The following is a 56349-nucleotide window of genomic DNA, read 5'->3' as shown; positions in this document are numbered from 1 at the left end:
TGCGCGAGCTGCGGCACTACCAGCCCACACGCTACCGCGTCGTCTCTGAAGCGGGCGAGCAGAAGGTGGAGGCAGTTTTGCTGGTGGTGTCCAACACGTCGCGCTACGGCTGGTTCACACGAATCGCGCCCTCTGCTCGCTGCGATGATGGTGAACTGGATATCGTGTGGTTTCCTGCGGACGCGGGCTGGCGGCGTAAAATTTGGCGTGTGTTATGGGATGTCTGCTTGGGGAAAGCGGAACGCTGTCCATACCTGCGTTTTGCCCGTGCCAAATCGGTTCACGTGGAAGCCTCTTCTGTGCAGGACGTGCAGTGCGACGGAGAACCTGCGGGGCAAACACCGATGGACGTTCGCATTTTGCACCGTGCTCTCCAGGTTATCGCCGCATCGCCTCCAGCTCCTTTGCGTAACGCTGTTTGATGAAATGCCGGCGCACCTTCAGCGTGGGGGTGAGTTCTCCAGTCTCAATGCTGAAGGGATGATCCAGCAGAGTGAAGCGACGCACCTTCTCGAACTCCGCCAGGTGGGTGGTCAGGCGGTCGATCTCCTGTTTCATCAACTGTTTTACTTCCGGCAAGGCGACCAGTTCGGCATCGCTTTGCACCAGCAACCCCTGCATCTTCGCCCACTCGCGCGTCTGCTCGAAATTCGGTACGATCAGCGCGGTAATCACATCCTGCTCATCACCGAAAAGCACCGCCTCGGAGATGTATGGGCTGCTTTTCAGTTGCTCTTCGATAGGCACAGGAGCGACGTTCTTGCCGTTCGCCAGTACGATGATGTCCTTCTTGCGTCCGGTGATGCGCAGGAAGCCATCGGCGTCGAGCGAGCCGAGGTCGCCGGTATGGAACCATCCGTCTTCGTCGATGACCGCAGCGGTCTCCGCAGGCTTGTTGTAATATCCTTGCATCACGTTGGGTCCGCGAACAAGGATTTCCCCATCCTCCGCAATGCGAACCTCCACGCCGGGAATAGCTCTGCCCACAGTGCCAAAGCGGTAATCTTCAGGTCGGTTGACGGAAACCACTGGGGAGGTCTCGGTCAAGCCGTATCCTTCCAGAACCAGGATGCCGAAGGCGTGGAAAAACTCGGCGGTATGTCTGCCAAGCGCCGCACCGCCCGATACGAAGAAGCGCAATCGTCCCCCGGTCAGGTCGCGAACTTTGTGCAGCACCAACTTATCCGCCAAGCGATGCTTGAAGCGCAGCCAGGGTGTCCAGCGTCGTTCACCCCGCACTGCCTGAGCGGCTTTGGAGGCGTTACGGAAAGCCCAGTGGAAGATGCGCCGTCGGAGGGGAGGCTGCTTGGTCACGTTCTCCATGATGCGGTCGCGGATGCTCTCGAAAAGGCGAGGTACCGCCAGCATCACCGTGGGACGGGCAATCTGCATGTCACGGGCGATGGTGAACAGCGTCTCACAGTAGTATACGGTCGCGCCGCAGGCGACCGCTGTGAAGTGTCCAGCCATGCGCTCGAAAACGTGACTGAGGGGCAGAAAGGAAAGGAACACATCATCGGGTCCGGCGTGGATGATTTGAAGACAGGCATCCACGTTCGACTGGAGGTTGTGGTGGGTGAGCATGGCGCCTTTAGGTTCGCCGGTGGTGCCGCTGGTATAGATGAAGGTGGCGACGTGGTCGGGCGGTATCTGCGCGATGCGTTCGTGGAACCTTCGTTCGGCATCGGTATCCTCTGCACCGCGACGCTCGATATTCGCGAAGCTGATGGCGTTGCTTGCAAGCTCGGCAGGCGGGTCCATACACACGATGGTCTCCAGCTGGGGTACCGCCTGGCTTACCTCGACTGCCTTGCGATATTGCTTCTCATCCGAGACGATAATGACCCTTGCGCCGCTATCTCGCGCCAGATACTCTATCTGGTTGGCTGGCAGGGAAGGGTACACTGGCACCACAATCGCTCCCAGCGAGAGCAGGGCGTAGTCGGCAATCGCCCATTCGGGTCGGTTTTCGGAAAGCAACAGCACGCGGTCACCCGCGGAAACGCCAGTGGCTTCCAGCCCCGAGCTGAGATGAATGACCCGTTGCAGATACTCGCCGTAGCTGAGCGGGTAGGTCTGCCCTTTGAGGATGCGTACCAGTGCGGTGTGGTCAGGTTGTCGTCGCGCGACCTGCGCGAAAACGGTGCAGAGATTTCGAAACATAGGTATATTACCCCCTTGTCGTTATGACAGCCCCTCGGCTGTCCGCTCAGGCAGGCTCTCCCTGCCCGGGTGGGGCAGTTGCCCCACCACGGGGAAGATAGCGCGTTATTCTCCAATCGCCTTCAATATTACCCGTTTGCGCCTCTGTCCGTCAAATTCGGCATAGTATATCTGCTGCCATGGACCGAGGTCTAATCTCCCGCCCGTGATGGGAACAATCACCTCGTGGTGGATGAGCAGGCTCTTGAGGTGCGCGTCGCCGTTGTCCTCGCCTGTGCGGTGGTGGCGGTAGTCCGGGCGGTAGGGGGCGAGTTTCTCCAGCCACTCGTCGATATCGGCAATCAGCCCGCTCTCGGCGTCGTTGACGTAGACGCCCGCGGTGATGTGCATCGCGCTCACCAGCACAAAGCCCTCCTGGATGCCGCTTTCGCGCACGAACTGCTCCACCTCGTCGGTGATGTTGATATATTCCCGCCGTTTGGCGGTGTGGAACCAGAGGTATTTGGTCGCCGATTTCATCCCTTCCTCCCACACGGTGTTTCCCTCACATCATAACATAACAGCAGGGCGTCTGCCAAGCGGGGCTGCAGTACGGGTGGAACGCGGTGGCAACGAGAAGCCCCTGTCGTCGGGGCGACAGGGGCAAGGATTTGCCTTCTGCTGGTCTTACGCCTTGCGACGGCGCAGCAGCGCTGCCATCGGCAGTAAGCCCGACGCGAACAGCGTCACCGTGGAGGCGTCGGGGATGGCTTGGGCATAAAGGTGCACCGTGCCTTGGTAGAAATCCATCCCGGGTGTCGAGTCGCTGTTCTTGTCGTAGACCAGAGTGCCAGTAACCCGGAACTTGCCGTTAAAGGGATACGCATTCGGCAGGAACGGCGTATCTGGAAACGCGGGGTTGTACCAGTGGATGAAACCGTCGCTGTGCAGCACCACGTCGATATCGGCCTGGAAAGAACCACCACCCAACGGCGTCAAGGTGTAATTTAACACTGTCGCGGAGTTGCCACGCAGGGTGCTGTTAAGGACAATCGCAGCAGGGTTCTTGGGCCCATGGGTCCAGTCGCTGTACACGTTCATCGCCCAGAGAACCTGCGGACCCTGTACAGGGCTAGAGCCATTCCAGTCGTAGGCATAGAGTACAGGCGGCGTGGGATTGGCATTGGTGGGCGCCACGAAGATAGCGTCAAACCCATACTGTCCCAGATCGCCAAAGATAGTCTTGAACGGCTCCGACATGCTGATAGAAGCACCATTCACATTGGTGATGGAGTTCGCCCACTGGACACGCAGGTAAGAAACGTTCGCCGGCACCTCGTTTGTGTCGTTGAAGTACACGGCGACACCGCCGGTCGCAGTGCCTACTGGCACCCACACCTGAGCGTTAGCGACAGCAGATAGCGTTAGCATCGCTGCTGCTCCCGCCAACAGGTGGTTCATCAGTCTGCGCATGTTTGTTCCCTCCTTTTAAGCCTTTGGGGTGATTTGAGGATTTCTCCTCCCAAAATATGTAAGGCAAAATCCGTGCCAAAACGGGCGTTTTTGCATCCTGACAACGGGTTTTTTGCAAAAATCCGACAAACGCAGCCCCCCACTGGTCTATGTAGCAAAAAGACCAAAACCTTTGTGATTTCCCGTATTGCCGAACCCACTTCCAAAGACAGTATGAGAAGCCGGCCCAACCGGCGAATACAGAATTATGGAGGTGGAACGAAGGTGTACCAGGTTCAGAACGGCATCGATGTGCTGTTGCAACAGGGGTGCAAACCCTTGAGCGGCTGGCGGGTGGGGGTGATTACCAACCACACGGGGCTGACGCGCGAAGGCAAACCAACCTGGCGCGCGTTGCTGGACGCTGGGGTTCAGCTGACTGCGCTGTTCAGCCCGGAACATGGCTTCGCCGGAGCCGTGGACGAGCCGGTGAAAGATGCACGCCACCCCGAAACGGGCTTACCCATCTACAGCCTGTACGGCGAGCATAAAGCGCCGACAGCAGAGATGTTGCGCGCGGTCGATGTGCTGGTGTTCGATATTCAGGATATCGGCTGCCGGTTTTACACATACATCTCCACGCTGGGGCTGGCGATGGAGGCGGCGGCGCAACACGGCGTGCGTGTGGTGGTGCTGGACAGGGTCAACCCCATCAACGGCGTGGCAGTAGAAGGTAGTCTGACCGACCCCGACCGGCGTTCGTTTGTGGCGTATCACTCCATTCCGCTGCGGCACGGCATGACAGTGGGCGAGCTGGCAAGGCTGTTTCAGGCGGAACGTGCCCCAAAGTGCGACCTTCAGGTGATACCTTGCTCGGGCTGGAAGCGCGAGATGTGGTACGACCAGACAGGCTTGCGGTGGGTGAATCCGTCACCCAACATGCGCAGCCTCACGGCAGCCACGCTTTATCCGGGCGTGGGGCTGCTGGAGTTCACTAACGTCTCGGTGGGCAGGGGCACGGATGCGCCATTCGAGTTGTTTGGGGCGCCGTGGCTGAATGCCGACGCGCTGGCGCAGCACCTGTTGAAACGCAATCTGCCCGGCTTCGCGTGTATGCCTATACAGTTCACGCCGAATGCCAGCAAGTTTGCGGTGGAGGTGTGCAATGGGCTGCGGTTCACAGTGGTGGACAGGGGGCGTTTCCAGCCAGTGCTTTTAGGAGTGGAAATCGCCTGCGCCTTGCGTCGCCTGCACCCGCGCGAATGGGAGTGTGAGCCCCTGATGACCCTGTTGACCGACGGCAAAGCGTACGAGATGATTGTACAGGGGGCAGGGGCAGACGAGGCATGGGCTTATATGCAGCGCCTGGCGGCTGCGTTCCGCAGAAAGCGGGGCAGGTACCTGCTGTACGGGTAGGGGAAACAAGACCGGTGGTAGAACAGTCTTCTTTCTCTGGAGGTGTCGCGATATGACAACGCGTGTCATGATTCTCTGCAGTGTGTTGCTCGTTCTTGCCATGCTGGCGTACTCGCTGTGGCTTTATCCGAACTTGCCTGACCAAATTCCGACGCACTGGAATTGGAAGGGGGAAGCCGATGGCTGGAGCAGCAAACAGGTGGGGAGCTTTCTGCTGCCTGGTCTGACGGTGGGGCTGTTGCTTCTGTTCCTCGCGCTGCCCTGGCTGTCGCCGCGCGGGTTCCATGTGGAAGCGTTTCGCCCCACCTACAACCTTATCGTACTCCTGGTGCTGGCGCTGATGGCGTACATCCACTTTGTCGCTCTGCAAGCCGCGCTCCATCCCCGGCTGGATGTCTCACGTGCGCTCATCGGCGGCGTTTTCCTGCTGTTCGGCGGCATCGGCATCCTGCTGAACCGGGTGAAACGCAACTTCTGGATGGGTATCCGCACCCCCTGGACGCTTGCCAGCGAGGCGGTGTGGGAAAGGACGCATCACCTGTCCGCACGCCTGTTTCTGCTCACAGGGATACTGGGCACGCTGGCGGTGTGGATGGGCGCGCCGCCTGGTGTGTGCTTCGTGCTTCTGCTGATTGTGGCGTTCGTGCCAGTGGTGTATTCACTGGTGCTGTACAAGTTGCTGGAGAACCGGGGGCAGGTGTAGCCGCAGGCTCTTCTCTTACGTGCAGGAAGGTGGTGCGACAAGGCGAATCAAGAAGGTGAAAACCTTGCTGAAGGAGGGATTCGGTATGGCGCGACCGGTTACGCTGTTTACCGGGCAGTGGGCAGACCTTCCGCTGGAGGAGATGGCAAAGAAGGCGAAAGAGTTCGGCTATGACGGTGTGGAGCTTGCCTGCTGGGGTGACCATTTTGAGGTGGACAAGGCGCTCTCCCAGGACGGCTACGTGGAGTCACGCTGGGAGATACTGAGCAAGTACGGTCTGAAGTGCTTCGCGATCAGCAACCATCTGGTCGGTCAGGCGGTGTGTGACCACATTGACGAACGACACAAGGCGATTTTGCCGCCCTACGTGTGGGGCGACGGCAAGCCAGAGGGGGTGAAAGAGCGCGCGGCAGAGGAGATGAAGAACACCGCGCGTGCCGCTCGTAAGCTGTTCAACGCCGCCCCGCCCGAGGTGAAGGCGCAGCTGACGCGCGTGGTGGTGAACGGCTTTACGGGCAGCTCCATCTGGCCCTTCCTGTACTCCTTCCCGCCCAACCCTCCCGACCTGGTAGATAAGGGCTTTGCCGATTTTGCCGCGAGGTGGAAGCCCATTCTGGATGTGTTCGAGCAGGAGGACGTGTATTTCGGGCTGGAGGTGCATCCGACCGAAATCGCTTTCGACATCGTCACCGCGCAGAGAGCGATTGCAGCGGTTGGCGGACACAGGCGATTCGGTTTCAACTACGACCCCAGCCATCTGGGCTATCAGGGCGTGGACTACGTGGCGTTCATCCGCACTTTCCGCGAGCGCATCTTCCACGTGCATATGAAGGATGTCTACTGGTCGTCCACGCCGCGCCTGTCTGGGGTGTTCGGAGGACACCTGAACTTCGGGCATCCCGAGCGCTACTGGGACTTCCGCTCGCTGGGGCGCGGATGCATCGACTTCGAAGCCATCATCCGCGCGCTGAACGAGATTAACTATCAGGGACCGCTGTCGGTGGAATGGGAAGACAGCGGCATGGACCGCGAGCATGGCGCGAGAGAGGCGTGTGCCTTCGTGAAGCGCATGGACTTCGAGCCATCCCGCATCGCCTTTGACGCCGCATTTGCCGAGAAGTAGTGGTACCTCCGTCCCTCCCCCGTTGGGGAGGGACGGGAGTTTTTCCCCTGCCCATAAAGGCTCGGAAAAGGAGAACAAGGAGAATGATGATGTTGCTTAACGCGCTGGCGGTCGCAGGGGGCGCTAGCTTGCTCTTGACGGCAGCGCACGCTCAGGAGGTGAAAACGATGAAAGCCAACGTGCTGGTGCAACGGGTGTTCGGTCCGGAGCATCCCGGAGGTCGTTACAAGCATGCGCCGTCCATCGCACAGCTGGCGAATGGAGACCTCTATCTGGTCTTTTACGCCGGTTCCGATGAGTATGCGGACGATACCGCCATCTATGGAGCGCGCCTGCCCAAGGGCAGTCCACAATGGACGACGCCTGTGCCCATTGCCGATGCGCCCAACCGCCCCGAAGGCAACCCCGTCATCTGGCAGGCGCCCGACGGCAAAGTGTGGCTGTTCTACGTGGTGCGCTATGGACCGACGTGGAGCACCTCCATCATTCAGGCGAAGATTTCCACCGACGGCGCGAAAACGTGGTCAGACCCGATGATTGTCAGTTTCACACAGGGTATGATGGTACGCAATCATCCGCTCGCTCTGCCCAACGGCGATATTCTGTTACCCGCCTACTACGAGGTAGGTACTGACCCTGAATCGGTCTCGCCCGAGACCTGTTCGTTGTTTTTCATCTACGACGCGAAAAACCACACATGGACGGAGACGAACCGCATCCGCTCGCGGCTGGGCAACCTGCAACCGGCGGTGGTCGCCATTACGGACAAGCACCTGATTTGCTACTGCCGGGCGGGAGGCAGCTATGAGGATATGCCTGACAGGCGCGTTGTGTGGGCGGAGTCGCATGACGGCGGGCGCACCTGGAGCGAGGGCAGGGACACCGGTTTTAAAAACCCGAACTCGGCGGTGGAACTTATTCGGTTGCGCAACGGGCACCTGCTGTTGATTTTCAACGACTCTACCAGCCTGCGCACCCCGCTCACCGCTGCGATTTCCACCGATGGCGGCAAGACTTTCCCCTACCGCAAGCACCTGTTCGAAGGGGATGACGCCTTCGCCTATCCGAGCGCGGTGCAGACTGACGACGGGAAAATCCATCTGGTTTTCAGTGCACAGGAGCGCACGGTGATTTACCACAGTACCTTCGAGGAACGGGACATCAGCCCCGAACTGGCTCAGTAGGGAGGAACAGCCGCCCGCCACGCGGGCGGCTGGCTCTTTACTAAGGGGATTACGGATACACAGGGCGCCACGGGGACAAAGCCCTGCTGCTGGAGCTGTAGTAGACGGGCGAACCCTGTCCGTTGAACTGCGACGAGTCGAAAGGCACACGCGCGTCACGAATCCACTTCACATGCCCATCCACAAAGGCAATGTTCATTCCGTCGCTGTGCTCCATGAATATCTCGTTGTCCTCGAAATCCACGTCATTGGAGTCGACGTCGGTGTCGAAAGTACTCTCCATGAATAGATATTCCGAAGCAGGCTGTTGCCAGGCGGCTAAAGCCGTAAAACCGATGCCCGTTTCGCCGATGATGGAGTCGTTAATCGCGTAGCTGCAGTGCCACTTCCATCTGCCATCTGGCGCGCGGGTCAGGCGGAACTCTCGCGCAAGGTCCCATCCCCAGAACTGCAGTGCTTGCTGTACCACGCTGTCACTAACCAGCTGCAGGTTGGGATTGCTCGGACAGACGTAGATGTTGGCCCGTGCGGATGCCCAGTCGGCTGGCGGAGTCTTGATGTACGGCACGATGACGAACAGCCACAGGTCATCCATCAGCTGGGGACGGGTCGTGTCGGGGTCCTGCGACGGAAAATGCTCGTCGTAATCCTGCACGTACATCAGCATGCCGAGGGTAAACTGCTTCATGTTGGAGATACAAACTGCCTGACGCCCTTTCTCTCGCGCCTGGGCAAAGACGGGGAAGAGAATAGCTGCTAATATCGCGATGATCGCGATAACGACGAGCAGCTCGATGAGGGTGAATGCGCGATTGGCTTTCCGCATGATATGCCTCCTTCCACGCTTGAGTTTTGGTTACAGTCTACACCACGGATGTTAAGTACATGTTAAAACCCTCGCAATCACCTAATTTTGCGGTAGTGGCTGCCAGCGGTAGAGATGAAAGTTACGTTCCCGACTGTTCATCATGATGAACAATCCGCTGGGGAACTGTTTGCCGAGCGGATGTGAGGTGGCTTCAATGCCGTCCGTCTCGTCGGAGTCCGTGTGGACGACGGCGATAGCCTGCTGATGGTCATGGTCATCGGCAGGGGTTCCTTCGCGGCGGAATACATACACCACGCTTCTCTGAGGTCTCTGGTCAACGCACAACAGGTAGCCCTTGTCGCCTTTCGTAGGATAGACAGCGATGCCTTCGCGGTCGCCTTCGAAGCCTTCCTTGCCAAAGACCGCAAGCAGTTTGGAGGCTTCGGGATGTTCGGGGTCGGCGTGGTATTTGAGGATGCCGTAGTTCTCGTCCGCGTAATAGACATAGCCCAGCTGGTCGTCGACGGCGACCGCCTCGATTTCACCCTTTCCGCTAAACTGTCCAAATTCACGCACTTTTTGCAGGCGCACGCGCCCTTCTGCCGTAGGCACCAGCCGATATTGCCACAGGTAGGTGCCGGAGGGACCAGCCTTCCTGGAGACGACAGCATAAATGGCGCCATCTTTTGGACGCCGGTACAATGCGATTCCCATTGGCGCTGCAGAGTCACCTTCCTGCCCTGCGAAAACGGTAGCACCTTTGGGGTCGGTGATGTCGCGCAGACGCAGGCTCGCGGAGTCGATGGCAAAGATGCGAAGCCGTCGCGCGTTTCGTTCGGTCGCCACTACAATGTCGGTGGTGCGCCCCGCCAGGGGGAGGCCATATTCCACATCCACGTTATTGGGACGAAGGATGCCTCCTATCTTTTGCACGATTTTGCCTTTCAGGTCAAATACGTAAAGCGCGTTGCCTGTCTTATCGGTGCCGATGATGAGGCTTTTCTCGGGGTTTGTCGGATTTATCCAGATGGCGGGGTCATCGGCATCTCCCTGCACCGCAGCGGTTTGGGAAGCGGGTTGCCAGTGGAGGACACTGGCCGGTGCGAGCAGTAACGCACCTGCGGTTGCCAGAACGAGACGGTTGAACACTCTCTTCTCTCCTGCGACAAAAGTTGTTTGTCTTTCAGAACGCGGCTATACCCCCGTTCGTGACAGGGGTCACACCGGCGACGGACTTTTAACGCGATTACCTTCCAGATGATATTATAGAATTATTATGAACATTTTAAGGCAAGCGCACTGCCGCATATCGCAGGATGGTGCCGGAATGCGTTCCAACCCCAAACATTTCCAGCGTCCTTGACGGGCGGCTTCCACCGCGTTCGCAGGCGGTGACAAACGCGGTGAACGGCTCGCGGAAGGGGATTCGGTTCGGCTCCCCGCGTCGCGGTAGCACAGGCATCACCGCATTGAACCACGTGCCATCCGGCTCAGTGGCGGCGCAAATGACCAGCAAGCGTCTGCCATCGGGTGAGTGGAAGCGACCATAGCGAGGGTGCGGGGTGTTCAGACCTTCGCCGCCTTCCATCAGCGTCTGCTTCTGCACCAGGCGACCTTCCTGCACCGTGCAGTATTCCAGTGACGTGCGCAGCGGCAGGTTGGGGAAGTAGCGATCCCGTAGAAGGGGGGTGGTTTGCTGGCGCAGGTAAAGCAGATGGGCGACGCCCTGTCTGTCCAGCCACAGATCCAGATTGATGATGTGCCCGCCGGTCGCGTCCACATCGTCTATCTCCAGCGGGGGACGGAACGGCTCCGAGTGCACACGGGGCGTCCACGTGTAGAAGAGCCTTCGGAACACGTAATCCCATTCCCGCTGTGTCTTTTCGCGCTTGTAGCGACGCCACTCTTCTACCGGTTCGTAGATGTCTCCTATAGCGAGCACGTGTGCCACGCGATGGCGCAAAGCCACCTGCGGATAGCAGGCGCGGATGGGGAAGGTCACAACACCGGGCGCATCCCAACGTCCGTCGCTTTTCAGCAGAGCGTAATGGTACTCGCCGGTGTGGGCGTCAATGTGCATGAGCAGTATTTCACCGCGCTGGCTGTCTGCAGCGATACCGCGATACGAATGGTCGGTGAAGGTAGCGGTTTGCGGGAAGGGTGGGGTATGCTCGGTTGGGGTGGATAGTTGGTTTCGGGAAAACTCCAGTAAGCCCGGCTTGCATTTGCCGTATTGAGTACCCGGCGGCATCACGGAGGTATTGACAGAAAGAAACAACCTGTCCTGCGGCAGTATCACCAGAGGGCATGGTTCGCGCTCGCGGAAGGCGGATGGCGCCCACACCATCTGCCAGTCTTCGTTACCCTGCTTGCGGAAGAGGCGGGGACGAGTATTGCATAGCGGTGGCACATCTGCGCCGGTCTCCATGACACTGGCATACACTTCGTCACCTGTTCGTGTGAGTATGGGTGCACCGTAGCACCATAGAGGACCCGAACCGTTATTCGGCGGTTCGCAGGTGGCGATGGTCTCTTCCGCTAGCACGCGCATGGTGTGTTCCTCCCGTTGCCTGAATATCCGTGTCATTGTTCGGGACGAGCGTTGAAAACCCTGCAACAGCATCGGCCATTCAGGCTGGTAAGGTGCGCAGGAAGCGCAGGACTTTTTCGCGGGGCAAAGGCGAAAAACCGGTAATTTTATCACCGCTCTGGCACGCATTTTGCAACTCATATACGTGCAAGGCAAAAAGAGGCGCTGCAAGACAAAGTGCCCGCCAATACGAAATCTAATGCATAAGGAGTGAGTGTCATGAGAACGCGAAAAGGCTTTACGTTAGTCGAACTGCTGGTGGTTATCGCCGTGGTGGCGATATTGTCTTCCATCTTGATGCCGGTTTTTGGGCGTGCCCGCGCGGCAGCGCGCACTACGGCATGTGTGAGCAACCTGCATCAGATTGGACAGGCGTTCATGCTGTATGTGCAGGACTGGGACGGTAATCTGCCAGCTGCCATGCCCTATGCAGCGGTCGCTCCGGAGGGGCGAGCCTGGATGACGGCGCTACAGCCGTATGTGCAGGATGCGCGAATCTGGATATGCCCGGAGAACACTGAACCGGTACCCAGCTATGCTTACAATACGTTCCTCGGGTTTCCGCGGTTGATGGGTATGGCATATGGATACGGTGGGCTGGCTCTGGATGCCATCACTGTGCCTGCGAGGACGTTTTTGGCTTATGATACGCCCAACAGTCGGGCGGATGCGAATAACCTGAACGGCGCGATGGGCAGCTATTTGATGTATGTGATGCCCGGTCAGCTTGCGGAGCGACATCCTGACTGGGAGGCAGAGTACCGCGAGCGAGCACAGTGGCAGCGCCCACGCCATAATGACGGCAATAACGTGGTGTTTGCAGACGGTCATGTGCGGTGGATACGACTGGCGGTGCAGAGACCGTGGAGCGTTAGTCAGTTCAACCCACTGCAGACGCCATGACAACCGGCTTAACACCCAGCACCATCCTCCTCCTCTCCTCCCGCGAGGCGCCGGCTAACCCCGGCGCCTTGAAAACTTCTCAGGGCAGGCGTACCACACGTCCGATAGTTTCGTCCACCGGCAAACCCGCAAAGCGCGATTGAGCATGAAGCACTACCACAGAGCCTGAGGGCAGGGTGGGCAATCGGAAGGTTACCCCGTCCTCGTCCACACGAGCGTTCCTGCTCTGTGTGCCCGGTTTGGTGCGTAGGAGCGTTGTGGTTACATCGCCATTTGGCAGCACAGCGTGAACGGTGCAGCTGTAGCTGAAGCCGGGGCGCGGCTTGCTTCGGGTATTGATATGAAGAACCGCCCGCCCATTCTCCATGCGCAGTTCTGCGGAACTGAAGTCACCCGGAGCCTGCAAGTTGCTGAGAATATCCTCCTCATCCGGTTCTTCCCAGACGATGCCGTGCGACGGCTCCATGTGAACCACGACCGGTTGCTCGATAAACAGCTCGTTCTGGCGTACAAAACTTTGCAGGAAACGGGACATCATCAGCATCTGAGAAGTATGGGCTTTGATCGCATTCATCTTTCTGACCTGTTGCGGCGGGGTCAGGCTCAACTTTACCCAGTGCAATCCAATGTTGAAGAAAGCAGGGGGAGGAGTCAGGGGTTGATCCTCGTGCAAACCTTGCGGGTGGGGCCAGTCGGTGCAATGAACTAGATAATGGCGTAGCACCACCCTGTGCGCGAAACCGATGCCCTGCATCCGCAAGCGAGCCAGTGCGCTCATCACAAACAGAGCTGTTGCCGAGTGGTCTGGGTGGTCATCAGCGGGGTGGGTCACATAGACGTGTGTCGGCACGGTGCGGCGCAGCACTGATTCCACGTCGCGCAGCACGTTTTGCCCGCAGTATGTCACTCCAGGGCGCAGGGTCTCGCGGTATGGGTTCGAGCCGGTATCGGTGTAGTATGATCGCAAGGGGTTAGAGGGCGTCCAGTTCGACCGCCAGAGGGAATAAAGCCCCCTGTCCGGGTAGCCCAAAAAGGTGACACGCCAATCCGCCAGTCCAAGCAGGTGCATGGCTCGGCGTGCTTCTCGCTGGCGCATCTCCCCAAACTGGATGTGCTGTTCGGGGGTGGGCCTGGGCTGTCGAAATTGCCTTTCCACCGCGAGGCGGAAGCCATCACCATTGGTCATATACACGACCCACACCTGTGCTCCAGCGTTGAGCGCTTGCTGGATAACACCTGCGCACCCGATGGCTTCATCGTCGGGGTGGGGTGCAAACACCAGCACGCGGTCTCCGGCGCGATGCGGCAGCATCTCCGGGATGTCTTTGATGACGGATGGCGGCAAAGCAGTGCTCTGGCGGTAGTAGCTTGCGCCTCTGTCGGCGAAGTACAAACCGAAGGCAATCCAAACCAGCCAAAAAAGCCATCTCAATGACTGCCTTTCTTCTTTCACGTGCGAACCAGTCCCCCGGTAAATCAGCACTGATAGGTGGCGGAGAGGGTGGGATTCGAACCCACGAGGCTCATCGCCTGCCGGTTTTCAAGACCGGTGCCTTCAACCACTCGGCCACCTCTCCGCAGAGATGGTATCGTGGAAGATGGGCGTGTAATACATTACCACAAAGAGGACTTTTCGTCAATAGGGGCGGAGGGCAGGGACGGCGAGCGGAACCGTCCCTGCACCGAGGTCATTATACGTCCTGCTCCTCGTATCGCTGTTTGAGCGCGGCGACCACCGAGGGGTCGGCGAGGGTAGTCGTGTCGCCCAGAGCCCGTCCTTCTGCGATGTCGCGCAGCAGGCGTCGCATAATCTTGCCCGAGCGTGTCTTGGGTAGTTCAGAGGTGAAGTGCAGGTCATCGGGGCGAGCGATGGGGCCGATTTTCTTCACGACATGTTCTTTCAGCTCGTCCATGAGGTCACTGCTTGCCCGGTATCCCTCTTTCAAGGTGACAAAGGCGGCAATCGCCTGTCCCTTGATGTCGTGCGACCTTCCGATGACGGCCGCTTCGGCGACCGCGGGATGGTCTACCAAAGCCGACTCCACCTCCATGGTGCTGATGCGGTGTCCCGCTACGTTCATGACGTCGTCGACGCGCCCCAGCAGCCAGTAGTAACCTTCTTCATCCCTCTTGCAGCCGTCGCCTGTAAAATAGACACCTGGGAAGCGGCTCCAGTACTGATTGACATATCGTTCGGGGTCACCGTAGATGGTGCGCATCATACCGGGCCATGGCTTCTTAATCACCAGGTAACCGCCTACGCCCAAGGGTACCGACTCGCCCCGCTCGTCTACCACATCCGCTTCGATACCGGGGAACGGACGGGTGGCTGAGCCGGGTTTGGTGGTGGTGATGCCCGGCAGAGGAGTAATCAGGATATGTCCCGTTTCGGTCTGCCACCACGTGTCTACGATAGGGCAACGCTCGCCGCCGATGTAGACGTGGTACCACATCCACGCCTCGGGGTTAATCGGCTCACCCACGCTGCCCAGCAAGCGCAGGCTGGAGCGGTCGTGTCGTTTCGGGTATTGTGGTCCCCATTTCATGAAAGCGCGGATGGCAGTTGGAGCGGTGTAGAACACAGTGACCCGATACTTCTCCACGATCTCCCAGAGACGGTCGCGTTCGGGATAGTCAGGTGCTCCTTCATACATGAGTACGGTGGCACCGTTTGCAAGCGGTCCGTATACCACATACGAGTGTCCGGTGACCCAACCGATGTCTGCAGTGCACCAGAACACATCGTCTTCCTTCAGATCGAACACCCACTTGGTGGTGGCATAAACTCCGGTGAGGTAACCGCCAGTGGTATGGGCAATGCCCTTCGGCTTGCCTGTGGAGCCGGACGTATAAAGGATGAAGAGAAGGTCCTCGGCGTCCATGGCTTCTGGTTCGCAGTGGATGGGAGCGTGTTCCATCAATCGGTGCCACCAGTGGTCGCGTCCTTCAAGCATGGGAACGTGCGTCGCATCCATTGCCCGGTTCAACACGACGACGTGCTGTACGGTGGGGCAGTGTTCCACCGCTTCGTCAGTCGCACGCTTCAACTGTACGATGTTACCGCGCCGGTAACCGCCGTCTGCAGTGACGACCACCTTTGCCCCGCAGTCGTTGATGCGCTCGCGCAAAGCCTCTGCCGAGAAGCCGCCAAACACCACTGAGTGTGGGGCACCGATGCGAGCGCAAGCCAGCATGGCAATTACGGCTTCGGGCACCATGGGCATATAAATGACTACTCGGTCGCCACGATGCACGCCGAGCCGCTTGAGGACGTTGGCAAACTTGGTGACCTCGCGATACAGGTCCCAGTAAGTAAGCACACGCTCCTCGCCGGGTTCGCCTTCCCAGATGATTGCCGCCTTGTTACGGCGAGCTGTGCGCACGTGCCGGTCAATGCAGTTGACTGAGGCGTTCAGTTTGCCTCCGAGGAACCACTGTGCATGAGGCGGTTCCCATTGGAGCACCTGGTGCCACGGCTCGAACCATTCCAGCTCGCGGGCAAACTGCTCCCAGAAGGCTTCGGGGTCTTTGGCTGCAATGTCGTAAATGTCCGGTTGTTTCACGTTCGCCTGCGCGCGAAAAGATTCCGGAGGAGGGAAAACACGGTTCTCACTCAGAAGAGCTTCGATAGTCGCATGCGCCTCCATGGCTTCCGCAGTGATGCCATCACTCATGATACGTACACCTCCCCTGACGCGATGTTCGGTATTTTGATTAGCTCATATTTTACCATAAAAAGTGTATCTGTGCGATGGAGTCACGAAGGATGGACGACGAGGAGCGTCGAATGGAGGCTCACCAATGTGCAGGTGTACTGCTGCCGACAGCGGTACCAGGAAGTTGAGATGACGCCGCGAATATGCTTGACAACGCTTGACAAATATAGTAACAATGATGTGGATGTATCACGCTAACCCTTCATTGAGGCAGCACCATGGACGTGCACGGTGTGGTGTCGGGCGAACAGCAGGTAACAGGCTTGTATCGTGTAGCACAGGTAGCGATAGACCTGCTGCCGCTGGAGGATGCTCTGCAACGTATTGCCGAGGAAGCCTGCCTGTTGACGCAGGCGAGCGCAAGCGCCCTTGCGTTCCTCACGGACAGCGATTCCAAGCTGAGGCTGGTAGCCATAGCTGGTGAAGAGGTTCAGGACCTGCGGGGCACGGTGTTCCGTGTGGAGAACTCATTGATGGAGAACACTGTGCGCCGTGGAGAGAACGCCATTCCTTTTTACCCGGTGCGCCCTGACCCCGTGATGGAAAGCCTTCTGGGTGGAACACGGTTGCGTGGGGCGGCGGTGGTTCCGGTGCAATGCGACCAGCAGGTAGTGGGCGCGCTGGCTGTGCTGAACAAGCGCGATGGCTCTCGGTTCGATTCCTCAGATATTCGCACTTTGCAGATACTGGCGTCATTCATTGCGGGTTTATGGCGACGCAGGCAACTGGAACAGCGCAGCGAGCGGTTGGGGCGCGAACTGGAAGTGATGTACCACGCCGCGCAAAGCATCGGTAGCAGTCTGAACCTCAATCAGGTGCTGGATACGGTTCTGGAAGAGGTAGCGGTACATTTGCCCCACGCTTTTGCGGTGCTTTTCCTGTTGAACGATGAGCGAACGCATCTTTTCATCGCCGCGGAGCGCGGTCTGGTAGGAGACGAACTCGAGGTGATGCTTGCAGCGGATGAAGGGCTGCAGGCGGAGGTACTGCGCAGTGGCGAACCCCGTCTGGTCAACGCTGCGGACATAGACCCTGGGGTCGAACAGTTCGTACCGCGCCTGCGGATACACTCCGCTTTGTATGCGCCGGTAAAGTCGCGCACGAAGACACTCGGTCTGCTTCTGGTGACCAGCACCAGCCGCAATGCCTACACCGAGGCGGACCTGAAGCTGCTCAACGGGGTGGCATCACTGGCGGGTATCGCCATTGAGAACGCCCTGCTTTACGAGGACGCCCATCGCCGTGCCGAGGAAGCCACCTCTATCTACGAGCTGTCCCAGTCGGTGAACTCTTCGCTGGAACTGCACAGCGTGTTGAACCTCGTAGCCGATAGCGTATTGCGGCTGCTTCAGGTGGATAAGTTCGCGCTCATGCTTTATGACGGGAACGAAGGTGTGTTGCGCACCTACGTCAGTCGTGGAGTCGACCCTGCGTACTTTGACCGCCTGCGCCCCACGAAAGGGCAGGGTATACCCGGCTGGGTGCTGGAGTTTCAGAGCCCGGTGTATGTGCTGGACGTTGCGGCGGACCCGCGCAATGCGGCGGCTCCTCTAGACCGTCAGGGGGTGATTTCGCTGGCGTGTGTGCCTTTGCAGGTAGGCATGGAGCCGATGGGTGTGATGCTGGCAATGAGCAGCCGCCGTCGGTTGTTCACCATTGCGGAGATGGAGCTTCTGTACACTATCGCGAACCAGGCGGCGGTAGCCATTGATAACGCTCTGCGCTACGAAGAGGAGCGTCAGAAATCGGAGGACTTGCGACAGTACTTCCTGAGGGTAGCGCGGGCTATCGGGAGCACCGTAAAGCAGGGGGAGGTGCCTCAGCTGATTGCCAATATCGCCGCAGAGGTGTTGCGTGCAGACAGGGCGATATACTACACGGTAGAAGGCAATCGGATTCAGCCTCTGGCGGTCAGTGGTTCGCGGATGGCGACGCTTCTGGACGACGAAGAAGCCGCGGGCATGGCAAGCATGGCATGGGTAGTGAAGACCGGGCGCCCCTTGCTGGCATATCAGGCATCGTCGGATGTGCGATTTCGAGATGACCCCTTTGTGCAGCGCGAGGGAATGGCATCATGCCTTGCGGTTCCGATAGGGGGGAAGAAGCCGAACAGCTTACTGGCGGTATACACCCTGCAACCGCGCAAGTTTACTCGGCACGATGCGGAACTGCTGAGCACAGTAGCGGAGCTGGTGCTGGAAACCTGACAGACACCAGCCCCTTTTCTAGGGTAGGGAGCTAATGGCGTGCGCTTAAGCCCTCGAAGAACACGCGCATGATATGGTCTACCACCTCTTCTATCGGGAAGGAAGCCTGCTCCAGATAAGCGAGCGTGACAAACACGTTGGTCATTCCGAACAGCAGGTACACGCTCTTGTTTGTATCATGAGGGACCAGTTCGCCACTTTGCACCCCTCTTTGCAGCACCTGTTCCAGCTGGGCGATGGTTTGCATGAACTGCCGCACAAGTGCCTTGCTTTCTTCATCTCCCCGCTGCGCTCCCACAATCTCGCGGTAAACGATACGCACCAGCCCGGGGTCGTGGTAGGTGGTCTGCAGATACCCCTGCAGGAAGGTGCGCACTGCTTCGCGGGCAGAGCCAGTGGTGTTGGTGGCAGCAAGCACCGTTGCACGCAGCCTTTCCACGCCCTCCTGCAACAGCTGGTGGTAAAGGTGCTCTTTGTGCTCGAAGTAATAGTACAGCAAAGCACGGTTCACGTGCGCGCGCAGGGCTATCTCGCCGATAGAGGTCGCTTCGAAGCCCCGTTCGGCGAACAGCGCCTCTGCTGCTCGCATGATGCGGTCACGCGCAGTTGGTCGCTTGCTGGATGCCTGTTGTTCCTGCATGTTCGCCCTCCATAGGTGTTTCTGTAGTAGTCCTGCTGCTAAAGCGCCACCATACACTGAGGAACTGTAGCGTGACGCCAGCAACTGCGAAGCCAAACAGCCAGCGCAGCTCCGCCATATTGAATGCCCAGCCAGCTCCGTTGGACACGGCGTTTCGCATGAGAGCGAGATAATGGGTGAGAGGCAGTACCTTGCTTACCAGCTGGATGCCTTCTGGCATCGCAAACAGCGGCCAGGTGAAGCCGGATAGCAGAAACGACGGCAGAGCAATCAACATCAGTATTTGCGTGCTGAGCAGCTGGGAACGTGTCAGGCTGGAGATGAACACGCCGAAGCCCACCAGACCGACGATGAACAGAAAGGTTGCCGTAAGCAGTAACCGGACATCACTCCGCAATGGCACGCCGAACCTGCCAAAAGGCAACGAAAACAGCACCACGCTCATGGCGAAGGAGACCATCACGTAGAAGGACAGTTTGCCCATCGCTGCTGCGATGGGATGGGCAATCTGACGTCTCAGTGCGGGGAAGGTGTTCTCTTCGTGTTCCTTTGCCCACGCCAGAGCCACTGTCATCAACACTACTTGTTGAATCACGGTGCCAACCAGGCCTATCAACAGGAAGTTGGTATAGTTGAAGGTCGGGTTATACCACAGGCGTAAACCCACTTCTATGGGCATCGTCTGGGTAACAGTGTGCTGCGGGGGTACCCCCTGTGCTGACCACTTCCGTAAACTCACTCCTGCGGAAAAGGTTTGCACGACTTCAGCGATCCCGCGCGTCGTCGCGTTGGCGATAATCATGTTACTGCCGTCTACCACTGCCAGCACCCGTGCAGGTTTGCCAGCAGATACATCTCGTTGTAATCCGCGGGGAATGACGAGACAGACAAACGCCTTTCCTTGCCAGTTCATCTCCCGAAACTGCTGCAAGTCGGCGACGGCTCCTGTCACATGGAAAGTATCGGTCGCGTCCAGAGCCTGCACGATTTGGCGGCTGAGCGGACTGTGGTCGTTGTCTTGGACGACGGTAGGCACTTCCTTCACGCGATGCTGGCTGTACATCTCGCCGAACAACAGGATGTAGAACAGGGGTATTACCAGCAGCATCGCGACCAGGCGCCAGTCGGTGAAAAAGCGCCTTGCCTCGCGTGACCAGGTGGTGCAGAAGTCAGATATGGCTTTCATTTTACTTCCGCTCCTTTCTGGCGTAGACGCGGGCGGTCATGCCTTTGACGAGACCCTGCACGGGTTCCTTCCACTCCACCCGCAGCTGCAGGCTGCGACTGTCGAAACTGCCCCGCTCGTTGGTGGCTCGCTTGGTGGCAAAGTCGGCGGCGGGTAAGATACGTGTTACCTTCGCCTCGACCCGCTTGCCGAGGGAAGGAAACTCCACCTGTACTGAATCTCCGCGCTGGATTCCTCCTGCAACGCTTTCGTCCACAAACACTTCCACCCACCATTGTCCCTGCTGTGCGATGGTGAGAATAGGCATGCCGGCGGCAACAGTTTCGCCCGCTTCTGCCATCTTGCGCGAAACAACGCCGTCAGCAGGTGCTCGCAGAAGCGTTTGCTTCAGATACGCCTGTGCTTCCTCGACCTGCGCCCAGTTTGCCAGTTGTTTTGCCCTCAGCGCGTCGATGTCACGTTTGCGCAGTTCCACCTGCATCCGCGCGTGTTCGGCGAGCTGCAGGTTCGCTTCCGCTGCTTTCAGCCCTGCCCATGCCGCCTGTTTTTCTTCCTTGCGCACGGCATCCCTGATCAGTTGCAGTTTCGCTTCAGCCGCTTGCAGCTGCGCTTGCGCTGCCAGAAAAGCTCCCTCTGCTTCGTCCGCCTTCTGCTGAGGGATAACCCCCTCTTTTGCCAGCGCTTCAAGCCTGTTCCACGTTTTCTGCGCCACCATGAACTGCGCCCTTGCTGCCTCCACCGCTTGCTCTGCCTGTCGAATCTCTTCGGGACGTGCGCCGTTCTGTGCCATTTCCCATTTCGCACGGGCAGCTTCCAGTGCGGCTTTTGCCTGGCGTACCTGGTCCTCCGTCCGAAGTGCCTCTAACTCCACCGCTAACCTTGCTTGTTCCATTTGGGCATCAGTTGCCTGTAATCCTGCTTGTGCTTGACGCACCTTTGCACTGATTTCCTCGCTTTCGAGCACTGCAATTACCTCTCCCTGTCGTACAGGGTCACCTTCGTCGACACTCAGTGAGGCGATACGACCGGGTATTTTAGAGGACAGGTTGACCTCTGTGGCTTCCACCGCGCCCTCGCCGAGGTAACGCCAGCCCTGCGCCGCAGGAACCGACTCCGCGCTGGCTTTTGCTTGCAGAGACAACCACCGATAGCCCATCGTCACAACCATGCCGAAAACCGCCAGTCCAAGCAGTGGTTTCCACACCACGCCGAGTATCCGGGCAGCACTTTTCATCCATCGCTGCAGCAGCTGTTTCATTTCGCACCTCCTACAGGGTAAGGTGTAGTCCTTGAAGCAATCGGTTGGTGAGCCGAAGCAGGGTATAGTAAGCCGTGTTCATCTGATACAAAGCCTGTTCGCGTTGTATCTGAGCCTGAGAGACAGCCAGTATCGCGTCCAGCATTTCCACGCTGGTGCCCATGCCTGTCTCAAAGCGACGACGAGCCAATCTCAGACTTTCCTGCGCCGTATCGACTGCTCTCTGCGCCGCTGCCAGTCCCTGTCGGGCGGCTTCCATGTCGAGCAGGGCTTGCTTCACCCGCAGGGCGAGAGCGTTTTCCAGTTTCTGCCTGTCTATGTCGGTGCGATCGGCGTTTTCGCGCTGTTCACGTGCCACGGCTTTGGCGTAACCAGCATCGAATAGGTTCCATCTCATGCCAATGGTCAGCGAGGCATGAGGCTCGACGGCGGACAGGTCGCGAGTGAGCGTTTCAAGGTTCACGGCGAAAAGAACCTGCGGCCTGGCTTCAGCCTCCGCAGACAGGGCGAGTGCGCGTTGTGCTTTTGATTTCATCTGCAACGCCCGCAGTTCATGGGAGGACGCAAGCGCAGCCCTGACGCTCTCTTCATAGCTCAACGTAAAGGCAACCTCGCACAGGGGTGTGATCAGTGTGGTCTGTTGCTCCTGCGGCAAGTTCAACAGGTTGTACAGTAACGAGAGGGCAAGTTCTCGTCCGTTTCGGGCGTCTGTGAGGCGCTTTTGCTGGGTAGCAAGTTCTGCCTGAGCACGCAGTACGTCGTACTGAGAAACAATGCCCTGTTTGTAAAGGGCTTCCGCTTGTTTCAGATGAGCCTGTACAACCTCCAGTGCCTGTTGTTGCACTGCTTCCACACGTTGTGCCAGCACTGCCTGAAGGTATGCATGGGTCACCTGTAATACCACATCTGCTGCCCTGGCGCGTGCCGCCTCGTCGCTGGCACGCACTCCCAGCGACGCTGCCTTCACTGCATTCTCTATGCGACCGCTGGTGTACAGGGGAACACTGAAGGTCAACGTGGCTCGTTTAGCATTCGCCTTCGCCAGTTCGAACTCGGGCACGGGCACGGTGATGCTCAAAGGGGACTGAGGGTTTGACGGGTTGGGTAGTTTCAGGTTAATGGGTGGCACGCTTAAGGCTGGTGGTTCCGGCAGATGTTGCAGGGAGATGCGTGCTTCCAGCTTTGGCTGCCCGAGCGTCCGCGCCTGCTGCTGCTTCGCTACCGCCAAGTGGATATCCTTTATCGCGCCGCGGTAGTCCAGGTTGCGCTCTATCGCGATACGGGATGCCTGTTCCAGGCTGAGTTCTTCCGGCAACTGCTGCGCAAGCAGCTGGGAAGACAGCATCAACAGGGTCAGGATGCTCGTGGTGCTTCGCCTCATTTGCCTTGCCTCGTATTTAATTAAATGGTTAGTGAAATTCATTAGCATTATACCGCATATTGCAAGGTGTTTCAAGGTTCTCAGGGCGGGCATATGGAGGCTTTAACAGCCTTTGAGTATTCTAAGAAAGTGCAGGAAGGCGCCTCTTTAGGGGCTCAAGCCCTGAATGGGTTTATGAAACGCTCTCTAACGTGCTCGATAGCTCAAAATGGCCAGGGAGGCCGGAGCCTTGCGCGTGATTCCAAAACAGAACGGGCTGTTGTTATGGAACCGTTCGACAAGATCGAAGTTTTCGTAGGCGATGCCATGCGGGATCTCCACATTGCTCGCCCAGTACACACGCCGGGCGTTGACACGCACCTGCAGGTCCTGGCTCCATGTACCTTTGGGTTTGCGCCAGTACTGGGTCACTGGAAAGGAACCGCGATATCGCCACCATGGGGCGCGCGGGTCTGCAGGCTCTTTGCCCGGGTCGGCTTCATCGGTGGTGAGGCAGACCACAATATCGCCCGTGTGGTTACGCGGGAGGCGTTTCAGGGGGAAATAGGTATCGGGTGCAAAATGTTCGCCCTGATAACTGCCGAATAACTCGCGGCTGTGCACTACCGCATCCTTCAGCCATAGCTGCCGTGCGCGGATGTAGTTGCCCATTGTAGCGGTTAGCACGCACTGGTCGAGAGATGCGCTGTTCGGAGTGGGCTCCGCGACAAGGCATACCTCATCGGGGCGGTCACTGCGGAAGGTTGTTTCGATAATTAGTTCCGCGCCGTTTTCGAATCGCTCTACCAGGAAGCGGATTTTCAGGAATTCTATCTTGCCCTGCCTGTAGCGCTCCCCGGGCTGAGGGTCAGATGAGACATCATTACCCTTCAGACACCAGAATCTTTTGCCACGTTGCTGGTCCGCCTGGCTCCACTCCAGTTCACTAAAACCCCTTTGTCCACGTACGATGGGCTCTACTGCAATGAAGTTAACCAATCCTGTTTTACGCCCGTTATCCAGTATGGGATAGCCGATGCGGAATAGCCCCCGCGGGGATCGCCCCCCTTCCTCCACCTCATCGGGAGCAATAGCGATCTGAATACCCTGAATAAAGCCCCATACATGCCGATTCGCAAACGGTAACCAGACTTCAGACATGGTTTTCTCCTTTTGCGGGTGCTTTATGGAAAGTTTCGAGGGAGGGGCAAACACTCCTGCAAGGTAACATAATACAGCGAAGCGGCAGGCGTCCAGCCTGCCGCTTTTTGCACAATAGAACCCTTTCGCGCTATCTTTGCGAAGGCAAAGATAGCGGATATTGCCCAAAGCAAGCGTTGTATAGAAGTTCTTCTGTATCAGCGCTTCCGGCGGCGCAAGAACAGACCTGCTAAACCTGCACCCAATCCCACGATGCTGGCAGGGTCGGGCACCGGGTTCAGCTCCACCACGAAGGTCGGGCGCGTGATGTTCGGGAAATCGTGCCACACGCCGCTGGTGTAAATCACCAAAAACTGCTCGCTGCCAGGTCCATTAATGTCGTTGGGTTGACCGGGGAACCAGTTCGTATACGTCCAGGGTTCGCCCGACACCCACTGCCAGTTGGCGTTGGGGTCGAGTTCCTCTGGGGGTTGATATCCGCCAAGCCACGCTGGCAGCGTCAGCAAACTGGTAATCAGGGCGTTTTCCTCCGCGCTGTGTACCGTAGCCAGATAGCCGTTATAGAAGCCCGGTACGCTCACCGTGCGGGCAAAGGCAGCGGCATCCCCCCAATAGGACGAGCCACTGTAGACCCGGTACATGTGTCCGTTCTCGGGCCAGACGATGGAGTTCAGCAGGGTGTAGCTATACGCCGCGTTGACCAGCAAAAGACTCAGCGCAAGTACCAAACCTGTCCGGCGGTAGACGCTGGATAACACAGCAGTACCTCCTTTCATCCCAACACAGGGACGTGTATTCTATGTTGCCACTATTATATAAGGCAAGATTCGTACCATTCAAGGGGTTTTGACCCCTTTTTGCAAAAAAAACGTGAAATTTTCAGGGGATATACCGGTTCCGTTAGCGATACCACTTATTGGTAATGGCTCTTGGGGCAGCGAAGGATTAGTTTGGCAGGAACTGGGGCACCGGTGCACCGGTTAGTGCACCGAACAGCGCCGCTATCCCTCCATACAAAGCCTCTCCCAATAGTAATCCCAAGAAAAAGGGGAGATATCGACGGTAGCTGTACAAACCGCCCGAGCGCACACATAGCCATCTCAGCAACCATCCCAGAAAAACGGAAAAATAGATACGTCCCATCGCGTAGGTGCTCGCCATCACCAGACCGATGGGGCTGATTTGCCACCAGATGTATCGGCTTCGCATCCAGCCAAGCCATAGGGAGAGCACGCCTCCGGTTCCCATTGCCAGAATGCCGCCGGGGTGGGGGCGTAGAGGGGACTCGCCGTATCCCAGTGCCCTGTCCAGCGACCAGTGTGGAGCCATGTTCGTCCCATAGTAGTCCAGAGTAACGCTGCCATAGCGGTATGATACTCCAACGAAAGCGAAAAACCCCACGATAAACCCCACGCAAAGGGCCAGCGCCAGCGCTCTGGTCAGCCAACGAGCAGGCAGCAGCGACGGGCGTGCCAGACTGTAGGCGTTGGCAACGGCGGGCATGGGGTGTTCACGGGGGTCATGCATGATGACGACTTCCATCAGCAACGTAGCGCTGGCTGTTTGGGTGGTGAAGTAGCTGGTGCCGAAGAAAGCTGTGGCATCGGTCGGAATAAAAGGAGTTTGCACAAACAATAGTCCTGCTTCCGCAACCACCCGCGTTAGCACTATCATAATCAGGATGAACAGCAGGGTGACGGTTGTGGCAATCCACAAAGGAATGCCCGCCCAATGCAGCCACACCAAAATGCCGACTAGGCAAACCCCGATCAGAATCACTGCTGTCCGGTAGCTCATCGGCTCGTGCTGGTCAGCTTGTGGTTCTTGAGAGGTGAGCACCCGCCACACATACCGCCAGTGCGGACGAGCTGCCCACAACATCCATAGCGCCCACGCAATAAGCGCACCGGTGCCCATTGCGCCTTCATGGTGTAGCGGCCCGGTCATCAGCGGGTCCAGCCCCATCTGTACCCGCACTACCCGAATGAGGTGGAGTATAAGAAAAGTGAACCACAGGCTAAAGGATACCTCTGTTGGGAGAAGGTATACTGCACCAATCACGGCAAAGAACACCTCTACCATCCCCAAACCCAGTGCGTTCCAGGGAGGGTCGGGGAACCAGGCGTTTGCGTCTACGGGTGCGAGCCATGTTGGTACAGATGGACTGAGCGCATGAGCGGTATTGATACCATGATGTACGGCGACGAGTAACACCCCGGCCCAGAAGAGCCTGTTTCTATAAAGCCCTCTTTCCGCTCGCTCCGCTGCAATCTCCAGAGGCAGCAGCGCGAGGGGAAAGGTCAAACGTTCTCGTTCTACCCATTGCTTACGCAACAGGGCACAGAGAGCGATGAACAGGGTGGTGAATAGACCAAACAAGATGCCCCAGATTACCAGCACCGGTATCCACGCAAGGTAAGGGATGGGAGTTCCGGGGGGAATGCCCTCGTAGAACCAGCGAATTAGAGGGGAGTCCGGGTCCTTGCTGAGCAACAGGGCATTGGGGGAGTCCGAGAACGCGCTTATCCAGCGTCTTCCGGCGTTTGCAAAGTAGGAAGGGGCGACCACCATTGGTCCCAGATACCTCCACAGCCCTGAGGACGCCAGACTGGCTGCCGTTGCCCACATACTCCATGCAATAAGCAGCTCCGCAGTGCTCAAAGCCAGCGCGGGGCGTATTCGGCGCAAGAGGGGGTTCAGCAGCCATGCCAGCACGGTAAACAGACAGAGTGCACCGATTGGCAGGTGATTTCCGTAGAGGAAAGTGTTTTTCAGGTGATAGTCGTTGTAGGGAGTAATAGCGCAGAGAAGGGCAACGCCGCTTGCGCCAACAAGAAGCGTTGCAGCTGGGCGAAAAGGAAGGGGAGGTTGCTCCGGACGTTCGCCGACTGTGACGATGTCGTCGCGCGTAGCAGCGAAGCGTTCCCCTTGAGAGTGTCCTCTGCTAAGCATCTCCATTTTGGGAAGGGTATCTCTCGCAGCCTTTAGCGTGGTGTCGCTGATTGTGACGGTGTGGCTGCGCCGCCGCGTCCGTAATACTGGTAGAACTCAGGCGGCGCACCTCGCGCTTCTTCTCTCTTGATACCGCGATTGTAGAAGATATAACCTACTATCGCCAGCGCGACGATGATGAGCACCACCGCAATAACGGGATTGACTTCTCGGTTTCGCATGTGTCTTCTCCTGTATGGCTTTGTTAGAACAGGGCAGGGAAAGAATCTCCCTGCCCTGTGGTGTAGTTACGTGCCCGCACGACATGCCGGTATCGGGTCGATGGACTGATCGTCCTGTACCGTCCACAGGTGGGGACAGTAGTCACCCCAGCGTCGCGTAGACACATGCCCGTCAGTCCACAGAACGTTTAGTCTCTGGTTGAAGAAGCCCTGCACGTTGGGGTCGGTGGACGTCCAGTCCTTACCGACTGAGGTAAACCCGCAGGGCAACGCGCCGTTCAGCACCAGGTCGCGGTCGCATGTCGACCAGAGATCAGGGTATTTGGCGTTCATTACGTAGATGGTCTGTGCGGGCAATGCCAGTTCCGCAAGACGTACACCGCCACGCCCCCAGAACCCTGGTCCGTAGTGGTTGTAGGGGTCATCGGGCCATGGCAGGACCCGCCAGGCATCCCACGGGTCGGAGTTGTTCAATCCATAGGACACGCGCACGACGCGTCCTTCACCAACTCCGTCCACGATATCCCGCCACAGACCGATGTTCCACCCCAGATTGCGGGCATCCGTCATCGTCCAAACCTGAGCGAACTGTGGGGAGACCAGAATGCCCTTGTTCTTCAGGTAGGGGTAGATGAACACCATCCAGGGGGTGTAGGTGCCCCCTGTATCGGGATCTGGCGGTGAGATAAAGAACCCCGCCGGAACCAAGGTTTCGTCGTAGTCTTGCGCGTACATCTGCAACCCAAGCCCGATTTGTTTGAGATTACTCATGTCGGAAGCCTGACGGGCTTTGGTACGCGCCTGCGTGAATACCGGGAAGAGAATCGCTGCCAGTATCGCAATAATCGCGATGACCACCAGCAATTCGATAAGGGTAAACGCGAGCGAACGTTTCATTTTCGGGATACCTCCTTAGCAAAAAATGGTTGGTTGTTCTTGACGACAGCCTCTTTCGGGAGTGGTATACCACGTTGCAGTGCCCCGCAGGACTGGCGCACGATGAGGTGAGTAGGCAGGATAATGCGACTGTCTATCATACCGTTGTCACCGTTCAGCAACCGCATCGCGAGGTCTGCCGCTGCCCTCCCCAGTTCTTCCTTGGGCTGCCAGACAGTAGTTAGCGGCACCCAGAGATGTTCAGCACAGTCCATGTCCGCGAAGCCGACAAAGGCAACATCGTCGGGCATTCGCAGACCCATTTCGAGGGCCGCACGCATTGCCCCGATTGCGACGGGGTCGTGCGAGGCAAAGATGGCATTGGGGCGGTGCTTGCGGAAAAGCCGTTGGAAGCCCTTGTAGCCGTTCTGTTCGCCAAAGCCGCACACTTCTATGATAGGTTGACACCCTACTTTTTGCATCACCTCCTTATACCCCAACAAACGATCACGCCCCACGCTGAGCGACTGGTCGCCTGCCAGATGGGCAATGCTCCGATAGCCACAGCGCACCAGATGCTCGGTGGCGAGCTGAGCACCCAAACGGTCATCGCATCCCACGTAGGGGAGATGCAGTGCTTGCGAGTAACGGTCGAACAACACCACAGGGAGCTGCTCATGTTGCAAAGCAGCCAAGAAGGAAGCGTTGCGGTCGGGATCGCAAGAGGCAATCAGCAACGCTTCTACCTGCCTCTCGATGAGTGAGCGAACCTCCCTCTGCTCCGCCTCAGGATCGTCGTCGGAATGGCATATCAGCACCGTATAGCCCTTAGGCTTAGCGACCTCTTCGATGCCAATCACCATGTGCAGCCAGAAGGAGTGGCGCAGGTTTGGGATAAGCACACCGACAAGGTGGGTGCGTTGCGAAACCAGTCCTCGTGCCAGCAGGTTCGGGCGGTAGTTCAACCGTTCGGCAGTCTGCAGGATGCGTCGGCGCAGGGATTCGCTCACACCCTTGTCGTTGCGCAGGGCTCGGGAGACTGTCATCGCGGAGACTCCGACCTCTTCCGCGATATGTTTGATCGTTACGCGCATACCAAACATCCCGATTACGTTAACGTTAACTATCTTTATTTTAGCACAATATTCCGAATGCTGCAAGCTCCATTTCGGGTACTCCCGAAAAAAATCTCTCCAGGCAGACCGAAGGGCTGCCTGAGCCGTGGACGGCTTGACAGCAGGAATCCAATTCCCATATGATGAATAGTAGACAAACACTCAACTGGAGGGCGGGGAGCTGTGGCATCGGTCACGTTAAAACACCTGACCAAAGTCTTCAAAAACGTCGTTGCCGTCAACGACCTGAATCTGGAAATCAAAGATAAAGAGTTTCTCGTGCTGGTAGGACCCTCGGGCTGTGGAAAGACGACCGCGTTGCGCATGATTGCGGGACTGGAAGAGGTAACCTCAGGGGAGATTTACATCGGCGACCGCCTGGTGAACGATGTGCAGCCCAAGGACCGTGACATCGCGATGGTGTTCCAGAATTATGCACTGTATCCGCACATGACGGTGTATGATAACATGGCGTTCGCGCTGCGGATGCGAAAGTTCCCCAAAGCGGAGATACAGCGGCGCGTGCACGAGGCGGCCAAGCTGCTCGGGCTGGAGGGCTTGCTGGACCGCAAGCCGAAGCAGCTCTCCGGCGGTCAACGCCAGCGTGTGGCGCTGGGACGGGCTATCGTGCGTGAGCCGCAGGTGTTCCTGATGGACGAGCCTCTCTCCAACCTCGATGCCAAGCTGCGCGTGCAGACCCGTGCCGAACTCATCAAGCTACAGCGGCGACTGGCGGTCACCACCATCTACGTCACGCATGACCAGGTGGAGGCGATGACGATGGGCGACCGCATCGCGGTGATCAAAGACGGCGTGTTGCAGCAGGTAGACACCCCGCTGAATATCTATCATTATCCTGCCAACATGTTCGTGGCAGGCTTCATCGGTACGCCGCCGATGAACTTCCTGGAGGTAACGCTGAAGCGCAGTGGGGACGACTACTACGTGGACGGCGGCGACTTCAAACTGTTGCTGCCCAAGTTCGCGGCGGACAAGGTACAGCCGTGGGTGGACAAACAGGTGGTGTTCGGTGTGCGCCCCGAGGACATCTTTGACAAAAACCTTGCCCCCACCACCACCGCACATGACGGCAACACCCTGAAGGCCATGGTGGACGTGATAGAGCCGATGGGAGCCGTTGTCACGATGTACCTGACGTTAGGCACCCATCAGATAGTTGCCACCATCGACGCCGATACTAAAGCCAAAGAGGGCGAAGAGCTGGAGATTGTGCTGGACATGGACAAGACGCACCTGTTTGACAAAGAGACGCAGAAGGCGATCTACTAACCCGATTGCATCTGCCAGCGCATGGCATCGTAGATGCGGATGCGCTGGCTCTTCAGCCACAAAATGACCTCGGGGGGAGTATGCATGACGCTCGGCACGATGACACCTTGGTAGCCTTCACGTAAGCAAAGTCGCTGAAGGGTGGCGAAATCCTCTGCTTCCACCGTTTGGACCAGACCCAGCTCTCTGCTTACCGCGCGACACAGCCTCTGCCGCTTTTCCCACTCCTGCATGTTGTCGTTCCAGTTTCGGTGACAGTATATCAGCGTCTTCATCATACGTGCTCCTTCCCGCAGTTTCACTGTTCTTGTAGTCGGCGAAAAAAGCGATTTTTGCACCGCAGAACTGCGAGCATTCGCGCTCTGGAGCTTAAAAGCCCGTAAACAAACGGTCATCCCAACCTCACGCACGACTCGCGGATGACCAGCTCGGTGGGCAGGTAGATGGTCTGGCAAAGGGCGTTCGGTTCTGGGCTGGTGAGCAAGTCCATGAGCAGCTCCATCGCGCGCTGTCCCATTTCATACAGGGGCTGTCGCACGGTGGAGAGGGGAGGGTTCAGGTGCGCGGCACTCGATGGGTCATCGAAAGCAATCATGCTGATGTCCTCTGGCACACTCAACCCCAGTGAGCGCAGCAGGGTCAGCGTCTCCAATGCCAGGTAATACCCGGCGGTGAAAACCGCGGTGACGCGCTCGGTGCGGATGAGCAGGTCGGTGAGCTGCTGTCTGGCTTGCACGCACAGGTGCGAGTCCGACCCTGCCTGCACCACCCACTCCGAACGCGCGGGTACATCCCACTTTTGCATGGCGTGCTCGTAGCCGCGCAGGCGGTCGGCGCAATTGGTGCTGCCTTCCCAGCCGTTGATGTACGCGATACGGCGGTGTCCGAGGGAGAGCAGGTACTCGACCGCACGCCGTGCTCCACCGAAGTTGTCGCTATCGACACAGGGGAACGAGCTGCTCTGCCACGACGCACCCATCACCACGAAGCACGTGCCTTTTTGCCAGAGGGACGAGAGCACATCGTGTGCGTTCACAGGAGGCGCAACGAACAGCAGGGCGCCATGCGCGTGCTGGTCAACGACCTGCGTGTATTCGGACACGTCTGCCTGCACGATGTGCAGAGTCAGCCCGCGTGCCTGAGCCACGTTGCGCACCGCGCGGAACGGCTCGCGCAAGTAGGTATCCGCCTGCGGATGTTCGGCATGCGGAACCACCAGCACCACGCCGTGCACACGCACCGGTTGTACCGCGTCCGTGACGAAAGTGCCTGCTCCGGAACGGCGGTACAGGCGTCCCTTGCGCACCAGTTCCTGAATGGCGCGGTTCACCGTCATCTGGCTGACACCAAACTGCCGCGCGAGGTCGCGTTCGCCAGGCAGCTGGCTTCCTGGGGGCAGTTTACCCTGCAAAATCTGCTCTTCCAGAATGCGCTGGATGCGCAGGTATCGTGGTTCATCGGTGTCGGTAGAACGCATGACGCCCTCTCCTGAGATGGATGCTGTTTGTTCGGTGAACATGCGAACACACTGTTGAGCGTTATATAATGCTGCGCACGCCTGTCATGCACATTATATCGCGGAGCGTCAAAGATGTCAAACAGGGGGAACCGCGCCCTGCTCGGTGGGGGAGGGGTTGTAGGCTCTGGAAAAGCGTAGTTTCCACGGAAGCCACACGGCTTCCCAGATGACCCGTTTGGAAAGCTTGGATTTGCCCGCACGCCGCTCGGTGAACACGATGGGGATTTCCTGTATATGGAACCCCAGCCGGCATGCGCGGTATGCCATTTCAATCTGAAAGGCATAGCCGTTGGAGCGGACGGTGTCGAGATCGATGGCTTCCAGCACTTCGCGCCGCCAGCGGCGGTAGCCTCCGGTTGCGTCGCGAACAGGGATTCTCGTGATCATGCGGACATACTGATTCGCAATAAAGCTAAGCCAGTAACGCTGGCGTGACCAGTTGCTGACGTCGCCGCCTGGAACGTAGCGCGAACCGAGTACGAGATCGGCAGACGTAGCCGTCTCAATCAGCAGAGGTAAGTCTTGGGGGTCATGGGAGAGGTCGGCATCCATCTGTGCGATAAGCGCGTAGCCCATCTGCAACGCCTGTTGGAACCCCGCGACGTAGGCGCGTCCCAGACCCTCTTTGCTTTGACGGTGCAGCACGTGGATTTGGGGGTGCTTGCGCGCGAGGGCGTCTGCCAGTTCACCCGTGCCGTCCGGCGAGTTATCGTCCACAACCAGAATATGAACTGTGCCTGCGGTGTGTCGCAAGACCTGTTCGCACACCAGCGGCAGGTTCTCTCGCTCGTTATAGGTTGGTATGACCACAATGGCTGAGCGGTCCGGCATGGGCGTTGCTCCTCCGGCAGTATCCATTCATTATAGCACAATCTGCATCCATTATCGGCAAAAACAGGGCGAGGGCGCAGGCGCAAAAAATTTCCAAAAATTTTTCCCTCAAACCCCCCAAAATCCCCTTCTATGGCACGAATCTTGCATATATTTAGGGGTGGAAAGGGTTCTCGCAGCCCTGAACCATATTCCGAAAAGGAGGGAACGTGAGCATGAAACGGTTCGTACTGTTCGTACTGGTAGCCGGTCTGGTGCTGGCGGTGAGCGGCGCGTGGGCGCTGACGCTGCAGGGCCAGGCGGGCTATGGGTGGTACACATGGACAGCCAACGACAATGGGGACCCGTATTGGGACAACCCATCCAGCGAACCCAACATCGGTGAGTGGCTCTTGAGCAAAGGTTACGGTTCCCTGAAGACTTGGGCGTCCGGTGCCGGTGCGGCTGACCCCGAAGTGCAGTTCACGAATGGCACGGAATGGGCAGCCATATTGATTGAAATTGCCGGATTTGCGCCAAACAATAAGTTCGGCTACTACGTACTGAACTCCGGCAATCCTGTGAAGACAGAGCTTTTCGACGGTTCGGCTGGCCCCAATCAGAGCAAACTCTTCAATGTCCCGATTGGTAGTAACTTTGGGTTCTACCTGACGAGCCCACAGGGAACCTTCTATACCCAGAGTTCGCTCAATCAAGGTGCGGACCAGGGTCTACAGCATTTCGCGTTTTTCGAGGCGCCAACACCTCCTACTTCGCTCATCACGAACCCGACCATCCCGCCTAGTCTGCTGCCGTTGTTGAGGAATGGTTACATCATCGGCGCCGAGGACTTGAAAGGGCTGGGCGACAAAGACTACAATGACTTCGTGGTGTACGTCGCGAACGTAGTACCCGACGCCTCGACGTGGATGCTGTTCCTGAGCGGGATGCCTGCACTCGCGCTGTTGCGCCGCAAACGCGCGTAGTAGGTTTAAGCGAGGGAAGCCTGCGGTGAGCCCACCGCAGGCTGTGCCCATCCAGAAAAGCGAATAGACCGGCTACCAACCTGTGTGAAATGCGCCGTGCTGCAGTGAGAAACTGCCTATCGGCGCATTTTCCGTGATTGCCTTCGGGCTTTTCCCTCCGTCAACGTCTGCCCGCCATGAGATGCTTCATGTCGTTCCGCATGACAAGCGGCTACCTGTCATTCTGAGCGTTAGCGAAGAATCTCCAAACCGTGGTGCGGTGAACCAAGCGTTTCGTTCTTATATTGCTAAACATCCTAACTACACACACGCTTCCCGTAAGGGTGCTTGTTTGCATCGGGCTTTTTTCAACAGAAAATGCCCCTCGGGCGCAGGAAACCCCGTATTTGGCACGGTTTTTGCAACATATTAGGGGCGCGTAGGGTGCCATCGCCCTATAGTTCGTTTCGAGGAGGGAAAGGATATGAACAGACTGGTTCCGCTGGCTGTGATAGCCAGCATCGTTCTCGTAATGGGAACGGCGAACGCACTGACGCTGCAGCCCGCCGCCACCGGCGTTGCGTGGCAGGGAACGTGGGCAGCTGACGAGAACGGAGACCCCTACTGGGATGGCAACTCGTCGGATTACACGCAGCCGGGCAACATCGGCAATTTCATCGCGGGATCAGGCGCATTCACCGGACATCCGCAAAGCCCGAACAATCCGTCCATGCCGTATTTGCAAGGGACGGGGACGAATGCGGGTCTGTTCGGCATGCCGATTGAGGTGTACTTCCAGTCGGTAGCGCCCAACTGGGCAGCCCTGAAGATTGAAATCGCGGGCTTGAGCAACTGGAACTACTTCGGCATTTACAAGCAGGGTGACCTGCCCAGCAACCTTAATGAGTTGCTGACCACGCCACCAGGCAGTTTGGGACTTTCTGGTAAAAGTATGCTGTTGTTTAAGGGGACCGACGGCCCAGGTGCGTCTCTCACCTTTGTCAGCCCCTGGACCGATTTCGGGTTCTACCTGGCAACTGAAGATTCCGCAAATCCGGGCACCGTGCTGCGTGCCTTCTTCTCGCAATCGACGCTGAACAGCGGCACGGAGTATGGCAAGCAGCACTTTGCGTTTTTCCAGGCTAAGACTGGCGCTTACCCGGCGTACTACATCGGCGCCGAGGACCTCCCACTGAGTCGTTCTGACAAAGACTACAACGACCTGGTGGTCTACATCCAGGCGATCCCGGATGCTTCCACCTGGATGTTGTTCCTGAGTGGCGTGCCTGCACTCGCGCTATTGCGCCGCAGGCGGGCTTAGCACGAAAACTGAACCGTTCCGCTCACTTCCCTTTCCGAAAAACGGAATAACGAAGGCGAGAGAAAATGCGTCGCGCTGCAGATGCGAGCTGCCTAGCGGCGCATTTCTCATTTGGGGTGCAACAAACGCTCGCGGTAGGGGTTAAAGGGGCACAGCGCGCGCACGCCCAACAGCCGCGCGGTTTCGTAGGTGTCCAGTTTCGTGCGGGGGTTCACTTTGCCGATGGCACACCGACGCCTTGCCCGGTCGTACAGCGGACAGCGTGGACAGAGAATGCGTTTGGGTTGCACGTGATGCTCCTGCATGTCACCGCTACCTGCCGTGTTATTCGGTCAACCCGTGTCATTCTGAAAATCAGCGAAGAATCTGAGATGCTTCACTCCGTTCAGCATGACAGCGTTCGTGTCCTCCACTTTCGCTGTGAAGAGGCATGTTTTCCTTCCCGTCGGGCGGGGTATAATGGCAATGGAGGTTGACGAGCCATCGCAATGATTTGGGTGTTTGTGCGACAGGTCGCCATCATTCTGGAGATGATTAAGTTCGAGCACACGGTTTTCGCGCTGCCGTTCGCCTTGCTATCCGCGTTGCTGGCGGCACGGGGACTGCCGGAGTGGCGCACGCTGGGCTGGATACTGGCGGCGATGGTGGGGGCGCGCAGCGCGGCGATGGCTTTCAACCGTATCGCGGATTTGCACTATGACGCCCTCAACCCCCGCACTGCAAACCGCGCGCTGCCGCGTGGCATTCTCTCCGTCGGTCAGGTCGCCCTGTTCACGGCGGTGTCCGCGGCGGTGTTTGTGCTGGCAGCGTGGCAGCTCAACCCGCTTTGCTTCGCGCTGTCGCCGGTGGCGTTGCTCTGGATTCTGGGCTATTCCTACACCAAGCGGTTCACCGCACTGAGCCACTTGTGGCTGGGACTGAGTCTGGGCATCGCGCCGGTGGGGGCGTGGCTGGCGGTGCAGGGACGTTTCGACATCGTGCCGATACTGCTCTCGCTGGCGGTGATGCTGTGGACGGCAGGATTCGACATCATCTACAGCCTGCAGGATGTGGAGTTTGACCGGCGGGTCGGTTTGCGCTCGCTGCCGCAGACCATCGGGGAAGCTCGTGCCCTGTGGCTGTCGCGGCTGATGCATGTGGGCATGGTGCTTTTGCTAATCGCTGTGGGGCAGATAGCCCGTCTGCACTGGGGATACTACGCAGGGGTGGCGGTGGCAGCTGTGCTCATCGCCTACGAGCAGAGCCTGGTGAAACCCAACGACCTCAGCAGGGTGAACCTTGCCTTCTTCACCTTGAACGGGTGGGTGAGCGTGTTGCTGCTGGCGTTTACGGTGGTGGACTGGTGGGTATTCTGGAGGTGATGGGTGCGAATCGGTAGCGTCCCTTACCTGAACGCAAAGCCGTTGATTGCGTGGTTCCAGACCCCCCAGGGCTCACGCACTGGCGTGGAAGTGGTGTACGATGTGCCGTCGCGTCTGGCGCGCATGGTGGAAGCCGGTGAGGTGGGGTGCGCGATGGTCTCCTCCGTCGAACTATTCCGCCATGCGGACTGGAGGGCGGTTCCGGGCATCACCATCGCCAGCACGGGCAAGGTGCTCAGCGTGCGTCTCTTCTCGAAAGTGCCTGTGGACAGCATACGCTCGGTTGCACTGGATACCAGCTCTCTGACCTCTTCCGCGCTGGTGCAGGTGCTTTTCGCACGATGGTGGCAGGCAACCCCCCGCTATATCCCGGCAGCTCCCCATCTGGAGGCAATGCTTCAGCAGGCGGATGCGGCTCTGCTCATCGGTGATAAGGGCATGATGGCGTGTTCTGAGGGGTTGTTTGTCGTCGATTTGGGTGAGGAGTGGTATCGGTGGACGGGTTTGCCGTTCGTGTGGGCGTTGTGGCTGGGGCGTGTGGAAAGCGTCAATGCCCATGTGGAAGAGATTTTGCATCGGGCGCGAGAGTGGGGTTTGGCGCACCTCGAGACTATCGTGCAGCAGGAAGCGACGCGGCTGAATATAAACGCGAGCCTGATTCGGCACTACTTGCGCGACATCATGCAGTACGCGATGACCGACGCCCACGAACAGGCGTTAAACCGCTTTGCCCACGAGTGTAAGCAGCTGGGGTTGGTTTAGCCTCACACAGGGCGGTAGCCGCCTGCACTGCGCAACGCTTCCACCAGTTCCGCAGACAGGTGGTTCAACGGGATATTTGCCATCCGCGCCATCACGATGATGCGACAGCTCATCTCGAAAGACTCCACACGCATCAGCACGTCGGGGATGGAACGGTGGAAAGTGATGACGCCGTGATTCGAGAGGATGATGGTCTCATGTTCCCGCACCGCTTCGGCGACGGCGTCGGCGAGCTGCTGGGTGCCCGGCTGGATGTAGGGTACGCGAGCGACGCGCCCCAGATAAAAGATGTTCTCGATGTTCAGGTTGGTGGGCACCTCGAGGCTCGAGCAGGCGACCAGCGTGGAGTAGGGCGGGGAGACATGCACCACGACCTGGGCTTCCGGGCGGGTGCGGTAAATCGCCCGATGCATGGGCGTTTCCACCGACGGTTTGGCTCCTGAAACGGCGTCGTCGCGTAGAGCGCAGAGGGCGGTTTGCTGTGGCGTGAGTTGGCCCAGCCACGCGCCGGACGCGGAGATGAGAAAACGCTCCTCATCCACACGCAGGCTGATGTTGCCGGAGGTGCCCCAAGCCAGCCCTCGCTCGCCGAGATAGTGCCCCAGTTCGCACAGCTGCTTCTGCCAGCTACTCAGATCTGTCATGGCTCAGCGTTTCCCAAATGCGTCGCACGGTACGGCGAAGCCGTTCGCGCAGATGAGGCACGGGTTCGCGAAGCAGCGGATACTCGCCCTGCTGGTAGATGATTTTCCCCGCTACCATCGTCATCTGCACGTCGGAGCCACGTGTGGAGAAAACCAACGCGGCGTAAGGGTCGTAAACGGGGAAAGAGTGAGTGTTGCTCAGGGATACCACACACAGGTCTGCCTGCTTGCCCGGCTCCAGCGTGCCGATACGTTCCGCCATGCCCAGGGCACGCGCCCCGCCCAGTGTTGCCATCTCCACCGCTTTGGGCGCGGTCATGCAGGAATCGACGCCGAACACCGCCCGCTGCAGCATCAGCGCACTGCGCATCTCCGCGAACATGTCGATGGCGTTATTGCTGACCACGCTGTCGGTTCCCAGTCCGACCTTCACGCCCTGTTGCAGCCAGTGGCTTAGAGGCGCGACGCCGTTGTATAGCTTCGCGTTGGACTGGGGGCAGTGGGCGAGTGCAACGGCTGTCGCGGCAAAGAGTTCTGCGTGGCGCGAGTCGGTTTGCACTGCGTGAACCAGCAGGGTGTCGGCGTCCAGCCAGCCCTGTTCGTGCAGGATGTCTATCGGATGCTTGCCCTGTGTCTCCCAGGCGATGCCTCGTCCGGCATACATGCTGGCGAACTTGCCCTTGCCCTCGTGCAACAGGGCAACCTCCTCGGTGGATTCGGCGGCGTGGATGCACACGGGGTAGCCTTTCTTACGGGTATAGTCGCGCAGAGCGGTCATGACATCCGGTCGCACGGTGTACAGCGTGTGCGGGGCAACGCCGATTTCCACCAGGGTGCCCTGAGTCGCGCGGTGGAGCCACTGCAGCTTATCTTCCAGCTCCCTGAGCGTTTTCTGCGCAGAATGGTCGGGTTGCACGGCGAAAACCTCCTGATAGACACGACCGCGCAGACCCGTTTGCAACAGGGCGTACGCGGAGGTTCCCGAATCGGAGGTGTCTGCTATTGTTGTCACACCCGATGACGCCGCTTCCAGAGCACCCCACAGAGCCGAATCCCGCCACTCCGAATCGGATAGTAAACGCTTGAGCTCGACGAGCCTGCGTAACCACTCAAAGAAGGGCAGGTCTTCGATGGCGCCGCGCAGCACGGTCAGTTCCAAGTGCGCGTGCGCGTTCACCAGCCCGGGCAGGATGACCGCCTCGCCGAAATCGAGCACGTCTGCACCGCCGCGCGTGCCCGAACGCCGGCGTACGTCCACAATCATCCCGTTGTGTATCACCACCTCGCCCTGTTCAATGAGGTCGCGGGCGACAGGCAGTACCCAGTCTGCTCGCAGAATCACAGTGGAATGCTCCACGCTCTGTCCAGGTCGTAGTAGGTGATATTTTTGGCATGTCCGTCGCCAAACAATACATTATAGCGATAGCCTCTGTAGAAGCGCGGGTCGAAGCATTCGATGCGCGTACGCATAATTCCTTCACTGCCGTGCCACGCGCCGCTGCTGTCCATGATGACGTTCACCTCCGAAGGATACTGGAAGTTGGACAGCATCATTTGCCGGAAGGCAATCTCGGTGCGGAAGACGTAGCTGGTGCCAAACTTTCGGTAGGAGGACGGGGTAGCGTCCAGCGGTTCGCAGTTGAAGTCCTGATACACGTATCCAATATCCGATGGGCACTCCCAGATTTGCGGGCTGCGGCAGTAGGGCATCAGGGCTTCATGTAGCAGCGGCATGTAGGGTATCCATTGCTGCCATTCCGGAAAGTCGTTCCAGATTTGGGGGGTATACTTGTCGGTCGCGTCGACTGCCCACGGATAGCGTTCACCGTAGTCCTCGGCATACATCATGATTGCCATTCCGATTTGGCGGATGTTGGACAGGCAAGCGGTTTCACGCCCTTTCGCACGGGCACGCGAGAAGACGGGAAACAGCAGCCCGGCCAGCACCGCGATAATCGCGATAACGACCAGAATCTCAATCAGCGTAAACGCCGCACGTCGTCCCATTGCAAAACCTCCTTTTATCGATGCCCAATCCCCGAGGCGGCTTCGATAAATGCCCGCATCAGCCGATGGGTTGCTTCCGCTTCAGGGTCCATCTCCGGATGCCATTGTACCCCGACGAAAAAGCGCGCGTCCTCCAGCTCAACGGCTTCAATCACGCCATCCGGTGCGAGGGCAGCGACCTGCAAATGCCTGCCCGGTTGCTTGACTGCCTGATGGTGCGAGCTGACGATTTCCAACTCGTTTGCTGCCAGAATCCCGCTCAAGAGACTGCCCTGACGGATGCTCACCACATGCCGGGCGTGGGGCTCTAGCGACGTTCGCCTGCGATGCTTGACGCTGCTGGCAACCTGCGAGGGAATATCCTGAACGAGAGTGCCCCCGAACGCCACGTTTAACAGCTGGCAGCCGTAACAAATGCCCAGCACGGGTTTATCCAACTCGCGAAACAGGCGCACCAGCTGCATCTCAAAGAGAGGGCGTTCTTCCGACAGGGGTTCGGTTTCGGGGTGCGTCTCTTCGCCATACAGGGCGGGGGGGATGTCCTTGCCGCCGGGGACAATGAGCCCGTCCAGCTGAATGGCATAGCGCTCCACCAGTCGCTGCTCCTGAAGGGGAGCCAGCGTCACCGGAACTCCGCCTGCCCGCTCCACAGCGCGGATGTACCGCCTCTCCAGCGAGACGAACTCCTCATCCTGTTGTTCGTAGCCGGTTGTGATACCGATAAGCGGAGATTTCATCGCCTGCCCAGCCCCGATTGTCGCTGTCCCATTATACCACACGAGGAAAAACGGGAGGAAGTTCAGAGGCACTCGGCGAGTCGCCTAATCGCCGGCCGTGCGGCGGCTCCATCGGTCCACAGCGACCACGAGAATGAGTAACAAACCCACCATCATATCCTGCGCTTCCGATGGTACGCGCGCCAGCGTCAGACCACTGCGCAGAAAGCCCACCATCAGCAGGGCAATCAGCATGCCGAGTACGCCGCCCTCGCCGCCGGAGACGGCGGTTCCCCCCAGCACAACGGCGGTAATTGCGGTCAGCTCAAAGCCAAGCCCTGCATCGGGTTTGGCGACAGACACGTGCGCCGCGTAGATGACCGCTGCCAGCGCACTCATGAAGCCCGATAGCATATATACCTGCAACTTCACCCGGTTCACGGGCACTCCAGATAACCGAGCCGCTGCCTCGTTTGCCCCAAGTCCAAACACCGATCGCCCCCACGCCGTGCGCGTTAACGCCAGATGGAAGATCAGGGCAGCCACGGCAAGTATCCACACCTGCACCGGTATCCCCAGTGCGTATCCCTGTCCCAGGTGCAGGAAACCCTCGGGGAAGTTGCGGATGGAGCGCGCCTGACTCATGCCGAGCGCAATGCCGCGGAAACCTGCCATCGTTGCCAGCGTGACGATGAGCGGCGGGATGCCGACCAGGGTGATGAGCGTTCCGTTGAAGCCGCCCAGCAACGTGCCCGTGAGAAGTGCCAGCAGTACCGCCACCCAGAGCGGAAGCCCGGCATCCTCCCATAACATGCCCATCACCATAATGCTTAAACCGACGATGGAACCAACCGACAGGTCTATCCCTGCAGTGATGATGACCAGAGTCATCGCCAGCGCAATCAACCCGATCTCGGCGGACTGGCGAACGACCTCTATCAGGTTATCGGGGGTTAGAAACAGCGGGGAAAGCGACTGCATCAGCGCCATCTCCGTCAGCAGCAGAAACAGCAGGAGCACTTCTCGCCTGACTTTCACCGCCGTGCCCTCCGTGTGCGCAGGGCATCGGCTACCACCGCCAGCAGCACCAGTGCGCCCTGCACACTGGGAGCCCAGTATTCGGAAACGCGGCGGAAAATCAGCCCGGTACTGATGACCTGTAGCAGAAGCCCTCCGATGGCACTACCCCATACCGTGCCCTGCCCACCGAAGATGTTCACCCCGCCCACCACCACCGCGCTGATGGCAAGCAGCTCGAAGCCTGCCCCTGCGTTACTCTGGATAACGCTGAATCGCGAGGCATACACCAGCGCAGACAGCCCCAGCAACATACCGTGCAGAGTGAATACCAGCCACAGCACGCGACGCACCGGAATACCCATGCGTGTTGCCGCCACAGGATTCCCGCCCACCGCGTAGATGTGCCGCCCAAGCGGCGTGCGGGCAAGCAGCAAAGCAGTAGCCAGCACGATACCGAACGCAATCCACACCGGCAGGGGAATCCCCGCTATCTCGCCCCGACCAACCGCAGAGAACGAGGGAGGCAGGTTGCCAATCCATTCGCCGCGCGTCCACCAGATAATGCCTCCGCGTAGCACGCTCATCATACCCAGCGTGACGATAATTGCTGGGATGCGCACAAAAGCCACCAGCCATCCGTTCACTGCGCCGATGACCGCGCCTGCCAGCATGGGCATCAATATCACAAGTGGCAGGGAAGCCCCCGACCTGGCAGTTAACCCAGCGACCACCGCGCACACCGCCAGAGCAGAACCTGCAGAGATATCGATCATGCCCGCGATGATGACCATTGTCATTCCGCAGGCAGCGATGACCAGTGGCGCAGCGTTGATGAGGATGTCGCGCAGGTTATCTGTGTGCAAGAAGCCCGGCGTGGTGCCGAAATAGCCCATTAGCAGCAACAAAAACACCCCCACGCTCATTTCGCGCCCATACTGGCGCCACAGGACGAAACGGGTGGGGGAAATACGCTCAGAAGTCATACTGGTCGATGTTCTCTGCAGTGAACTTCATGGGAGGGCCCAGCAGAACTTGGTCACCCTCCACTTTGACCTTACCGAGCCGGCCGGCCTCGAACTCCGTCGCGCCCGGCTTCAGCTTGCCCTCGGCAACCGCCTTTGCCACGTGTACCGTGAGGTAGCCCAGATCCACCGGGTTCCACAAAATCACCGTCTTCACCGTACCGTCTTTGACGAACTCTTTCATGCTTTTGGGGGTGGACAGTCCAACAACCGCTACCTTGCCGCTTTTACCAGCCTGACGCACCGCATCGGCAGCACCGGGGAACGCCACCGAGGATAGCCCGAACACACCCTTCACATCGGGATAGGTCTTCAGGATGTCCTGCGTCATGCTGAACGCGCGTCCCTGATCCTCCTCAGGATACTGGATGGTGACGATTTGCATCTTCGGGTATTTTTCCGCCATGTAGCGCTTCATCACCCCAATCCACGCGTTCTGGTTAGGCGCGGTTGGCGAGGAGCTGACGATAGCCACTTTCGCGTCTTCGCCTGCCTGAGAAGCCATCTCGTCCACCAGCGCGCGCCCGATGTCCTCGAAGGTCGCCTGATTCACAAAGAACTCCCTTCCCGACTTTTCGGCGTTGGCGTCGGCGTCATAGGTGATGACATGCACGCCTTTATCACGCGCACGCTTCAGTGCGGGGGAGATAGCATCCGGGTCGTTGCACGCGACAGCAATCACATCCACCTTCTGCAGTGTCCAGCTCTCAATAAAGGGGATCTGCTGGTCTACCTTGCCCTCAGTGGGACCGTCGTAGGTGAGGTCGATATCACCCAGTTCCTGTGCAGCCTCTCTGGCACCGCGTTCCACCGCGTTGAAATAGTCGATGCCTTTCAGCTTGGGCATCACCGCCACAACCAGTTTCGCGCCTGTGCCAGTCGCACCAGTTCCTGCTTGCTTTTTGCCGCAGGCAATCAGCAAAAGCATCACACCTGCCAGGCTCAGGATTATAGGAAAAGCCTTCCGCAAAGGTTCATCCCTCCCACTCGTTTTGATAATGCTTTCGTGATGAGGGGAGGGAATCCTGCCTGCGGCTCTCTCAAGAAAGGATGTCTTCCCTGTCAACAGGAATCGCTGCCGGTTTTCGGGGCAGTCGCCCCGGTGCAACAGGTTCTGTTCGCTGCTGCCACCGCTGACTGATACGGTCGAAGTGCACGCCGATGGTGCGCTCGATATGAGCCTCATTCAGCCGCCAGACGATTCCGAGATACAGGATCAGGTAGCCTGCCAGCGCAGCACGCAAAGCCCATATTCCCAGAAAAGGCTTGACACGCCGAACCCATTCGAGTATCACCAGTGGACAGACCAGCATCGTGACCTTCGCTGCGCAAAAAGCCCACGCACCGAAGTGAACGAGATACCACGCCATCACCGGGTTGGCTTCTCGCACCAGTCCGGAGCGCAGCAGGAAGGTGGTACTGACAAGGTCCGCCAAACCGATGACCAGCAGTGACCATGTCTCTCGTGCCAGCCTCATTGCTGACCTCCTTGTTCGTGTCCATGTGCCCGACATCGTTCATTGCCGACGGGGGCATTCTACGTGCGCTACTTCCATCTCACCCCTGTGGCAGCTGACCTGCAGGGGTTCGTTGTAACAGATAGGCTGCCCGCACCGATCGCAGATGAATAGCCAGTTCTCGCACTGTGCTCCGGCAGGTGCGTGCGCCGACCTGCTTTGGACGTGACGGTTCCGCTTTCTTTCCAGCATTGCTTGCATGACGGACCTCCTGTTCCTTACGCTTCCGGGCTGCCTGAAGTTTACACTTTCTGCCTGCCCTGTCCACTATATACAGACACCGTATCCGGCGACCGTGTTTCACATTATATCAGCTCATATTCAAAAAATCAACATATTTACTCCAAATTATTAATATATCAATGAATTTTTTTTCATAAATCTCAGATCGACGTGATAACCACGTTGTATGAGGCTACAAAAATAAACCTTCTTTTGGCCACTTATTGAAAAATGATGAGTTCGTCTATAATGCGGTTGCCATGTCAGAACTGGTTGAGGAGCTGAAGAAGGTTACCGCACTCGTGCCGGGGCGGCCGTGCACCGCCTACGCGCTGGACGGTTTGACGCCTGAAGCGGTTGTGCAGCCTGCCTCCACCGACGAGGTGCGCGCTGTACTGGATGTTTGTCGCGGGTACGGGGTACCGGGGGTAGTGTGGGGTGGTGGTACACGCATCGGCATCGGTAACCCCATGCCCTCCTACCGCTGGGCAATGGACATGCGCGCGCTATCGCGTCTGGTAGACTACGCTCCGGGCGATCTGGTGGTTACCGTCGAGGCGGGTATGAGCCTGAGCACCCTGCAGAACTTCCTTCGTCCGCACCGACAATGGCTGCCGATAGACGCTCCTTTGCCCGACAAGCAGACGGTGGGTGGCGTGGTTGCAACGAATGGTACGGGATCACGACGCCACCGCTACGGGTTACCACGCGAATGGCTGCTGGCGGTGCGTGCCGTGCTTCCCTCTGGCGAGGTAGTTAAGGCGGGTGTGGGTGTGGTTAAAAACGTTGCGGGATATGACCTGCCCCGCCTCTTTGCGGGTTCGTGGGGCACGCTGGGTGTGCTTACAGAACTGACCTTCAAAGTGGCTCCTCTGCCGGAGGTTTCCTGCGCTTACCGGTCTTTATTGCCACATGCGAATATGCTTCCCGAGCTATACCATGCGCTGAGCCATCCTCTGCTGCAGCCGGAGATGCTGGAGGTGGTCTGCGAGAGTGAAACGGGCTGGAGCATCATCTGCGGACTGGCGGGATTCGAAGAGGATGTGCGATGGCAGTTCGACCTTCTGCGTCAACAAGCACCGCTGGACTGGGAGCAGATATCCTCGGAAGAGGCAGACCTGCATCGCGACCGTTATCTGCTGGTGGATGCGCCATATCGTTGTCGGTGTGTGGTACCTCCTGTGAGCACGCCGGAGCTGCTGATAGAGTTATCGCGGCGTTTTCCTGAAGCGGCGATGCAGGCGCACTTCGGTGCAGGAGTGGTGCGCATCTGGTGGAGAGACATCCATCCTGATATACCCGCTTTGCAACGCTTGCGTGAGCAAGCCCGCCGTCTTGGCGGTTTCTGTGTGCTGGAAAGCGCGCCCACTGAGGTGAAGAGAGCCGTCGATGTGTGGGCTATCACGGGCGGCGGCGTGGACATCATGAGACGGTTGAAGAAAGGGTTCGACCCCAAAAACATCCTCGCACCCGGCAGGTTGGTGGAGGGGCGGTGATGCGAGAGTTCCACAGCGAGCATCTGCTGAAGTGTACGCACTGTGGTTTGTGTTTGCAGTCGTGCCCCACCTATCTGGAGACGGGGAGTGAGGCGGATTCACCGCGTGGGCGTATCTACCTGATGCGGGCGTTCTCCGAAGGGCGCATTCGTTGGGATTCTGGCGTCGTAGAGCATATAGACCTTTGTCTGGGATGTCGCGCGTGCGAAACCGCATGCCCTTCGGGCGTGGAATACGGTTTACTGTTAGAAATCGCGCGGGCACAGGTAGAGCGGTCTCCGGCTCGCCACAGCGTGCAACGCACCGTAAAGAGGCTTCTTCTGGACCTGATGACCAATCCCTCCGCTTTCGCTGCAGCGATGAACACCGCTCGTTGGTTCAAGCCCTTGCTGGGTGACAGAGCTTTACCCAAGCCGCTGGCGCGGTTGCTGGGAGTCAATGTGGTCGTGGCAACGCTCCCGCAGTCGCACGGCAAGATGAAGCGGGGCAGGCTCGCTCCCCTTTACACGCCAGTGGGTGAACGGCGGGGCAGGGTCGCTCTATTAACTGGCTGTGTGGCTTCGGTGCTCTTCCACGAGGTCAACGTCGCGAGCGTCGCAGTGCTGCGGTATAACGGCTTCGAAGTGGTTGTGCCGCCGGAACAGGGATGCTGCGGTGCCCTGCACGTGCACAACGGTTTCATCGTGGAAGGACGGCGTCGGGCTTTGCGGTTGATGGAATGTATGGAGCGTGAGCCGGTGGATGCCATCATTGTCAACTCGGCGGGTTGTGGCTCTACGATGAAGGAATATGGCAGACTGTTTACAGGCACGCCTCATGAGGAGCGAGCTCTGGCTTTCGCCGCGAAGGTCAGAGACATTATGGAGTTTCTGGCGGAGTCCGGCATACGAAAGCCTGTACGACCTCTGTCTGGTCGTGGCAAAGATTCTAGCCTTGTGGTAACGTATCATGACGCTTGCCATCTGGCACATGCGCAGGGAGTACGCAAACAGCCGAGGGATATTATCGGCAGTATCCCCGGTGTGCAGCTGGTGGAACTGGAGGAATCGGATATGTGCTGTGGCAGCGCAGGCATCTATAACCTGTTGCAGCCTGAGATGGCTTCGCGCTTACTGCAGCGCAAGATAGAGCGGATTCGCTCCACCGGCGCGGAAATCGTATTAACCGGCAATCCCGGCTGCCTTGCCTGGATAGCACAGGGACTGCGTGAATGTCCCCAGCCTGTGGAAATCCTGCATCCGGTGGAGCTCCTGTATCGGGCATATGAGCAGGCTGAGAGTACATGAGGCTCTCTCGCAGCCCGCGCAAGAAAACGAAGGTTGCCCACACTCCCCGTTGAAATGCTGTTTTTTCGGTAAACTCGTGTCGGAGATGTTGACTTCTGAATGGATATCGCTTAGAATCCGATTAGTAAGTCTCTTGAATTGATCCTCTTTTTGGAAGGAAGGGAGCGGCTGTGGATGGGTCAGTGATGAACAGCGAATGGTTTGTGGACCTTTTAGAGGCGGACGGGGGAGCAACGCAGGTACTGGCACGTTATGTGAAACAGCAAGTAGGCGAGGGGATGGAGTTCAGCAACGAAATCGCTCGCGTGGTGGTGTCCAGTAACGGTTGCTATTATGAATTCCGCGACCTGCCCGAAGAGTTCTCCGGTGCTCTGGGCGAGTTCACCCATCATTTTGTAGGCTACGAAGACGCCCTCAACCTTCTGGAGAAGCTATACCGGCTTCCCCACACGGATTTCATAGAGGCGGTTGAGGAGCTTTCCCTGCTGGTAGTCTATGACCGCTTTGACTGGATGAGTTATCAGAACATCTACGCCTACCATTTTCAGCGCGGCACGCTGGGCGAACACAAGATAGAGGATGTGCGCGGCACGTTTCGCTATGGACAACTGCCGCGCTTTTTCAAGTTTCGCCTGCTGGCGAATCGGGTTCCAGATGGTCTTATCTTCCCGTCCGGAATGGCTTTCTTCATCGCTAATCCCGGCGAGCGACACCTGCTGGTACAGGTACCCTACACCCACAGCAGGGTTTCGGACCTGATAGCCCGTCCGTTGAGCCAGCAGCTCCATTAGCAGGGCGCGTCGACAGGATTTTTCGCCCCCGGCGGAGAAGAAAAGGAATCGAAAGCAAACATTCCAAAGGGAGCGCACGATGTATCTCAGGCGCGTATGGTTCAGGCACACCCTGCTGGGATTGCTGGCAGTTGTGGTGCTGGTCGCAGCGGGCATGTTCTGGGTGCGATACTTCAACCCCTTCCGCGTGAAACCCGCTGATATCGATACAAAAGACTGGATACTGTTTGTTTCTGACCGCTCGGGCAATCCTGACCTCTGGGTGATACGCCCGGATGGAAGTGGATTGCGCCAGATAACCGCAGATGCGTCTGCGGAGACCGATCCCGCCTGGTCACCTGATGGACGGCTCATCGCGTTTATCTCAGACAGGGATAACCGCGTTCCGCAGCTGTTCTATGCAGACCCGGAAGGCAGGCGGGTTCAGCAACTGACCGTCAGCGTAGGGGCGAAAGAGAAGCCCCACTTCCTCCCTGACGGCAAGCACATTGTCTTCCTCCTGCAGGGACAGGTTCTGCTGGTAGACGTCGAAGGGGGAGAAGCTGAAAAGATTCTGCCCCCGTTCGAACTGGAACAGCAGTGGCGCAATACCTTCGGCGGCAGTGTGCTCTTCCGCGAGCCAGCCTACGATACCGAGAAAAGAATCGTCTACGCGGTGCAGCGTACCGAGGGGGGCGAAGTGCTGGTGCGTTATCGCAGGGGGGGCGCAGACCACCAGCACGAAGGTGAAGGGGACCAGCCAGAGCAACCGCTTCCCATTCCCACTGCACAAAAGCTTCCTGAACCCATTATCGGTGGACAAGAGGTGCATATCGCGCTCTCCCCGGACGGCACACAACTGGCCGTCACTGTGATGGGTAACCGTCAGGTTGGTCATCTGGTGGCCCTGTATAATCTGGTCACCGAGTCTGTGCAGTCTCTCTGGCAGGGGAGGGGTGACCTTGCTCCGGGGGCAGTAACATGGGCGCCGGAAGGGACACACCTCGCCTTTGAGATGTGGCGGGTGCGAGACGAGGAAAAAGACCGGGCAGGCATCGGCGTGATGGGTATTGGTGACCCCGAGCCTCGCCTGATTGTCGAGGGCAATCTAATGACGCCGACATGGTCTCAGGGGGGGACAAGCCTGGTGTATGTGAAGTTCCGCGAAGATGGCAAGCGTGACCTGTGGATTGTCAATGCCGACGGTTCAGATGCCCGGCGGTTGACCGATGGCACGGCTGACAACTATGCGCCCACCTGGTCGCCGCATCCGGGTAAGCAAAAGTGATATAATGATATTGGGCACCGAGCCAGCCGGGCGGCTGCCTCACCCATCCGGGTGGGGAGGAAAGTCGGGGCTCCACAGGGCGCGATGCCGGATAGCGTCCGGGAGGGGCGACCCTACGGAAAGTGCCACAGAAAACACACCGCCAGCGGTTCGGCGCTTGCCGGATGCGGGCAAGGGTGAAAAGGTGCGGTAAGAGCGCACCGCGGCGGCAGTAATGTCGCCGGCAGGGCAAACCCCATCGGGAGCAAGGCTGAATAGGGAGGCAGTGAGGTGCGCCCGCTGAGCCTCCGGGTACAGCCGCTTGAGGCGTCGGGTAACCGGCGCCCCAGAGAGATAGCCGCCGCCTGCCCTCCACAGGCAGGGCACAGAACCCCGCTTACAGGCTGACTCGGCGCCCCGAGGGTATCAGGCAGCCTGCAATGTCCCGCTCATGCGCGGGTACCTCCACCTGTAAACCTGTGCCCGATACGGTAACCAGTGTGGACTGCACCGCTTTTGTCTTCAGCGGGTATCACCACGCCACTCGATATCTTCCGGGTTTCACCCCTGCTACCTTCAAGCTTGCCTTCGCCTGAAAAGATGTGATATAATGATGATATCATAATGAAATCGGAGGTGTCCAATGGAACCCATCCGCGAGAGCAAGGCGTGGTACATCAACGGTTTTGTCATGTTGTTCCTGCAGATTGCGGTGAACGTGCTGTGTGTTTGGGTGATTATCCGTGCGGCGATGGAACAGGACGTTGCCTGGCCCGGCAGGTTCTGGTATGCCATTATCGTGCTGGTGGTTGCCAGCCTGTTGTGGTCGGGCTTCTTTGTGGTACAGCCCAACACGGCGCGTGTCATCGTGTTCTTTGGGCGGTATGTCGGGTCGGTGCGGCAAAGTGGTTTCTGGTGGACGAACCCGTTCACGCAGAAGCCGCTCGTATCTCTGCGTATTCACAACTTCAACAGCGAGAAGCTCAAGGTGAACGACGCACTGGGCAACCCCATTGAGATTGCAGCAGTGGTGGTATGGCGCGTGGTGGACTCGGCGAAGGCGTTGCTGGATGTGGAGAACTATCAGGAGTTCGTCGCCACTCAGAGCGAGACCGCCATCCGTACACTGGCAACCCGCTATCCCTACGATTCGCATCGGGAGGGAGAGGAGTCCTTGCGAGGCAATCCCGACGACATCGCCCGGGAGTTGAAGAACGAGGTACAGGCGAGGCTGGAGGTTGCGGGGGTAGAAGTGCTTGAGGCGCGTATCAGCCACCTGGCGTATGCTCCGGAGATCGCGCAGGCGATGTTGCGCCGCCAGCAGGCAGAGGCGATTATCGCGGCGCGGCAACGCATCGTGGAGGGCGCAGTGGGTATGGTAGAAATGGCTCTTCAGCAGCTGAGCGAGCACAATGTGGTGGAGCTGGACGAGGAGCGCAAGGCAGCAATGGTCAATAACCTGCTGGTAGCGCTGGTATCGGAGAGCGAGGCAACACCGGTCATCAACACGGGGACGTTGTATGCCTGAGAAGAAGCGCTTTTTGCTCCGTCTCGATGAGGAGCTCTACGAGGTGCTGGAGAAATGGGCGGCGGACGAGCTGCGCAGTGTGAACGCGCAGATTGAGTATCTGCTTAAGGACGCCGCCCGACGCGCCGGACGTTGGAAGGAAAGGTCTCGCCACGGTGCTGCAGACGGGCAGAGCGAACCATAGACAGGCGAACGGCACGAGAGAAATCTCTCGTGCCGTTGGAGTGAGGGAGACAGGCGGTTAAAAAAGTTAACCGCTACTGCAGAAGATACTCGCGTAAACCCCTGCGCTTGGCGGCGTCTTTGAGTTTACGCATTGCTTGCGCTTCAATCTGGCGCACACGTTCGCGCGAGATTTTCAGCGCTTCCCCTATCTCCTGTAAGACTTGCTCTTCCTGGTCGCCGTAGCCCAGCCTGCGGATGATGACCTGTCGCTCGCGGTCGGTCAGCTCGGTTTCCAGAAGCTCATCCAGCACCTTCCGTCGCTCCATTTCCAGCATCACCTCTTCGGGGTCGCGCACGTTCTGGTCATGGATGAGCGAACCCAGCGAGGTATCCTCCTCCTCGCCGACCAGCATGTCCAGCGACAGAGGTTCTTGTGCCGCCTGCTGGAGCTGCAAAATCTTCTTGGGCGACACGCCCATGGCCCTCGCCAGTTGTTCGATACTTGGCTCATCGCCAGTTTCGCGGCGCAGCCGCTCGCGTTCGCGTTCCATGCGGCGCAGCTGCTCGGCGACATGAGCAGGGATCCGCACCGTTTTCGCCTTGTTGTCTATCGCCCGACCGATTGCCTGCCGGATCCAGTGTGTGGCATACGTGCTGAAGCGATAACCTTTGGAGGGGTCGTACCGCTCCACGGCGTTCATCAACCCAATGGCGCCTTCCTGCACCAGGTCCTCGAACGGCACCAGGGCATTGCGGTAGTGCTTGGCGATATTCATCACAAGGCGCATGTTCGCCTCAACCAGCTTCTGCCTTGCTTCCTCGTCGCCTTTGCGAGCGCGTTCTGCCAGTTCCAGCTCCTCTTCTGGCGTAAGCAAAGCCACCCGGGTTAGCCGGTTGAGCAAAGATGGCACCTCCGACGCAGCCGCCTTGCGGTTTGGCGTCAGGGTAGGGCTACCGGTTGAGCTTCCTCTTCGGTTGGCTGGGTTGTTGCTGCTCATCTTATTCCTCAGTGAACTCGATCACGCCACAGACCACTGCCGATGGTCTTCCATTAGTTCGACATCGCAAAGTCACGTTCTGTTTCGCGGCACTCTTCGAATTGTACCCTTTGAGAATTACGTGTTGCAAGTTGCAAAACCTTGCCGGGTGGAGATTCGCCCGCCGCTAGTGGCATTCCTTTGTGCAGATGTAGCGGTAGCGATCTCCCTCTTCGGATACCTCGATATTTGCCGGTGCACCGCAGCGAGGGCACGTCAGTTCGTCCATCATCAGCAGGATGTATACGCTACGATACTCGTTCGAAATGTAGATGTCGTGCAGTATCCATCCCTGATCCAGCAGTTCGTTGACGATGTTGGCACGAACTTCCACTACCTTACGTACGCGGTGCAGGTCGAACTCTTGCCCGGTGTCGGATTGCTCCATCGACCTTTCCTGCTACTCTCACCCGATGCAGTACCAAAGCCTTATATTAGAAAGCATCCAGCCCGACTCCTGCGTGGTCTGGATGCTCTTTGCAAAAAATTCTGGTGATTTTACTTGACTACCCGGCGCGCGCCCAGATAGCGCTGGCGATAGTATCCATCATTCAGGCTGTCGACACGCACACGTCCTCCTGCGCTGGATGCGTGGATGAACTTGCCGTTGCCGATATAGATGCCGACGTGTGAGGCTCCACGCCTGTAGGTCTGGAAGAAGACCAGGTCGCCCGGCTTCAGCTCGTTACGGCGTACGGGTTTCCCCGTACGAAATTGCGCGCTGGCGGAATGAGGCAAGTCGATGCCAGCCCTCTGCCGAAAAACATAGCGCGTAAAACCAGAGCAGTCGAAGCCGCTGCGCGAGGAGCCTCCCCACCGGTATCGCACGCCGTGCAGACGTGAAGCGGTACGCACGATGGACTCGCCTGTATGGCTGCCGGAGGTGGAACCATCAGAAGCTATTTCCCTGCGTGTGCTACCGGCGAGCGTCGCCTTACGATGCGAGGCTGTCCTGGTACTCTTAGATGCGGATTGTGAGGGTTTCACAGGGCGTCTGGCTACGTGTTGGGGTTTTGCAGACGCTCTTTTCGCTGCCAGCGTGCCGGTAATCCTGACCAAATCGTCGCGAACCCAGCCCATCCGACCGCTGGGGAGCTTGACCTGAAGCCAGTTTCCCCGCCTTGCCGTCACCAGCACGGGATGCCCTTTGTCCAGTATGGTCAGCGACCGGTCGGTACGTTGGGGAGCGAAGCGAATACAAACGCGATCCCCATTGATGACGCCGGTTTTGCGCATGGATACTGGAACAACCTTCGGTTTTACCAGGGCTGGGATTTTCAGGCGAGCGCCGGGCTTTAAGGCATCAGGGTTTTTCAACCTATTCGCTTTGACGATGTCTTCAGGCAGTACCTGATACCGCTTTGCCAAAGACCACACCGTATCGTTCTCTCTTACCACAACCACACGCTGGGCAGCCACTCCGGTAATCCACAGTAACCCGTATACCATGGTGAAGCTGCCTAGAGTGAGCCACCGTTGCATCAGTTCACCTCCTGAGTGTGAGTGGCTTAAGGACAGCCACGGCGTTGCCCTTGCAGCACAACGCTTCGTGACTATACCTATTCGGCGGGGGCGTTGTCAAGTCCTGCAATCCCTCGCAATTTTTTCGAGAGATGTTGCCATCTCCCGAAAGGCTTGTCATAATATTATCGGAGGTGATGTGAACAATGCCCACATACGGTTACCGGTGTGATAGCTGTGGAGTAGAGTTTGAGCAGTTCCAGCGCATTACGGAGCCGCCCCTGACCGAGTGCCCCCAGTGCGGCGGCACCGTACGCCGCCTGTTGTATCCGGTAGGCATCCTCTTTAAGGGACCGGGTTTCCACATAACCGACTACCGCAAGTCCGATAAGCCAGCTTCCGAGAACAAATCCGACGGCGATTCGAGTTCGGGCAAGAAAGAGGAGAAAGTAGCGGGGATTGTGTGACGAGGACACCACGGGCTGTTAAGAAAAACGCCGGAGAGGAGACCCTCTCCGGCGATGCTTCGGGTTGGTTGCGTTACCTCTCGCTTTCGATGAGCAAGTTACCCGTTTTCGGGTCGTAGTGGATTTTGACATCCAGTGCGTCGCGGACGAACGACAGCGGCACGATAGTGCGTCCCCGGTCGATAAACGGTGCTACCTCCAGAGGCAGGGTCTGATTGTTCACCTGAGCCGAAGGATGACCGATTCTCAGTTCGATCTCACGCTCTGCGTTGACCGCACGCACCGTTCGCGACTGAGGATACCAGAACAGCCACCCGCCTGTGTGCTCGAATATCTGGCGGAAGGGTGCCAGCGGTATCCCGTCCTGCACGCGCGGCGGGACGTCAAAAGCGATGCGCGTGTTATCGAACACCACCTGGAACGTGGAACCGGGGATAATGAGCTTGTCGCCCGCACGCACACGGTTCGGGTTGCTGATACCGTTCACGGTAGCAACGGCTTCCGGCGAGACGCCGTGTCGTTTGGCGATGCCGATGAGGGTATCGCCCTTGCGCACCTCATAAACGGTCTGCGGAGCAGGCGGAGCCATCGCAGTCATTGGTGGAACCACCAGCTTCTGTCCTGCCGGTGCCATCGCAGAAGGCAATGCCGTCGATGGCTTGATGCTACCAGCGACTATAGCGGGCGGCTCCACTGAAGTGCGCGGTTCCGATACCGGCACCGATTCCCGCTGTCCCCCGAGCATGGAAGGCGGCGCAATCGCCTTTGCTATCTGCTGGGGTGATGGAGGTGGCGTTATGCTGGCATCACCAACTGTGCGTTTAGCACCTGCGCTGGTAGCTGCAGGCGGCATCACGTCACGCGTGGTGAAGTAGGGCATCGCTTCCGCTGGCTGCAGCGTCAGTGCGCTGCCCAGCGGAGTGAGCAGGATGTCCGGCGAGCTCGCTGATGCTTCCGATGGGCGTGTCTCTCGCACTGTTTGACCACCAGGGTTGTTGACCAGCACGCGCACCGGCGCTGCCTTATAGGTGTTTCGCGCTTCGTCCACGCCCAGCGCCTCGATGAGATGCCAGCCGTTCTCGACGGTGGTGGTATCCCATGTGTAGGTATAGGGCGGGAAGTTGCGCAGGGTCTTGAACTGGCGGTCAATGAACAGGCTAACGTAAGCCCTGCCGAGCTGTTCACTCACCCGCAGCCCAATTTCCACCTTTCCCGACACAGCGGTGCCGTTCGCCGGGGAAACAATAGCGAGAGGCAGGTTCGCGAGGGTAGGTGCCTCTACGACGACGCTGATGCGCGTGGTGCCGACCGTGCCATCCGCTTCAATTGCTTTAAGGGTAACGGTATGCTTGCCCGCGCTGAGATACGCGGGGTCGAGCATGAACGAGGCGACGCCTCGTTCCACAGGAGTGTCCAGAGACTTCTCGGCGAAAAGCACGTTATCCACCCACAGCTCCAGCTTCACTATCGCCTTACCCTGGTAGCGTACGGACAACTCCGTGCTCACCTGCAGGGGCTGTGCAAAGTCTCGCGCATTGATGACCTGCAGGCGTGGTCCATTGTTGGGGATTGCTTGCACGTTTGCTGGCTGCCACGCCGTGGATGTCAGCAACGCGGCTGCAGCAGCAAAAACGTACATGGTTCTTTTCATGCACCTGCCTCCTTTTTCACTCAGGGATTGCGGTCAGCGTCACGCCTCAGCGTTACAGGCACTCTACGCTATCATAACTTCGCACCTGTGTCAAGCCTTTCCTGCATACTCGGGGTAAAAATTCGACAGGATTTATCCGGGGCAGAAGTCGTACATGCGTGTGTTCAGGATGACGCTCATGGCGCTCCAGAACGCGCCCACGCAGTACTCACCCAGAATCACCCCGAACATAAAGGGCATGACCTGCCGGTGCAGCTTGTGGCCGCCATAACGCAGCACCAGCCATTTGATGACGCTGGCGATAAGCAGGCACGACCAGAAGTACTCCACACCGAAATTGAGCGAGAGCGCGTAGCCCGCCGGGTGGAACGGCCACCACAGGAAGCGCATCCGGGCGAGATGCATCGTCGCGGCGGCAGCGAACCCGAAGACAACCGCAAGCATCGCCGTCAAGCTCGGCTCGCGTGGCGAGCGCAAGATGCTCTCCAGCCAGTAGTAGTTGCCCCAGTTGTGCATATCCATGTAGTCCACGCCTGTGGTGTTCGCATACTTCAGATGCAGTGCTGCCCAGTACGAAGCCAGTCCGCCAAAGAACATCGCGAACATCATCACGTAGCCCATGCCTTTCATGTTGATACCGCCCTGCTGCGCCATCTTCATTGCCTCCAGCTGGCAGGGCATCGGATGGGTGCGGTATCCGCGTCCGCTGAACCACCAGAACATGGTCATCATGGTCAGGCTGGGCGCGCCGATGGCGGTCGAACCAAACATCATGATGAGAAACGTCTGGGAGTTCATGCCCACCACCTCATGCGCGGGTGGACCCAGTTCCGCGCGTACACGGGTGATGCCGATGGATATGATGAAGAATATCAGGAAAAACAGTACAGCAACCCACAACTTCATCCCTGCCTGCACACAGAAGGCGATGAGAAACGCTAAACCCAGCAGCAACCCGATGACTGCACCGCAATAGGTCAGCGCCTCCCGCGAATCGTCGATGCCTGCGTAGCGCGGGTTCACCGCTTTTCT

General features: G+C 58.4%; 54 protein-coding genes, 1 tRNA gene and 1 other RNA gene. 20 read left to right on the top strand and 36 right to left on the bottom strand.

What is annotated here, in order from left to right; genetic code table 11:
* Window positions 1–422 (top strand): hypothetical protein (locus K6U75_11880; GenBank protein MCL6475737.1); only part of this gene is annotated, 422 nt, incomplete at its 5' end.
* Here the strand turns inward: K6U75_11880 and K6U75_11875 are convergent.
* The 3 genes from K6U75_11875 to K6U75_11865 all read right to left on the bottom strand — a co-directional run bounded on the left by K6U75_11875 (window position 379) and on the right by K6U75_11865 (window position 3615).
* Complete coding sequence (locus K6U75_11875; protein ID MCL6475736.1) at window positions 379–2163, bottom strand: long-chain fatty acid--CoA ligase; 1785 nt, start codon at window positions 2161–2163, stop codon at window positions 379–381. The two genes, K6U75_11880 and K6U75_11875, sit on opposite strands and share 44 nt — an antisense overlap.
* A gap of 105 nt (window positions 2164–2268) precedes the next feature.
* Window positions 2269–2682 carry a secondary thiamine-phosphate synthase enzyme YjbQ gene (locus K6U75_11870; GenBank protein ID MCL6475735.1) on the bottom strand — a complete coding sequence of 138 codons (414 nt, stop codon included), beginning with the start codon at window positions 2680–2682 and terminating at the stop codon, window positions 2269–2271.
* A gap of 147 nt (window positions 2683–2829) precedes the next feature.
* Window positions 2830–3615: a hypothetical protein gene (locus tag K6U75_11865; protein MCL6475734.1), complete on the bottom strand. Its 786-nt coding sequence runs from the start codon at window positions 3613–3615 to the stop codon at window positions 2830–2832.
* A gap of 213 nt (window positions 3616–3828) precedes the next feature.
* Here K6U75_11865 and K6U75_11860 point away from each other — a divergent pair, with 213 nt between their 5' ends.
* From K6U75_11860 to K6U75_11845, 4 genes are all read left to right on the top strand, one after another.
* Window positions 3829–5010, top strand: coding sequence for a DUF1343 domain-containing protein (locus K6U75_11860; GenBank protein ID MCL6475733.1), 1182 nt, complete (start codon window positions 3829–3831; stop codon window positions 5008–5010).
* 52 nt (window positions 5011–5062) lie between these two features.
* The gene (locus K6U75_11855) at window positions 5063–5713 is read left to right on the top strand and encodes a DUF1648 domain-containing protein (GenBank protein MCL6475732.1); all 651 of its coding nucleotides are present in this window, start codon (window positions 5063–5065) and stop codon (window positions 5711–5713) included.
* 85 nt (window positions 5714–5798) lie between these two features.
* Window positions 5799–6836: a sugar phosphate isomerase/epimerase gene (locus K6U75_11850; GenBank protein MCL6475731.1), complete on the top strand. Its 1038-nt coding sequence runs from the start codon at window positions 5799–5801 to the stop codon at window positions 6834–6836.
* 83 nt (window positions 6837–6919) lie between these two features.
* On the top strand, window positions 6920–8020 hold the full coding sequence (locus K6U75_11845) for an exo-alpha-sialidase (GenBank protein ID MCL6475730.1): 1101 nt from the start codon (window positions 6920–6922) through the stop codon (window positions 8018–8020).
* A 49-nt stretch (window positions 8021–8069) separates the two neighbouring features.
* On the opposite strand, the gene K6U75_11840 is transcribed toward K6U75_11845, so the two are convergent.
* The 3 genes from K6U75_11840 to K6U75_11830 all read right to left on the bottom strand — a co-directional run bounded on the left by K6U75_11840 (window position 8070) and on the right by K6U75_11830 (window position 11379).
* Window positions 8070–8846 carry a DUF1559 domain-containing protein gene (locus K6U75_11840; GenBank protein MCL6475729.1) on the bottom strand — a complete coding sequence of 259 codons (777 nt, stop codon included), beginning with the start codon at window positions 8844–8846 and terminating at the stop codon, window positions 8070–8072.
* Between the two features lie 81 nt (window positions 8847–8927).
* Entirely contained in the window at window positions 8928–9977 is a 1050-nt protein-coding gene (locus K6U75_11835) for a phytase (protein ID MCL6475728.1), read from the bottom strand.
* 136 nt (window positions 9978–10113) lie between these two features.
* Window positions 10114–11379 (bottom strand): hypothetical protein, encoded by a 1266-nt coding sequence (locus K6U75_11830; GenBank protein ID MCL6475727.1) that lies wholly within the window; start codon window positions 11377–11379, stop codon window positions 10114–10116.
* Between the two features lie 258 nt (window positions 11380–11637).
* Between K6U75_11830 and K6U75_11825 the strand changes: the two genes are divergently transcribed.
* Entirely contained in the window at window positions 11638–12321 is a 684-nt protein-coding gene (locus tag K6U75_11825) for a prepilin-type N-terminal cleavage/methylation domain-containing protein (protein MCL6475726.1), read from the top strand.
* A 79-nt stretch (window positions 12322–12400) separates the two neighbouring features.
* On the opposite strand, the gene K6U75_11820 is transcribed toward K6U75_11825, so the two are convergent.
* The 3 genes from K6U75_11820 to acs all read right to left on the bottom strand — a co-directional run bounded on the left by K6U75_11820 (window position 12401) and on the right by acs (window position 15968).
* A complete protein-coding gene (locus tag K6U75_11820) occupies window positions 12401–13753 on the bottom strand; it encodes a PIG-L family deacetylase (protein ID MCL6475725.1) in 1353 nt (450 codons plus the stop codon).
* Window positions 13754–13811: 58 nt separating this feature from the next.
* Window positions 13812–13898, bottom strand: a tRNA-Ser gene (locus K6U75_11815).
* Between the two features lie 114 nt (window positions 13899–14012).
* Window positions 14013–15968: an acetate--CoA ligase gene (gene acs, locus K6U75_11810; GenBank protein ID MCL6475724.1), complete on the bottom strand. Its 1956-nt coding sequence runs from the start codon at window positions 15966–15968 to the stop codon at window positions 14013–14015.
* A 287-nt stretch (window positions 15969–16255) separates the two neighbouring features.
* On the opposite strand from acs, the gene K6U75_11805 reads away from it, so the two are divergent.
* On the top strand, window positions 16256–18244 hold the full coding sequence (locus K6U75_11805; GenBank protein MCL6475723.1) for a GAF domain-containing protein: 1989 nt from the start codon (window positions 16256–16258) through the stop codon (window positions 18242–18244).
* A gap of 31 nt (window positions 18245–18275) precedes the next feature.
* Here K6U75_11805 and K6U75_11800 read toward each other — a convergent pair whose 3' ends face one another.
* From K6U75_11800 to K6U75_11755, 10 genes are all read right to left on the bottom strand, one after another.
* Window positions 18276–18884, bottom strand: coding sequence for a TetR/AcrR family transcriptional regulator (locus K6U75_11800; protein MCL6475722.1), 609 nt, complete (start codon window positions 18882–18884; stop codon window positions 18276–18278).
* Window positions 18841–20070, bottom strand: a complete 1230-nt coding sequence (locus K6U75_11795) for an ABC transporter permease (GenBank protein ID MCL6475721.1) — start codon at window positions 20068–20070, stop codon at window positions 18841–18843. The genes K6U75_11800 and K6U75_11795 overlap by 44 nt, the downstream gene beginning before the upstream one ends.
* Before the next feature lies 1 nt (window position 20071).
* Window positions 20072–21328 carry an HlyD family efflux transporter periplasmic adaptor subunit gene (locus K6U75_11790; GenBank protein MCL6475720.1) on the bottom strand — a complete coding sequence of 419 codons (1257 nt, stop codon included), beginning with the start codon at window positions 21326–21328 and terminating at the stop codon, window positions 20072–20074.
* 10 nt (window positions 21329–21338) lie between these two features.
* A complete protein-coding gene (locus K6U75_11785; GenBank protein MCL6475719.1) occupies window positions 21339–22709 on the bottom strand; it encodes a TolC family protein in 1371 nt (456 codons plus the stop codon).
* A gap of 186 nt (window positions 22710–22895) precedes the next feature.
* On the bottom strand, window positions 22896–23849 hold the full coding sequence (locus K6U75_11780; protein MCL6475718.1) for a hypothetical protein: 954 nt from the start codon (window positions 23847–23849) through the stop codon (window positions 22896–22898).
* 197 nt (window positions 23850–24046) lie between these two features.
* Complete coding sequence (locus tag K6U75_11775) at window positions 24047–24607, bottom strand: PEP-CTERM sorting domain-containing protein (GenBank protein MCL6475717.1); 561 nt, start codon at window positions 24605–24607, stop codon at window positions 24047–24049.
* A 187-nt stretch (window positions 24608–24794) separates the two neighbouring features.
* Window positions 24795–26807 carry a hypothetical protein gene (locus K6U75_11770; protein ID MCL6475716.1) on the bottom strand — a complete coding sequence of 671 codons (2013 nt, stop codon included), beginning with the start codon at window positions 26805–26807 and terminating at the stop codon, window positions 24795–24797.
* Window positions 26808–26833: 26 nt separating this feature from the next.
* Entirely contained in the window at window positions 26834–27022 is a 189-nt protein-coding gene (locus K6U75_11765; protein MCL6475715.1) for a hypothetical protein, read from the bottom strand.
* 66 nt (window positions 27023–27088) lie between these two features.
* Window positions 27089–27919, bottom strand: coding sequence for a DUF1559 domain-containing protein (locus tag K6U75_11760; GenBank protein MCL6475714.1), 831 nt, complete (start codon window positions 27917–27919; stop codon window positions 27089–27091).
* A complete protein-coding gene (locus tag K6U75_11755) occupies window positions 27916–28992 on the bottom strand; it encodes a LacI family transcriptional regulator (GenBank protein ID MCL6475713.1) in 1077 nt (358 codons plus the stop codon). The genes K6U75_11760 and K6U75_11755 overlap by 4 nt, the downstream gene beginning before the upstream one ends.
* Before the next feature lie 204 nt (window positions 28993–29196).
* On the opposite strand from K6U75_11755, the gene ugpC reads away from it, so the two are divergent.
* Window positions 29197–30303, top strand: coding sequence for a sn-glycerol-3-phosphate ABC transporter ATP-binding protein UgpC (gene ugpC / locus K6U75_11750; protein ID MCL6475712.1), 1107 nt, complete (start codon window positions 29197–29199; stop codon window positions 30301–30303).
* Here ugpC and K6U75_11745 read toward each other — a convergent pair.
* The 3 genes from K6U75_11745 to K6U75_11735 form a co-directional block, all read right to left on the bottom strand.
* Window positions 30300–30578 carry a hypothetical protein gene (locus K6U75_11745; GenBank protein MCL6475711.1) on the bottom strand — a complete coding sequence of 93 codons (279 nt, stop codon included), beginning with the start codon at window positions 30576–30578 and terminating at the stop codon, window positions 30300–30302. The genes ugpC and K6U75_11745 overlap by 4 nt on opposite strands.
* Window positions 30579–30694: 116 nt before the next feature.
* The gene (locus tag K6U75_11740; GenBank protein MCL6475710.1) at window positions 30695–31780 is read right to left on the bottom strand and encodes a GntR family transcriptional regulator; all 1086 of its coding nucleotides are present in this window, start codon (window positions 31778–31780) and stop codon (window positions 30695–30697) included.
* 117 nt (window positions 31781–31897) lie between these two features.
* Window positions 31898–32653, bottom strand: coding sequence for a polyprenol monophosphomannose synthase (locus tag K6U75_11735; protein ID MCL6475709.1), 756 nt, complete (start codon window positions 32651–32653; stop codon window positions 31898–31900).
* 215 nt (window positions 32654–32868) lie between these two features.
* On the opposite strand from K6U75_11735, the gene K6U75_11730 reads away from it, so the two are divergent.
* On the top strand, window positions 32869–33618 hold the full coding sequence (locus K6U75_11730) for a DUF4114 domain-containing protein (GenBank protein MCL6475708.1): 750 nt from the start codon (window positions 32869–32871) through the stop codon (window positions 33616–33618).
* A 463-nt stretch (window positions 33619–34081) separates the two neighbouring features.
* On the top strand, window positions 34082–34918 hold the full coding sequence (locus tag K6U75_11725; GenBank protein ID MCL6475707.1) for a DUF4114 domain-containing protein: 837 nt from the start codon (window positions 34082–34084) through the stop codon (window positions 34916–34918).
* A 107-nt stretch (window positions 34919–35025) separates the two neighbouring features.
* Here the strand turns inward: K6U75_11725 and K6U75_11720 are convergent, their stop codons facing one another.
* The gene (locus tag K6U75_11720) at window positions 35026–35223 is read right to left on the bottom strand and encodes a hypothetical protein (GenBank protein MCL6475706.1); all 198 of its coding nucleotides are present in this window, start codon (window positions 35221–35223) and stop codon (window positions 35026–35028) included.
* Window positions 35224–35406: 183 nt separating this feature from the next.
* Between K6U75_11720 and ubiA the strand changes: the two genes are divergently transcribed.
* Both ubiA and K6U75_11710 read left to right on the top strand, forming a co-directional pair.
* Complete coding sequence (gene ubiA, locus K6U75_11715) at window positions 35407–36279, top strand: putative 4-hydroxybenzoate polyprenyltransferase (GenBank protein ID MCL6475705.1); 873 nt, start codon at window positions 35407–35409, stop codon at window positions 36277–36279.
* A gap of 3 nt (window positions 36280–36282) precedes the next feature.
* Window positions 36283–37041, top strand: coding sequence for a menaquinone biosynthesis protein (locus K6U75_11710; GenBank protein ID MCL6475704.1), 759 nt, complete (start codon window positions 36283–36285; stop codon window positions 37039–37041).
* Window positions 37042–37043: 2 nt separating this feature from the next.
* On the opposite strand, the gene K6U75_11705 is transcribed toward K6U75_11710, so the two are convergent.
* From K6U75_11705 to K6U75_11670, 8 genes are all read right to left on the bottom strand, one after another.
* Window positions 37044–37685 (bottom strand): class II aldolase/adducin family protein, encoded by a 642-nt coding sequence (locus K6U75_11705; protein ID MCL6475703.1) that lies wholly within the window; start codon window positions 37683–37685, stop codon window positions 37044–37046.
* Window positions 37669–39027 carry an amidohydrolase family protein gene (locus tag K6U75_11700; GenBank protein MCL6475702.1) on the bottom strand — a complete coding sequence of 453 codons (1359 nt, stop codon included), beginning with the start codon at window positions 39025–39027 and terminating at the stop codon, window positions 37669–37671. Before K6U75_11700 ends, K6U75_11705 begins: the two co-directional genes overlap by 17 nt.
* Window positions 39024–39692 (bottom strand): type II secretion system GspH family protein, encoded by a 669-nt coding sequence (locus K6U75_11695; protein MCL6475701.1) that lies wholly within the window; start codon window positions 39690–39692, stop codon window positions 39024–39026. Before K6U75_11695 ends, K6U75_11700 begins: the two co-directional genes overlap by 4 nt.
* A 14-nt stretch (window positions 39693–39706) precedes the next feature.
* Window positions 39707–40429 (bottom strand): gamma-glutamyl-gamma-aminobutyrate hydrolase family protein, encoded by a 723-nt coding sequence (locus K6U75_11690; GenBank protein ID MCL6475700.1) that lies wholly within the window; start codon window positions 40427–40429, stop codon window positions 39707–39709.
* A gap of 84 nt (window positions 40430–40513) precedes the next feature.
* Window positions 40514–41398, bottom strand: a complete 885-nt coding sequence (locus tag K6U75_11685) for an ABC transporter permease (protein MCL6475699.1) — start codon at window positions 41396–41398, stop codon at window positions 40514–40516.
* 44 nt (window positions 41399–41442) lie between these two features.
* Window positions 41443–42411: an ABC transporter permease gene (locus K6U75_11680; protein ID MCL6475698.1), complete on the bottom strand. Its 969-nt coding sequence runs from the start codon at window positions 42409–42411 to the stop codon at window positions 41443–41445.
* Window positions 42401–43378, bottom strand: a complete 978-nt coding sequence (locus K6U75_11675) for a substrate-binding domain-containing protein (GenBank protein MCL6475697.1) — start codon at window positions 43376–43378, stop codon at window positions 42401–42403. Before K6U75_11675 ends, K6U75_11680 begins: the two co-directional genes overlap by 11 nt.
* Window positions 43379–43490: 112 nt before the next feature.
* Entirely contained in the window at window positions 43491–43928 is a 438-nt protein-coding gene (locus K6U75_11670; GenBank protein MCL6475696.1) for a DUF5658 family protein, read from the bottom strand.
* A gap of 521 nt (window positions 43929–44449) precedes the next feature.
* Between K6U75_11670 and K6U75_11665 the strand changes: the two genes are divergently transcribed.
* The 7 genes from K6U75_11665 to K6U75_11635 all read left to right on the top strand — a co-directional run bounded on the left by K6U75_11665 (window position 44450) and on the right by K6U75_11635 (window position 50720).
* The gene (locus K6U75_11665; GenBank protein ID MCL6475695.1) at window positions 44450–45685 is read left to right on the top strand and encodes an FAD-binding oxidoreductase; all 1236 of its coding nucleotides are present in this window, start codon (window positions 44450–44452) and stop codon (window positions 45683–45685) included.
* Window positions 45685–46971 (top strand): 4Fe-4S dicluster domain-containing protein, encoded by a 1287-nt coding sequence (locus K6U75_11660; GenBank protein MCL6475694.1) that lies wholly within the window; start codon window positions 45685–45687, stop codon window positions 46969–46971. The genes K6U75_11665 and K6U75_11660 overlap by 1 nt, the downstream gene beginning before the upstream one ends.
* A 185-nt stretch (window positions 46972–47156) precedes the next feature.
* Window positions 47157–47762: a hypothetical protein gene (locus K6U75_11655; protein MCL6475693.1), complete on the top strand. Its 606-nt coding sequence runs from the start codon at window positions 47157–47159 to the stop codon at window positions 47760–47762.
* A gap of 79 nt (window positions 47763–47841) precedes the next feature.
* Window positions 47842–49029: a hypothetical protein gene (locus tag K6U75_11650; protein ID MCL6475692.1), complete on the top strand. Its 1188-nt coding sequence runs from the start codon at window positions 47842–47844 to the stop codon at window positions 49027–49029.
* Between the two features lie 18 nt (window positions 49030–49047).
* An RNA gene (gene rnpB, locus K6U75_11645) (RNase P RNA component class A) lies at window positions 49048–49424 on the top strand.
* A 227-nt stretch (window positions 49425–49651) separates the two neighbouring features.
* On the top strand, window positions 49652–50536 hold the full coding sequence (locus K6U75_11640) for an SPFH domain-containing protein (GenBank protein MCL6475691.1): 885 nt from the start codon (window positions 49652–49654) through the stop codon (window positions 50534–50536).
* A complete protein-coding gene (locus tag K6U75_11635) occupies window positions 50529–50720 on the top strand; it encodes a hypothetical protein (protein ID MCL6475690.1) in 192 nt (63 codons plus the stop codon). The genes K6U75_11640 and K6U75_11635 overlap by 8 nt, the downstream gene beginning before the upstream one ends.
* A gap of 73 nt (window positions 50721–50793) precedes the next feature.
* On the opposite strand, the gene K6U75_11630 is transcribed toward K6U75_11635, so the two are convergent.
* The 3 genes from K6U75_11630 to K6U75_11620 form a co-directional block, all read right to left on the bottom strand.
* On the bottom strand, window positions 50794–51699 hold the full coding sequence (locus K6U75_11630; protein ID MCL6475689.1) for an RNA polymerase sigma factor RpoD/SigA: 906 nt from the start codon (window positions 51697–51699) through the stop codon (window positions 50794–50796).
* A gap of 166 nt (window positions 51700–51865) precedes the next feature.
* The gene (locus tag K6U75_11625; GenBank protein MCL6475688.1) at window positions 51866–52126 is read right to left on the bottom strand and encodes a hypothetical protein; all 261 of its coding nucleotides are present in this window, start codon (window positions 52124–52126) and stop codon (window positions 51866–51868) included.
* Between the two features lie 110 nt (window positions 52127–52236).
* Entirely contained in the window at window positions 52237–53220 is a 984-nt protein-coding gene (locus K6U75_11620) for a C40 family peptidase (protein ID MCL6475687.1), read from the bottom strand.
* Between the two features lie 185 nt (window positions 53221–53405).
* On the opposite strand from K6U75_11620, the gene K6U75_11615 reads away from it, so the two are divergent.
* Window positions 53406–53666 (top strand): zinc ribbon domain-containing protein, encoded by a 261-nt coding sequence (locus tag K6U75_11615; protein ID MCL6475686.1) that lies wholly within the window; start codon window positions 53406–53408, stop codon window positions 53664–53666.
* 73 nt (window positions 53667–53739) lie between these two features.
* Here K6U75_11615 and K6U75_11610 read toward each other — a convergent pair whose 3' ends face one another.
* Complete coding sequence (locus K6U75_11610; GenBank protein MCL6475685.1) at window positions 53740–55317, bottom strand: LysM peptidoglycan-binding domain-containing protein; 1578 nt, start codon at window positions 55315–55317, stop codon at window positions 53740–53742.
* Between the two features lie 132 nt (window positions 55318–55449).
* Window positions 55450–56349, bottom strand: a 900-nt coding sequence (locus K6U75_11605) for a hypothetical protein (GenBank protein MCL6475684.1), incomplete at its 5' end; no start/stop codon positions are given.

Source organism: Bacillota bacterium, assembly GCA_023511455.1.
In the GTDB taxonomy this organism is placed as follows: Bacteria; Armatimonadota; HRBIN16; order HRBIN16; family HRBIN16; genus HRBIN16.
This window is presented reverse-complemented; position numbering and strand designations above follow the sequence as displayed.

Excerpts from the sequence above, each read along its gene's own strand:
- K6U75_11735 (MCL6475709.1), bottom strand. The coding sequence starts at position 32,653 with ATGCCGGACCGCTCAGCCATTGTGGTCATACCAACCTATAACGAGCGA.
- K6U75_11860 (MCL6475733.1), top strand. The coding sequence starts at position 3,829 with ATGAGAAGCCGGCCCAACCGGCGAATACAGAATTATGGAGGTGGAACG.
- K6U75_11705 (MCL6475703.1), bottom strand. The coding sequence starts at position 37,685 with ATGACAGATCTGAGTAGCTGGCAGAAGCAGCTGTGCGAACTGGGGCAC.
- K6U75_11875 (MCL6475736.1), bottom strand. The coding sequence starts at position 2,163 with ATGTTTCGAAATCTCTGCACCGTTTTCGCGCAGGTCGCGCGACGACAA.
- K6U75_11785 (MCL6475719.1), bottom strand. The coding sequence starts at position 22,709 with ATGAGGCGAAGCACCACGAGCATCCTGACCCTGTTGATGCTGTCTTCC.
- K6U75_11845 (MCL6475730.1), top strand. The coding sequence starts at position 6,920 with ATGATGATGTTGCTTAACGCGCTGGCGGTCGCAGGGGGCGCTAGCTTG.
- K6U75_11695 (MCL6475701.1), bottom strand. The coding sequence starts at position 39,692 with ATGGGACGACGTGCGGCGTTTACGCTGATTGAGATTCTGGTCGTTATC.
- K6U75_11795 (MCL6475721.1), bottom strand. The coding sequence starts at position 20,070 with ATGAAAGCCATATCTGACTTCTGCACCACCTGGTCACGCGAGGCAAGG.
- K6U75_11660 (MCL6475694.1), top strand. The coding sequence starts at position 45,685 with ATGCGAGAGTTCCACAGCGAGCATCTGCTGAAGTGTACGCACTGTGGT.
- K6U75_11690 (MCL6475700.1), bottom strand. The coding sequence starts at position 40,429 with ATGAAATCTCCGCTTATCGGTATCACAACCGGCTACGAACAACAGGAT.
- K6U75_11640 (MCL6475691.1), top strand. The coding sequence starts at position 49,652 with ATGGAACCCATCCGCGAGAGCAAGGCGTGGTACATCAACGGTTTTGTC.
- K6U75_11675 (MCL6475697.1), bottom strand. The coding sequence starts at position 43,378 with ATGCTTTTGCTGATTGCCTGCGGCAAAAAGCAAGCAGGAACTGGTGCG.
- K6U75_11740 (MCL6475710.1), bottom strand. The coding sequence starts at position 31,780 with ATGCGTTCTACCGACACCGATGAACCACGATACCTGCGCATCCAGCGC.
- K6U75_11730 (MCL6475708.1), top strand. The coding sequence starts at position 32,869 with ATGAAACGGTTCGTACTGTTCGTACTGGTAGCCGGTCTGGTGCTGGCG.
- K6U75_11840 (MCL6475729.1), bottom strand. The coding sequence starts at position 8,846 with ATGCGGAAAGCCAATCGCGCATTCACCCTCATCGAGCTGCTCGTCGTT.
- K6U75_11850 (MCL6475731.1), top strand. The coding sequence starts at position 5,799 with ATGGCGCGACCGGTTACGCTGTTTACCGGGCAGTGGGCAGACCTTCCG.
- K6U75_11830 (MCL6475727.1), bottom strand. The coding sequence starts at position 11,379 with ATGCGCGTGCTAGCGGAAGAGACCATCGCCACCTGCGAACCGCCGAAT.
- K6U75_11825 (MCL6475726.1), top strand. The coding sequence starts at position 11,638 with ATGAGAACGCGAAAAGGCTTTACGTTAGTCGAACTGCTGGTGGTTATC.
- K6U75_11620 (MCL6475687.1), bottom strand. The coding sequence starts at position 53,220 with ATGCAACGGTGGCTCACTCTAGGCAGCTTCACCATGGTATACGGGTTA.
- K6U75_11625 (MCL6475688.1), bottom strand. The coding sequence starts at position 52,126 with ATGGAGCAATCCGACACCGGGCAAGAGTTCGACCTGCACCGCGTACGT.
- acs (MCL6475724.1), bottom strand. The coding sequence starts at position 15,968 with ATGGAGGCGCATGCGACTATCGAAGCTCTTCTGAGTGAGAACCGTGTT.
- K6U75_11770 (MCL6475716.1), bottom strand. The coding sequence starts at position 26,807 with ATGGAGATGCTTAGCAGAGGACACTCTCAAGGGGAACGCTTCGCTGCT.
- ubiA (MCL6475705.1), top strand. The coding sequence starts at position 35,407 with ATGATTTGGGTGTTTGTGCGACAGGTCGCCATCATTCTGGAGATGATT.
- K6U75_11760 (MCL6475714.1), bottom strand. The coding sequence starts at position 27,919 with ATGAAACGTTCGCTCGCGTTTACCCTTATCGAATTGCTGGTGGTCATC.
- K6U75_11790 (MCL6475720.1), bottom strand. The coding sequence starts at position 21,328 with ATGAAACAGCTGCTGCAGCGATGGATGAAAAGTGCTGCCCGGATACTC.
- K6U75_11745 (MCL6475711.1), bottom strand. The coding sequence starts at position 30,578 with ATGAAGACGCTGATATACTGTCACCGAAACTGGAACGACAACATGCAG.
- K6U75_11665 (MCL6475695.1), top strand. The coding sequence starts at position 44,450 with ATGTCAGAACTGGTTGAGGAGCTGAAGAAGGTTACCGCACTCGTGCCG.
- K6U75_11855 (MCL6475732.1), top strand. The coding sequence starts at position 5,063 with ATGACAACGCGTGTCATGATTCTCTGCAGTGTGTTGCTCGTTCTTGCC.
- K6U75_11725 (MCL6475707.1), top strand. The coding sequence starts at position 34,082 with ATGAACAGACTGGTTCCGCTGGCTGTGATAGCCAGCATCGTTCTCGTA.
- K6U75_11655 (MCL6475693.1), top strand. The coding sequence starts at position 47,157 with ATGAACAGCGAATGGTTTGTGGACCTTTTAGAGGCGGACGGGGGAGCA.
- K6U75_11630 (MCL6475689.1), bottom strand. The coding sequence starts at position 51,699 with ATGAGCAGCAACAACCCAGCCAACCGAAGAGGAAGCTCAACCGGTAGC.
- K6U75_11720 (MCL6475706.1), bottom strand. The coding sequence starts at position 35,223 with ATGCAGGAGCATCACGTGCAACCCAAACGCATTCTCTGTCCACGCTGT.
- K6U75_11635 (MCL6475690.1), top strand. The coding sequence starts at position 50,529 with ATGCCTGAGAAGAAGCGCTTTTTGCTCCGTCTCGATGAGGAGCTCTAC.
- K6U75_11680 (MCL6475698.1), bottom strand. The coding sequence starts at position 42,411 with ATGACTTCTGAGCGTATTTCCCCCACCCGTTTCGTCCTGTGGCGCCAG.
- K6U75_11865 (MCL6475734.1), bottom strand. The coding sequence starts at position 3,615 with ATGCGCAGACTGATGAACCACCTGTTGGCGGGAGCAGCAGCGATGCTA.
- K6U75_11670 (MCL6475696.1), bottom strand. The coding sequence starts at position 43,928 with ATGAGGCTGGCACGAGAGACATGGTCACTGCTGGTCATCGGTTTGGCG.
- K6U75_11650 (MCL6475692.1), top strand. The coding sequence starts at position 47,842 with ATGTATCTCAGGCGCGTATGGTTCAGGCACACCCTGCTGGGATTGCTG.
- K6U75_11755 (MCL6475713.1), bottom strand. The coding sequence starts at position 28,992 with ATGCGCGTAACGATCAAACATATCGCGGAAGAGGTCGGAGTCTCCGCG.
- K6U75_11780 (MCL6475718.1), bottom strand. The coding sequence starts at position 23,849 with ATGTCTGAAGTCTGGTTACCGTTTGCGAATCGGCATGTATGGGGCTTT.
- K6U75_11685 (MCL6475699.1), bottom strand. The coding sequence starts at position 41,398 with ATGGCGCTGATGCAGTCGCTTTCCCCGCTGTTTCTAACCCCCGATAAC.
- K6U75_11870 (MCL6475735.1), bottom strand. The coding sequence starts at position 2,682 with ATGAAATCGGCGACCAAATACCTCTGGTTCCACACCGCCAAACGGCGG.
- K6U75_11805 (MCL6475723.1), top strand. The coding sequence starts at position 16,256 with ATGGACGTGCACGGTGTGGTGTCGGGCGAACAGCAGGTAACAGGCTTG.
- K6U75_11610 (MCL6475685.1), bottom strand. The coding sequence starts at position 55,317 with ATGAAAAGAACCATGTACGTTTTTGCTGCTGCAGCCGCGTTGCTGACA.
- K6U75_11765 (MCL6475715.1), bottom strand. The coding sequence starts at position 27,022 with ATGCGAAACCGAGAAGTCAATCCCGTTATTGCGGTGGTGCTCATCATC.
- K6U75_11615 (MCL6475686.1), top strand. The coding sequence starts at position 53,406 with ATGCCCACATACGGTTACCGGTGTGATAGCTGTGGAGTAGAGTTTGAG.
- K6U75_11800 (MCL6475722.1), bottom strand. The coding sequence starts at position 18,884 with ATGCAGGAACAACAGGCATCCAGCAAGCGACCAACTGCGCGTGACCGC.